The organism is Mycobacterium sp. ML4 (assembly GCF_054515735.1).
Genome location: NZ_JBTNSY010000018.1, coordinates 115,344 through 170,746, shown reverse-complemented (window position 1 = coordinate 170,746; position 55,403 = coordinate 115,344). Strand labels below are relative to the sequence as shown.

48 protein-coding genes and 2 pseudogenes (1 of these 50 only partly in view) are annotated in these 55,403 nt (G+C 67.2%); 35 read left to right on the top strand and 15 right to left on the bottom strand.

Features of this window, described 5'->3' with window-relative positions:
- Window positions 1-224: 224 nt before the first annotated feature.
- The 3 genes from ACX9NE_RS20680 to ACX9NE_RS20670 all read left to right on the top strand — a co-directional run bounded on the left by ACX9NE_RS20680 (window position 225) and on the right by ACX9NE_RS20670 (window position 7,668).
- Window positions 225-2,780 carry a PE family protein gene (locus tag ACX9NE_RS20680; protein WP_459362667.1) on the top strand — a complete coding sequence of 852 codons (2,556 nt, stop codon included), beginning with the start codon at window positions 225-227 and terminating at the stop codon, window positions 2,778-2,780.
- A 796-nt stretch (window positions 2,781-3,576) separates the two neighbouring features.
- Window positions 3,577-5,811 (top strand): PE family protein, encoded by a 2,235-nt coding sequence (locus tag ACX9NE_RS20675; protein ID WP_459362668.1) that lies wholly within the window; start codon window positions 3,577-3,579, stop codon window positions 5,809-5,811.
- Between the two features lie 495 nt (window positions 5,812-6,306).
- On the top strand, window positions 6,307-7,668 hold the full coding sequence (locus tag ACX9NE_RS20670) for an FAD-binding oxidoreductase (RefSeq protein WP_459362669.1): 1,362 nt from the start codon (window positions 6,307-6,309) through the stop codon (window positions 7,666-7,668).
- On the opposite strand, the gene ACX9NE_RS20665 is transcribed toward ACX9NE_RS20670, so the two are convergent.
- Together ACX9NE_RS20665 and ACX9NE_RS20660 are read right to left on the bottom strand one after the other, a co-directional pair.
- On the bottom strand, window positions 7,652-8,200 hold the full coding sequence (locus ACX9NE_RS20665; protein ID WP_459362671.1) for a TetR/AcrR family transcriptional regulator: 549 nt from the start codon (window positions 8,198-8,200) through the stop codon (window positions 7,652-7,654). The two genes, ACX9NE_RS20670 and ACX9NE_RS20665, sit on opposite strands and share 17 nt — an antisense overlap.
- Window positions 8,197-9,042, bottom strand: coding sequence for a thioesterase family protein (locus ACX9NE_RS20660; RefSeq protein ID WP_459362672.1), 846 nt, complete (start codon window positions 9,040-9,042; stop codon window positions 8,197-8,199). The genes ACX9NE_RS20665 and ACX9NE_RS20660 overlap by 4 nt, the downstream gene beginning before the upstream one ends.
- A gap of 178 nt (window positions 9,043-9,220) precedes the next feature.
- On the opposite strand from ACX9NE_RS20660, the gene ACX9NE_RS20655 reads away from it, so the two are divergent.
- From ACX9NE_RS20655 to ACX9NE_RS20645, 3 genes are read left to right on the top strand one after another with little or no spacing between them, the layout of a single operon-like run.
- Window positions 9,221-10,102, top strand: a complete 882-nt coding sequence (locus tag ACX9NE_RS20655; protein ID WP_459362674.1) for an acyl-CoA thioesterase — start codon at window positions 9,221-9,223, stop codon at window positions 10,100-10,102.
- A gap of 5 nt (window positions 10,103-10,107) precedes the next feature.
- Window positions 10,108-11,028 carry an LLM class F420-dependent oxidoreductase gene (locus ACX9NE_RS20650; protein WP_459362675.1) on the top strand — a complete coding sequence of 307 codons (921 nt, stop codon included), beginning with the start codon at window positions 10,108-10,110 and terminating at the stop codon, window positions 11,026-11,028.
- On the top strand, window positions 11,029-12,195 hold the full coding sequence (locus ACX9NE_RS20645) for an acyl-CoA dehydrogenase family protein (protein WP_459362676.1): 1,167 nt from the start codon (window positions 11,029-11,031) through the stop codon (window positions 12,193-12,195).
- On the opposite strand, the gene ACX9NE_RS20640 is transcribed toward ACX9NE_RS20645, so the two are convergent.
- Entirely contained in the window at window positions 12,171-12,842 is a 672-nt protein-coding gene (locus ACX9NE_RS20640; protein WP_459362677.1) for a DUF427 domain-containing protein, read from the bottom strand. The genes ACX9NE_RS20645 and ACX9NE_RS20640 overlap by 25 nt on opposite strands.
- 176 nt (window positions 12,843-13,018) lie before the next feature.
- On the opposite strand from ACX9NE_RS20640, the pseudogene ACX9NE_RS20635 reads away from it, so the two are divergent.
- From ACX9NE_RS20635 to ACX9NE_RS20625, 3 genes and pseudogenes are all read left to right on the top strand, one after another.
- Window positions 13,019-14,247 (top strand): annotated as a pseudogene (locus tag ACX9NE_RS20635) (HNH endonuclease).
- A gap of 69 nt (window positions 14,248-14,316) precedes the next feature.
- Entirely contained in the window at window positions 14,317-15,486 is a 1,170-nt protein-coding gene (locus ACX9NE_RS20630) for a CaiB/BaiF CoA transferase family protein (RefSeq protein ID WP_459362678.1), read from the top strand.
- Window positions 15,487-15,594: 108 nt separating this feature from the next.
- Window positions 15,595-16,137, top strand: coding sequence for a hypothetical protein (locus ACX9NE_RS20625; RefSeq protein ID WP_459362679.1), 543 nt, complete (start codon window positions 15,595-15,597; stop codon window positions 16,135-16,137).
- Between the two features lie 96 nt (window positions 16,138-16,233).
- On the opposite strand, the gene ACX9NE_RS20620 is transcribed toward ACX9NE_RS20625, so the two are convergent.
- The gene (locus ACX9NE_RS20620) at window positions 16,234-17,334 is read right to left on the bottom strand and encodes an alcohol dehydrogenase catalytic domain-containing protein (RefSeq protein ID WP_459362680.1); all 1,101 of its coding nucleotides are present in this window, start codon (window positions 17,332-17,334) and stop codon (window positions 16,234-16,236) included.
- A 14-nt stretch (window positions 17,335-17,348) separates the two neighbouring features.
- Here ACX9NE_RS20620 and ACX9NE_RS20615 point away from each other — a divergent pair, with 14 nt between their 5' ends.
- Both ACX9NE_RS20615 and ACX9NE_RS20610 read left to right on the top strand, forming a co-directional pair.
- On the top strand, window positions 17,349-17,810 hold the full coding sequence (locus tag ACX9NE_RS20615; protein ID WP_459362681.1) for an acyl-CoA thioesterase: 462 nt from the start codon (window positions 17,349-17,351) through the stop codon (window positions 17,808-17,810).
- A 29-nt stretch (window positions 17,811-17,839) separates the two neighbouring features.
- Window positions 17,840-18,277, top strand: coding sequence for an SRPBCC family protein (locus tag ACX9NE_RS20610; protein ID WP_459362774.1), 438 nt, complete (start codon window positions 17,840-17,842; stop codon window positions 18,275-18,277).
- Here the strand turns inward: ACX9NE_RS20610 and ACX9NE_RS20605 are convergent.
- A complete protein-coding gene (locus ACX9NE_RS20605; RefSeq protein WP_459362682.1) occupies window positions 18,270-18,962 on the bottom strand; it encodes a GntR family transcriptional regulator in 693 nt (230 codons plus the stop codon). The two genes, ACX9NE_RS20610 and ACX9NE_RS20605, sit on opposite strands and share 8 nt — an antisense overlap.
- Before the next feature lie 156 nt (window positions 18,963-19,118).
- On the opposite strand from ACX9NE_RS20605, the gene fadD5 reads away from it, so the two are divergent.
- The 14 genes from fadD5 to ACX9NE_RS20535 all read left to right on the top strand — a co-directional run bounded on the left by fadD5 (window position 19,119) and on the right by ACX9NE_RS20535 (window position 34,579).
- Window positions 19,119-20,771: a fatty-acid--CoA ligase FadD5 gene (fadD5, locus tag ACX9NE_RS20600; protein WP_459362683.1), complete on the top strand. Its 1,653-nt coding sequence runs from the start codon at window positions 19,119-19,121 to the stop codon at window positions 20,769-20,771.
- Between the two features lie 214 nt (window positions 20,772-20,985).
- A complete protein-coding gene (locus ACX9NE_RS20595) occupies window positions 20,986-21,789 on the top strand; it encodes an MlaE family ABC transporter permease (protein ID WP_459362684.1) in 804 nt (267 codons plus the stop codon).
- Window positions 21,790-21,791: 2 nt separating this feature from the next.
- Window positions 21,792-22,661 (top strand): MlaE family ABC transporter permease, encoded by an 870-nt coding sequence (locus ACX9NE_RS20590; protein WP_459362685.1) that lies wholly within the window; start codon window positions 21,792-21,794, stop codon window positions 22,659-22,661.
- A gap of 4 nt (window positions 22,662-22,665) precedes the next feature.
- Window positions 22,666-23,994 (top strand): MCE family protein, encoded by a 1,329-nt coding sequence (locus tag ACX9NE_RS20585; RefSeq protein ID WP_459362686.1) that lies wholly within the window; start codon window positions 22,666-22,668, stop codon window positions 23,992-23,994.
- Window positions 23,991-25,031: a virulence factor Mce family protein gene (locus ACX9NE_RS20580; RefSeq protein ID WP_459362687.1), complete on the top strand. Its 1,041-nt coding sequence runs from the start codon at window positions 23,991-23,993 to the stop codon at window positions 25,029-25,031. Before ACX9NE_RS20585 ends, ACX9NE_RS20580 begins: the two co-directional genes overlap by 4 nt.
- Window positions 25,028-26,590, top strand: coding sequence for a virulence factor Mce family protein (locus ACX9NE_RS20575; RefSeq protein ID WP_459362688.1), 1,563 nt, complete (start codon window positions 25,028-25,030; stop codon window positions 26,588-26,590). Before ACX9NE_RS20580 ends, ACX9NE_RS20575 begins: the two co-directional genes overlap by 4 nt.
- Window positions 26,587-28,194, top strand: a complete 1,608-nt coding sequence (locus ACX9NE_RS20570; protein ID WP_459362689.1) for a virulence factor Mce family protein — start codon at window positions 26,587-26,589, stop codon at window positions 28,192-28,194. The genes ACX9NE_RS20575 and ACX9NE_RS20570 overlap by 4 nt, the downstream gene beginning before the upstream one ends.
- Before the next feature lie 5 nt (window positions 28,195-28,199).
- A complete protein-coding gene (locus ACX9NE_RS20565) occupies window positions 28,200-29,357 on the top strand; it encodes a virulence factor Mce family protein (protein WP_459362775.1) in 1,158 nt (385 codons plus the stop codon).
- On the top strand, window positions 29,351-30,907 hold the full coding sequence (locus ACX9NE_RS20560) for a virulence factor Mce family protein (protein ID WP_459362690.1): 1,557 nt from the start codon (window positions 29,351-29,353) through the stop codon (window positions 30,905-30,907). Before ACX9NE_RS20565 ends, ACX9NE_RS20560 begins: the two co-directional genes overlap by 7 nt.
- Entirely contained in the window at window positions 30,877-31,659 is a 783-nt protein-coding gene (locus tag ACX9NE_RS20555; RefSeq protein ID WP_459370753.1) for an Mce protein, read from the top strand. The genes ACX9NE_RS20560 and ACX9NE_RS20555 overlap by 31 nt, the downstream gene beginning before the upstream one ends.
- A complete protein-coding gene (locus ACX9NE_RS20550) occupies window positions 31,656-32,633 on the top strand; it encodes an RDD family protein (protein WP_459362692.1) in 978 nt (325 codons plus the stop codon). The genes ACX9NE_RS20555 and ACX9NE_RS20550 overlap by 4 nt, the downstream gene beginning before the upstream one ends.
- Window positions 32,630-33,181: a mammalian cell entry protein gene (locus ACX9NE_RS20545; RefSeq protein WP_459362693.1), complete on the top strand. Its 552-nt coding sequence runs from the start codon at window positions 32,630-32,632 to the stop codon at window positions 33,179-33,181. Before ACX9NE_RS20550 ends, ACX9NE_RS20545 begins: the two co-directional genes overlap by 4 nt.
- Window positions 33,148-33,891, top strand: a complete 744-nt coding sequence (locus ACX9NE_RS20540) for a mammalian cell entry protein (protein WP_459362694.1) — start codon at window positions 33,148-33,150, stop codon at window positions 33,889-33,891. Before ACX9NE_RS20545 ends, ACX9NE_RS20540 begins: the two co-directional genes overlap by 34 nt.
- Before the next feature lie 10 nt (window positions 33,892-33,901).
- Entirely contained in the window at window positions 33,902-34,579 is a 678-nt protein-coding gene (locus tag ACX9NE_RS20535) for a YoaK family protein (protein WP_459362695.1), read from the top strand.
- On the opposite strand, the gene ACX9NE_RS20530 is transcribed toward ACX9NE_RS20535, so the two are convergent.
- The 5 genes from ACX9NE_RS20530 to ACX9NE_RS20510 form a co-directional block, all read right to left on the bottom strand.
- On the bottom strand, window positions 34,572-35,603 hold the full coding sequence (locus ACX9NE_RS20530; RefSeq protein ID WP_459362696.1) for a phosphodiester glycosidase family protein: 1,032 nt from the start codon (window positions 35,601-35,603) through the stop codon (window positions 34,572-34,574). The two genes, ACX9NE_RS20535 and ACX9NE_RS20530, sit on opposite strands and share 8 nt — an antisense overlap.
- A 161-nt stretch (window positions 35,604-35,764) precedes the next feature.
- Window positions 35,765-37,174: a YhgE/Pip domain-containing protein gene (locus tag ACX9NE_RS20525; RefSeq protein WP_459362697.1), complete on the bottom strand. Its 1,410-nt coding sequence runs from the start codon at window positions 37,172-37,174 to the stop codon at window positions 35,765-35,767.
- Between the two features lie 38 nt (window positions 37,175-37,212).
- Window positions 37,213-37,938, bottom strand: a complete 726-nt coding sequence (locus tag ACX9NE_RS20520; RefSeq protein ID WP_459362698.1) for a pirin family protein — start codon at window positions 37,936-37,938, stop codon at window positions 37,213-37,215.
- Between the two features lie 4 nt (window positions 37,939-37,942).
- A complete protein-coding gene (locus tag ACX9NE_RS20515) occupies window positions 37,943-39,346 on the bottom strand; it encodes an alpha/beta hydrolase domain-containing protein (protein ID WP_459362699.1) in 1,404 nt (467 codons plus the stop codon).
- On the bottom strand, window positions 39,343-40,452 hold the full coding sequence (locus tag ACX9NE_RS20510) for a sigma-70 family RNA polymerase sigma factor (protein ID WP_459362776.1): 1,110 nt from the start codon (window positions 40,450-40,452) through the stop codon (window positions 39,343-39,345). Before ACX9NE_RS20510 ends, ACX9NE_RS20515 begins: the two co-directional genes overlap by 4 nt.
- Here ACX9NE_RS20510 and ACX9NE_RS20505 point away from each other — a divergent pair.
- Genes ACX9NE_RS20505 through ACX9NE_RS20490 form a run of 4 tightly spaced genes read left to right on the top strand, consistent with a single transcriptional unit; the run spans window position 40,400 to window position 44,607 of the window.
- Window positions 40,400-41,239 (top strand): alpha/beta hydrolase, encoded by an 840-nt coding sequence (locus ACX9NE_RS20505; RefSeq protein ID WP_459362701.1) that lies wholly within the window; start codon window positions 40,400-40,402, stop codon window positions 41,237-41,239. The genes ACX9NE_RS20510 and ACX9NE_RS20505 overlap by 53 nt on opposite strands.
- Before the next feature lie 43 nt (window positions 41,240-41,282).
- The gene (locus ACX9NE_RS20500; RefSeq protein ID WP_459362702.1) at window positions 41,283-42,032 is read left to right on the top strand and encodes a DUF2786 domain-containing protein; all 750 of its coding nucleotides are present in this window, start codon (window positions 41,283-41,285) and stop codon (window positions 42,030-42,032) included.
- Window positions 42,029-42,523 (top strand): TIGR04338 family metallohydrolase, encoded by a 495-nt coding sequence (locus ACX9NE_RS20495; protein ID WP_459362703.1) that lies wholly within the window; start codon window positions 42,029-42,031, stop codon window positions 42,521-42,523. Before ACX9NE_RS20500 ends, ACX9NE_RS20495 begins: the two co-directional genes overlap by 4 nt.
- Window positions 42,520-44,607: a glycoside hydrolase family 3 protein gene (locus ACX9NE_RS20490; RefSeq protein ID WP_459362704.1), complete on the top strand. Its 2,088-nt coding sequence runs from the start codon at window positions 42,520-42,522 to the stop codon at window positions 44,605-44,607. The genes ACX9NE_RS20495 and ACX9NE_RS20490 overlap by 4 nt, the downstream gene beginning before the upstream one ends.
- Before the next feature lie 31 nt (window positions 44,608-44,638).
- On the opposite strand, the gene mymT is transcribed toward ACX9NE_RS20490, so the two are convergent.
- The 3 genes and pseudogenes from mymT to ACX9NE_RS20475 all read right to left on the bottom strand — a co-directional run.
- Window positions 44,639-44,782: a copper-binding metallothionein MymT gene (gene mymT, locus ACX9NE_RS20485; protein ID WP_459362705.1), complete on the bottom strand. Its 144-nt coding sequence runs from the start codon at window positions 44,780-44,782 to the stop codon at window positions 44,639-44,641.
- On the bottom strand, window positions 44,769-46,022 hold the full coding sequence (locus ACX9NE_RS20480) for an ATP-grasp domain-containing protein (protein ID WP_459362706.1): 1,254 nt from the start codon (window positions 46,020-46,022) through the stop codon (window positions 44,769-44,771). The genes mymT and ACX9NE_RS20480 overlap by 14 nt, the downstream gene beginning before the upstream one ends.
- A gap of 52 nt (window positions 46,023-46,074) precedes the next feature.
- A pseudogene (locus ACX9NE_RS20475) lies at window positions 46,075-46,239 on the bottom strand (SDR family oxidoreductase); the annotation flags it as partial.
- A gap of 157 nt (window positions 46,240-46,396) precedes the next feature.
- Here ACX9NE_RS20475 and ACX9NE_RS20470 point away from each other — a divergent pair.
- Window positions 46,397-46,852: a hypothetical protein gene (locus tag ACX9NE_RS20470; RefSeq protein WP_459362707.1), complete on the top strand. Its 456-nt coding sequence runs from the start codon at window positions 46,397-46,399 to the stop codon at window positions 46,850-46,852.
- Here ACX9NE_RS20470 and ACX9NE_RS20465 read toward each other — a convergent pair.
- Together ACX9NE_RS20465 and ilvD are read right to left on the bottom strand one after the other, a co-directional pair.
- Window positions 46,841-50,044 carry a PE family protein gene (locus tag ACX9NE_RS20465; protein WP_459362708.1) on the bottom strand — a complete coding sequence of 1,068 codons (3,204 nt, stop codon included), beginning with the start codon at window positions 50,042-50,044 and terminating at the stop codon, window positions 46,841-46,843. The two genes, ACX9NE_RS20470 and ACX9NE_RS20465, sit on opposite strands and share 12 nt — an antisense overlap.
- A gap of 100 nt (window positions 50,045-50,144) precedes the next feature.
- A complete protein-coding gene (ilvD, locus tag ACX9NE_RS20460) occupies window positions 50,145-51,839 on the bottom strand; it encodes a dihydroxy-acid dehydratase (RefSeq protein ID WP_459362709.1) in 1,695 nt (564 codons plus the stop codon).
- 95 nt (window positions 51,840-51,934) lie between these two features.
- Between ilvD and ricR the strand changes: the two genes are divergently transcribed.
- The 5 genes from ricR to ACX9NE_RS20435 all read left to right on the top strand — a co-directional run.
- Window positions 51,935-52,225: a copper-sensing transcriptional repressor RicR gene (gene ricR, locus ACX9NE_RS20455; RefSeq protein ID WP_459362710.1), complete on the top strand. Its 291-nt coding sequence runs from the start codon at window positions 51,935-51,937 to the stop codon at window positions 52,223-52,225.
- A gap of 103 nt (window positions 52,226-52,328) precedes the next feature.
- A complete protein-coding gene (locus tag ACX9NE_RS20450) occupies window positions 52,329-53,576 on the top strand; it encodes an MFS transporter (protein WP_459362711.1) in 1,248 nt (415 codons plus the stop codon).
- Between the two features lie 132 nt (window positions 53,577-53,708).
- Window positions 53,709-54,704, top strand: coding sequence for a L,D-transpeptidase (locus ACX9NE_RS20445; RefSeq protein ID WP_459362712.1), 996 nt, complete (start codon window positions 53,709-53,711; stop codon window positions 54,702-54,704).
- A 101-nt stretch (window positions 54,705-54,805) separates the two neighbouring features.
- Window positions 54,806-55,387 carry a TetR/AcrR family transcriptional regulator gene (locus tag ACX9NE_RS20440; RefSeq protein ID WP_459362713.1) on the top strand — a complete coding sequence of 194 codons (582 nt, stop codon included), beginning with the start codon at window positions 54,806-54,808 and terminating at the stop codon, window positions 55,385-55,387.
- On the top strand, window positions 55,380-55,403 hold the 5' portion of the coding sequence (locus tag ACX9NE_RS20435) for a molybdopterin-dependent oxidoreductase (RefSeq protein ID WP_459362714.1). It continues 2,205 nt past the right edge of the window; only the first 24 of its 2,229 coding nucleotides appear in the window; the start codon lies at window positions 55,380-55,382; its stop codon lies beyond the right edge, outside the window. Before ACX9NE_RS20440 ends, ACX9NE_RS20435 begins: the two co-directional genes overlap by 8 nt.

Below are 55,403 nucleotides of genomic sequence, written 5' to 3'. Positions count from 1 at the left end.
ACCACTCGTCGGCGGCAAGACCGACTCGACTGCGCCGCTCGGCATCACTTCGCACGCGAAGAGCCGCTTTTGCTTCCACCGCCGAAGTACGCCGAAACGTGTATGAGTCGATATCGCCATGCACGCTCGCCATCAAGACTGGACCGGTAAATTCAATGCACACCACCCGATGACGACTATTGGCTCATGCCGTGCGGCTGTTGAATGGAGAAACGAGGGATCTCATGCCTTTTTTCACCGGGATGCCGGAGGAGATGGTCACCGCCGCTGCCGACCTAGCTGGTGTCGGGTCGACGCTGAGGTCAGCCAATATGATTGCGTCGACCAACATCATTGGAATAGCTGCGGCCGCGCAAGACGAGGTGTCGGCTGCGGTGGCGGCGTTGTTCTCTGATTACGCGCAGGATTATCACCAAATCAGCGCCAAAGCTCGGGTGTTGCACTCGGAGTTCGTGCAGACATTGGCATCCACCGCGAGTGCCTATGCCAGCGCCGAAGCCACCAACGCCTCACCATTGCAGCAGTTGCTGAATGTGATCAATTCGCCCAGTGTGGCGCTTACTGGGCGCCCGCTGATTGGCAACGGCGCCAACGGCGCCCCGGGATCCGGTCAGGACGGCGCACCGGGGGGCTGGTTGTTCGGTGACGGCGGCGCGGGCGGCTCTGGTACAGGGTCCCAAAACGGTGGGGCAGGTGAGGCAGCCGGACTGATCGGCAACGGCGGTGCCGGCGGGGTCGGCGGCAGCTCCCAAACTTCCGTTGGGGGGGCAGGCGGCCGGGGCGGGGCCGGCGGACTGCTATGGGGGAGCGGTGGATGTGGCGGCGCCGGCGGGACGACGGCCGTCGGCGCCACCGGCGGAGCGGGCGGGGCTGGTGGGTCGGGTGGATTGCTGGGCGTCGGCGGGGCCGGCGGAGCGGGCGGCGCGTCAGATGCCGCCACCGGCGGTGCGGGTGGCGCCGGTGGAACCGGCGGACTGCTTGGCGCCGGAGGCGCCGGCGGGGTCGGTGGGTTGGGCGGTACTTTGGGCGGTGTCGGCGGGGCTGGCGGTGACGCCGGCTTGCTCGTCGGCTCCGGCGGCGCCGGCGGGGCGGGCGGTGTTACCAACGGTGGTCCGCTGGGTGCGGTGGGCGGCAATGGAGGCAACGCAGGCCTGCTGATCGGCGACGGCGGCTCGGGTGGGGCCGGCGGGTTCAGCGAGGTCGGAGTCGGCGGTAGCGGGGGAACAGGCGGCAACGCTGGTTTCGTGTTGGGCAGCGCCGGGTCCGGTGGACCTGGTGGGGGAAGCGTTAGCGGTGATGGCGGGTCCGGCGGGATGGGCGGCGCCGCCAGCTTGCTGGGTTTCGGCGGCAGTGGCGGGGCCGGTGGCGCAGCAGAAGTTGGCGGCGGCGGCGCCGGCGGGACCGGCGGCAGGGGTGGGATATTGCTGGGCGGTGGCGGGGCTGGTGGTTGCGGTGGCCAAGGCGATGGCGCCGGCGGTAATGGCGGGACCGGCGGCAACGCCGGACTGTTCGGCAATGGTGGCAATGGCGGCAACGGCGGGGTCGGTGCCACGCCAGGCGCCGATGGCAGTGGCGGAGCTGCCGGGCTGTTGTTGGGTGCTAACGGCAATAACGGCTCAGCTAGCGCGACGGCTTTGCCCGCCCTGCGGCAGGATCTGCTCGACCTTCTCAACGCGCCGAGCCTTGCCCTGACCGGGCGGCCGCTGATCGGCAACGGCCTCAACGGTGCTTCTGGGACCGGGCAAGGCGGCGCCGCGGGTGGGTGGCTACTCGGTGATGGGGGAGCCGGCGGCTCCGGCGGACCTGGCCTGTCCGGGGGGTCCGGTGGAGCTGCCGGGCTTTGGGGTACCGGCGGAGCCGGCGGGGCTGGCGGGAACTCAAGTGCTGCCAATGGCGGGGCCGGCGGCGCTGGCGGGGGCGGGGGTGGGTTGTTCGGGCCCGGCGGGGTCGGTGGAATTGGCGGATCCTCGTCGGTCGCAAACGGCGGCGCCGGCGGCGCCGGTGGCGCTGGCGGGTTGTTTAGCGCCGGTGGGGGCGGTGGAGAGGGTGGATTCGCCACCGCATTCCTCGGGGTCGGCGGGGCCGGCGGGAACGGTGGCGCCGGCGGGGCTTTAGCTGGGTTGTTCAGCGCCGCCGGTGGTGCCGGCGGGGGCGGCGGACTTGGCCTCAGTGGCCCCGGCGGGGCGGGCGGCGCCGGCGGCAACGCGGGGCCGCTGTTTGGTAGTGGCGGCATGGGCGGGGTCGGAGGCTTTGGCGGCAATCTTGCTGGGGGAACGGGTGGGGCCGGCGGTAACGCGGGCCCGCTGTTCGGTGGTGGCGGCATGGGCGGGTCCGGCGGATTCAGCCTTAATGGCGGCATCGGTGGTGACGGAGGCGCCGGTGGTGATGCCGGCTGGCTGCTGTCGAGCGGCGGCGCCGGTGGGAGCGGCGGAATAGGTTTTGGTGGGAACGGTGGTAACGGCGGCGCCGGTGGCAACGCCGGCCTGCTGGGCAACGGCGGGTCCGGTGGCGCCGGCGGCATAGCCGGAGATTCAGACAACGCCGGTGCTGGCGGGCAAGGCGGCCGAGCCGGCCAACTTATCGGTAATGGCGGAGCCGGCGGCGCGGGCGCAAACGGCACCATCATTGGTGGTAACGGCGGAGCCGGAGGTAACGCCGGCCTGCTTGGTAACGGCGGTAACGGCGGCAACGCCGGACTCGGCCCGACACCGGGTCAAGTAGGAGCCGGTGGAATCGGCGGGCTGTTGTTGGGCCAAAACGGGCTCAACGGGTTGATCTAACCAGTCGCCTGTGGTGGAGCTGGCCGTTGATCTTGTTGAACAACGGCCGCAGTGCGGCGGCGTGAGGGTCGCCGTGGACACCAGCACCTGTGGTGGTTCTTATGACACGAAGAAGGGTGTACGGCGTTGCGAATTTCGAGGATATCCGCTGCGAGTCTCGAGAACCAGGACATGTCTTGATCGCGACATGGCCTGTGGGGGAGTAGCCATTCCCAATACCGCCATATCAATTCTTGATGGTTCGGCCAATTGGCTGGTAGCGGTGCATTGCGCAGTGGGTGGATGACATGGAGCGCCCTCGGTCGCAACGATGATCTGCGGCCGTCCTCGGCGTTGGCCGTGCGGAGCCGATGGCCATATAACCACGATATGGGTGTATCGAAAATGCGTAGTACCCAACCCGGTGGTCATCGGCGAAGCTGGTTTCTATCTCCTGAAGTGCCGCCCGCTTTTAGCAGAGCGGCCACGACTGCGTGAGGAAGGCAAAGGATGAGGAACGCCAACGCGGTTAGCCCGTCATTGGATAAGGTGCTGCGACGCCCTGATTGATCGCGCCTCTCTGGTTTCGATGGCGACAATGTCGAAGGGGCATTGCACCGCAACCAACTCATACACGATGCGCCCCCAATGATTTCCTTTCCGCACTGAAGTACGCGGAATTGCGTATAAGTCAATGCGCCTTGAAATCGATGCGTCGAGCATGAACCTGCGCACTTGATACAGAGAAATTAGATGACGACTAGGGGCTCACGCCTACTGATATGCGTCTTTCGAGATAAAGAAACGAGGATTTTCAGTGTCGTTTTTGACCGTGTTGCCCGAAGAGATGTTCAGCGCCGTTACCGACCTGGCTAATGTCGAGTCGGCGGTGAGATCAGCGAACGCGTTTGCGTCGAGCAATACTATTGGAATAGCGCCGGCGGCGGCAGACGAGGTGTCGGCTGCGGTCGCGGCGTTGTTCTCTGATTTCGCGCGGGACTATCACCAAATTAGCGTTAAAGCTAAGGCGCTTCACTCGGAGTTCGTGCAGACGGTGTCATCCTCAGCCAGCGCCTATTCCGGCGCCGAAAGCGCCAATGTCTCGCCTCTGCGGAGCTTGGAACAAGAACTGCTGGGCTGGGTCAATGCACGCTCCAACGCGCTCCTGGGGCGTCCGTTGATCGGCAATGGGGCCAACGGCGGACCGGGACAGAACGGAGGCGACGGAGGGCTGCTGTTCGGCAATGGCGGCAGAGGTGGCAACGGCGCCCCGGGCCAGGCCGGCGGCAACGGAGGCAACGCCGGACTCATCGGAAACGGCGGCAATGGCGGCAACGGGAGTACCGGTTTCACCGGCGGCAATGGCGGCAGTGGCGGACTGTTGTTCGGCAACGGCGGAAACGGCGGCAGCGGTGGTGTGACCGCGGCCGGAGGCAGCGGCGGCAACGCGGTGCTGTTCGGCAACGGCGGTGCCGGCGGGGCGGCCGGTAATGGTGGCCACGGCGGGATGCTGTTCGGCAATGGCGGAAACGGCGGCAACGCGGCCGACAACTTCACCAACGGCGGGAAGGGCGGCAATGCCGGACTCGTCGGAAACGGGGGCGACGGCGGAAACGGGTTCGTCTTGCGTGAGGCGGGGTTGAATGGGCCTCTCGGCGACGAACTCGGTGCCACTCAGGGCGGCGACGGAGGCACCGGCGGACGCTTGTTCGGTAGCGGCGGCGACGGCGGAAGCGGGGCGAAGATCGTTGGCGCCGGTGGTAACGCAGGGCTTATCGGGAATGGCGGCGACGGCGGCGACGGCCGGGTCGGCTCTCGCGGTGCACGGGGCGGCAACGGCGGATCCCTGTTCGGTAGCGGCGGCAACGGCGGCGATTCCGATTTCTTCGCCGATGGAGGTCAAGGTGGCGACGCCGGCCTGATCGGCAACGGCGGAAATGGTGGGCGAGGTGGCCAGGGCTTCTTCCCGGGGAACGGAGGATTCTCATTTTCTACGGCGAATGACGCCACTCCGGGAACGAACGTAACGACGAATGGTGATGCCATCGCAACGGACGGCGGCAACGGCGCCAACGGACTACGGGGGCCGAATGGCAAGACGGCCGAGCCGTTCGCGACAGGAGACGGCGGCGATGGCGGCCGGGGCGGAATGTTGATCGGCAACGGCGGTCATGGCGGTGACGGCGGAACCGGCGGAATTGGTGGTGACGGCGGCCGGGGCATTCTGCGGCTCAGCCCCGATGGGGACACCATCAATAACAGTGAGGGCGCTCCGGGAGCTGATGGCGGGCAAGCCACCTCGCTGACGGGCGATCTTGCCCAAGGCGGCAAGGGTGGTGACGGTGGCAACGGTGGCGCCGGCGCGACTGGTGGTCTGGGAGGCGACGCAGGACGCGGTGGCAATGGTGGCCGAGGGGGCCTTCTGATAGGCAACGGAGGTGATGGCGGGACCGGCGGCGTCGGCGGTACGGGCGGAATCGGCCGCGATGGCGGTTTTGGCGGAGACGGTGGTAATGGGGGGAGGGCCTCCTCCGCTGCTTCTGCAATCGGCGGTCACGGTGGTGACGGTGGCGATGGTGCCGCCGGCGGCACGGGAGGTCGCGGCGGGGTCGGGGGTGTCGGCGGTAACGGTGGCGCCGCCGGGCTGATCGGCAACGGCGGCCGAGGCGGCGATGCGGGTAACGGCGGTGTAGGCGGTCTTGGCGGCGGCGGAGGCTTTGGCGGGAGCGGCGACTCCGGCGGGTCCGGCGTTGGTAGCCAAGCCAGCGGCTTCGGCGGTGACGGCGGTGACGGTGGCAGCGGCGGTAACGGCGGTGACGGCGGCAACGGTGGTCCAGGCGGTACCCGCGGCGGCGTCGGCGGAGCTGGTGGATCCCTATTTGGCCAAGCCGGCGCTGACGGCGGCAGCGGCAGCGGCGGCATCGGCGGCAACGGTGGTCCGGGTCGAAACGGCGGCTCTGGCGGACCCGGCGGATTCGGCACCAGTGAGTCTGGTAGCCGAGGCTCGAATGGCGCTCATGGTCTGTCCGGCAAGCCGGGGCAAAGCGGATGACTCTGGCTCAGCGGGCGGCGCCACTCGACGGTAAAGGTTCGCGTCCACATCCACGCGCCCAGTGCCCGATCGAAGGCGTCGGCATCGATGCGGGCGAACAGTTTGCGCGACCTCGACTCGCCGGGGGCCGCTGCCGCTGGTGAGTCCAAACCAGATCAGCTGGTCGACTGCGGTCTCCGCGGCACACTGGCCGATCGCCGCCAACGAGCGGCACCCGGCCACGGTAGCGGTGACGCGAGCGCGAGTACGCCGGCCAACGAGTAGCGCACCCCGCGCCGGTCGCGTGGGTCGGGCACTGCCTGCAGGGCTTCCAACCGTCGTTCGCGGCGCGTCGGCTTCGTACCGGCAGGTGGGGTGGGCGGCCGACTAGTGTCTGACATGCCAAAGCGTTGTGGGGACGGAGGACACTGATGGTCATTCGTATCGGTCGGTCGGCAGCCAGTTCATCATCGACGGCGCGCTGGTGACCGACGTGCCGCACAAGCAGTTCTGAGCATGCCGGCGAGCCTAACCGCCCGCCTGGCCGAGATAGCGGGCTCGAACCAGGTCGTCACCGACCCCGACGTGCTGGCCGGCCGCAGCGTCGACCACACGGGCCGGTACCGCGGCCAGGCCAGCGCGCTGGTGCGCCCCGGTTCGGCCGACGAGGTCGCCCAGGTGCTGCGGGTGTGCCGAGACGCCGGCGCGCACGTCACCGTTCAGGGTGGCCGCACCTCCCTGGTGGCCGGCACCGTTCCTGAGCATGACGACGTGCTGTTGTCCACTGAAAGACTCACTGCGATAAGCGATGTCGATGTGGCCGAGCGCCGGGTGACGGCCGGTGGCGGCGCCACCCTGGCGGCGGTACAGCGGGTGGCTACGGCGGCCGGGCTGGTGTTCGGCGTCGACCTGGCGGCCCGGGACACCGCGACCGTCGGTGGCATGGCATCGACGAACGCCGGCGGGCTGCGCACCGTGCGCTACGGGAATATGGGCGAGCAGGTCCTCGGTCTGGATGTGGCGTTGCCCGACGGTTCGGTGTTGCGCCGGCACAGCCGGGTGCGCAGCGACAACACCGGATACGACCTTCCGTCGTTCTTCGTCGGCGCCGAGGGCACTCTTGGCGTCATCACCGCGCTGGATCTGCGGCTGCACCCCGCGCCGTCGCACCGGGTGACCGCGGTGTGCGGATTCGCTGACCTCGATGCGCTGGTCGACGCGGGGCGGATGTTCGCCGAGGCGGACGGGATTGCGGCGCTGGAGTTGATCGATGGCCGGGGCGCGGAGTTGGCGGGTGATCAGTTGGGAGTCGGGGCGCCGGTCGCCGGCGACTGGTTAATGCTGGTGGAACTGGCCGCCGACCACGATCAGACCGAACGGCTGGCCAGGCTGCTGGACGGTCTGCGGTTGTGCGGCGAGCCGGCCGTCGGTGTGGATGTTGCTGCCCAGCAACGGTTGTGGCGAGTGCGCGAATCGCTGGCCGAGGTGTTGGCGAGTTACGGCCCGCCATTGAAGTTCGATGTCTCGCTGCCCTTATCGGCGATCAGCGGGTTTGCCCGCGACGCGGTCGCATTGGTCGGCCGGCGGGTACCCGGGGCGCTGCCGGTGTTGTTCGGGCATGTCGGCGAGGGCAACCTGCACCTCAACGTGTTGCGCTTGCCGACAGACCAGGAGCCCGCGCTGTATGCGGAGATGATGGACCTGATCGCCGGCTGCGGCGGCAATGTCAGCTCCGAGCACGGCGTCGGCACTCGCAAGCGGGCCTATCTGGCGATGTCCCGGAACGCTGCCGATATCGCTGTTATGCGCGCGGTCAAGGCGGCATTGGACCCGACTGGCTATCTCAATGCGGCGGTGTTGTTCAGTCCGGATTCTTGATCCCGACGGCGTGGCGTAGCTGAGCCAGGAACTGATCGGCGTCATCACTGCGAACGACGTAGTGCGAGATCGCAATTCGGATCACCGTCGCCGCCTTGACCGCCGCGTTGGGGCCGGGCAGCAGCCGTTGTAAGCCCTCCCGCATCTCCGGGATGACAGCGGACATCTGCGGTAGGACGTGCTCGGGCTCGATGTCGACCATCCGGACACCCGAATACGAGTACTGGTAGTCGACGATGAATCGCAGTGCGGCATCGAGCCTTTCGACTCCCCTGAGCCCCGCCGTCGCCTTCGCGAGCCCCTTCTCGAAATTCTCGCGTTCATGTTTGGAGAACGCCGACAGCAGCTCTTCTTTGGAGGCGAACCAGCGGTAGAGCGTGGGCCGAGACACGCCGGCCTGCGCGGAGACCTCGGACAGGCTGAGTTTGGTCTTGCCGTTACGGGCCAGCACCTCCGCGGTGGCGGCGAGGATCCGCTGGCGCGTCGAGGTGTCGTTTTCGACGCTTTCGCTCACCGGCGACGGCTGGCTCATGTTGTGGCCTCCCCTGCGGAGCTCTGCTTGGGAGGCCGAGGGCGCACCAGCACGGACTGTTGGATGGCGCCGACCGCACTCCGCTCGTCGAACAGCGACCCGACCGTCGCACCGATTCCGTCCGGCCCGTAGCTGGTTTCCGCGCGAATGCCGATCCACTCTCCCTGCGGAACCCGGAAAACGTGCACGGCCACGTCGGTGTTGACGAAGGTGAACTTGGTGATGTCCAGCTTGCTGCCGATGCCGTTGGCGCAGTCGGCCACCGCGAACAACCGTTCCATCGGCGTCATGGTTTCACCGGAAACCAGGTCGGAGAGCGGCTTGATCCAAGATTCACCGGGTCCCGGCTGCAACGGCTCGGTCAGCCACAGCCATTGCAAACTGTGGACATAGTTGCGGTCCCATTCCCGGGCCTTCAGGTTGCGCTCCCGCGCCTCGGACACCGGGCGCGGCGGCGGTGTGGGTGCGTGCACGACGGCGCGGGTATCGACTTGCTGTAACCGCCACCCGCTGGCCCGGGCAACGGGCCGGGGTTCATTATCGGGTCCCAGGGCCAGCATCTCGGCGACGACCAACTCGATCTGTCGGCCGCCGCGTTCGAGTTTGGAACGAACCCACAGATCCCCCTCCACGGGCACCGGGCCGAGCAGGTCGATCACCACCCGGCTCAGGCGGGTGTCATCGCGTCGCTGGCACCGCTCCAACGCGCGCGTCAGCAGCGCCGACACCGGAGCGCCGTGCTGCATCGAGGACGACCAGGTGCCCCGGGACAGGTCGGTGGCCCGGAACTTCTCGCCGTGCGCGTCGGCACTGTCGATCAGCTCGTAGTACGAGTCGGTCATCGTTCCTCTTCGGTCAGGGCGAGCGTTGGCGCCACCAGCGCGCCTTTACAAACCACTGCAAAAGTGTCATGCACCGCCGGCAATGCTGTCAACGCGGGCGGACCGTCGACCGAGCTTTACAAGGATTGCACAGAATGTCACGCTAGGCCGTGAGCTGCCGGAACAAGGGGTGAGCGCATTGACGACAGAGTCTGAACAGGTCCAGTGGTCGGTCGAGAGCCTGCTGGACCTCTTCGAAGTACGGCCCGACGGGCCGGACCGGTTCACCGCCGACACCGGGCTGACCGGTCAGGACGGTCGGCAGGTGGTGGAAGGCACTCAGGTGGTCGCTCAGGCGATTGTTGCTGCCGCGCAACGCTTTCCGGGCAAGTCCGTGCGTTCGGTACATGCGGTGTTCGCGCGCGCCGTCATGGTGGGGCCACCGATCGAATTGGTGGCCGACGTGCTGAACGAAGGCCGCTCCACCGCGACGGCGATCATTTCGGTTCTGCAGAACGGCAAGCGCTGTGTGAGCGTCACGGTGCTGACCGACGTCCCCACCGGCGACGTCATTCGTCACCACATGACCCGGCCCGATGTCGCCGCGCCGGCAGACGCCAACTACGTCGAGATGCCGATGGCGGGCCGGGAGCTGCGCGTGGTCGACGTGGTGGACGTGAACAGTCCGGACGAGGTCGGCCCGCCGGAGCTGTATGCCTGGCTGCATTACGACCCGATTCCCGAGCGCGACGATCTGGGCAAGGCATTGATCGCGTATTTCACTGGGCATCTGGGTATTTCGACGACGATGCGCGCGCATGCGGGTATCGGCACCAGTCAGGCGCACCTGACCGTGTCGACGGCGCCGATGTCGATCTTCGTGTCGTTCCACGAACCGGTGCGCTGGGATGACTGGCTGCTATACAGCCACGAGAGCACGCAGGTCGGTGCGGGGATGTCCTACGTGCGCGGCACCGTGCACACCGAGGACGGTGATCTGCTGTGTTCGTTTGCACAGGAGGCGCTGATCCGTCCGCTGCGTACCAGTGACACCTCGATCGCCGCCGCGGCGCGGTTCTGATTGCCGTGCGCTTCACCATCACTCACCCGATGCACAGCCATCCGTACAACCCGGAGCTGGTGAGCGGTGAGGGCATCGCGACGGTGGCGGCCGCGGCCGAGAAAGCGGGATTTCACGGTTTGGGCTTCACCGATCATCCCGCGCCGTCGCAGCGCTGGCTGGAAGCAGGCGGCCATGACGCGCTGGATCCCTTTGTCGCCCTGGGCTTTGCGGCAGCGCGTACCTCTGTCTTGCGGCTGATCCCGAACATTGTGGTGCTGCCCTATCGAAATCCGTTCGTGGTGGCCAAGTCCGGAGCGACGCTGGACCTGCTGTCCGGCGGCCGGTTCACGCTTGCGGTGGGCGTGGGATACCTGCGCCGGGAATTCGCCGCGCTGGGCGTGGACTACGACAAGCGTGCCGAATTGTTCGAGGAGGCCTTGCAGGCGATCCGGGCCATCTGGACTTCTGACGACATCTCCTTCGACGGACAGCATTTCACGGCGCACGGAATCACTGCACACCCGTTGCCGGTGAGCCGGCCGCACCCGCCGATCTGGATCGGCGGCAATACCGGCACGGCCCGTCAGCGGGTGGCGCAGTACGGGGACGGCTGGTGCCCGTTTCCGGCGCCCGCGGGATTGGCGCGTACGGCGGGCACCGCCGTACTCGATTCTGTGGAGCGGTTGGCCGCCGGGATTGAGGACCTGCGGCGGCGCTGCGATGCGGCGGGCAAGGACTGGTCCTCCGTCGATATCACCTTCAGCAATTTCGAGGGCGGTAATCCGTCCGACCACGACTTCAATGCTGACGAATACCTGGATGGGTTGGAAAAGCTTGCTGCACTGGGTGTTACGTGGATGTCGGTGCACCTGCCCGGGGACAGCCTGACACACGCGCTGGAAGCGATGGACCGGTTCGGTGCTCTGGTGATCGATGTGATCTGAGTGGACTTCTCCGTTGTGCCGTTATCGGATGACGACCGCGCCTTCTATGAGCGGACGCGCGCGTTCATCACCGGGCATGTGACCGACGAGGTGCGCCGGCGAAACCGCGAGTTCGGCGAGAACTTCGACGAGGGCGTGCATTTGGCGCTTGGGGAGGCCGGCTATCTGGCCGCGGACTGGAAGCCGGAATCCGAAGGCGGGTTCAGCGCCGTCCGTCGGCGGATCTTTAATCTCGAGGTCGCCCGGGCCCATACGCCGTGGTATCACTGGGGTACCACTTCCGTCGTCGCCCGTCTGGTGCAGGAATTCGCGGCGCCGGAGCTGGTTGACATGGTATTGCCGGGCGTGTTGTCCGGTCACATCCGGCTGTGCCTTGGTTACACCGAACCCGAGGGCGGCTCCGATGTGGCCACCTGCAAGACGCGGGCGGTGCAAGAGGCGGATGGATCGAGCTGGGTGATCAATGGCTCCAAGATGTTCACCTCGAACGCGCAGAACGCGAGATACGTCTTTCTGCTGACCAACACTGATCCCCGAGGCCGGAAACACCGCAATCTCACCATGTTTCTGGTCCCGCTGGATTCACCGGGCATCGAGATCCAGGGCATCCGCACTCTGGACGGTGACCGCACCAACATCGTCTATTACAGCAACGTGCGGGTGGACGACCTCTACCGGATAGGGGAGGTCAACGGTGGCTGGACGGTGATGCGGGCAGCGTTGGATTCCGAGCACGGCTTGACCGAGCGCGACGTCGAGGGCCTGGAGGACGTGGCCGCGATGGCCGGCCACGGGGTGTTGATGGCCGAAGCGGTCGACCGGGTGGCCGCTCTGGTGGACGTTGAGGACGAGTCCGTGCAATACCGGCTTGGGCAAAGTTTTGCGCGGACGGAGGCGGCGCTGTCCACCCCAGGCATGTTCGGCCGCGTCGCGATCGGGCAGACCATGCGCGACATTTCGGCAGACCTGATGGACATGCTTGGTCCGGCTGCTGTGCTGCCAACCGATACCGAGGGCTCCGCCGACGATGGCTGCGCCGAGCATCTCTTCCGGCTCGCGCTGCCGATGGGGATCTACGGCGGCAGCCTCGAGATTTTCCGCAATATGATCGCCCAGCACGAGTTGCGGCTGGGACGGCCGGCTTACGGGAGCTCCGCCTCAACCTGAGCCTTGGTGGCGTCGAAGCTCAAAAACTCTGCGATGAGCCGGCTTTCGGCATATGGGTCGTGGTAGCTCCAGGCGACGTCGCTGATGACGGTGTCGCCTACGACGGCCGCCCAGTACGTCGCGTATCCCTTGTAGTTGCAGTACGTCGACGTATCGGTCTGGCGGAGCAGATCGGCTCGCACGTATTTGGGCGCCACGTAAAGCCTTGGCTCCAGCGCGGTTTCGAAGACAATGACCGTGTCGTCGGTGTCGACCAGCGGCGTGTCGTTGAGCGATACCCGCAACCTTCTCCGGGTCGGGCGGCAGTCGACGCGGTGATACGGGTTGGGCGGGTAGTGGACGAGCTTGCGTCCTTCCTCGAACCAGGCGTCAACCGCGCTCCAGGGCACACGAACGAAACCCGGCGCCTCCGGCTCGGGTTCGCTTGGGAGCCCGGTGATCACGTCCTCTGGGAAGACATAGCGCAGCGGGTGGTTCGGCCGGTGCACCATGAGGGCTTGCTCGGTATCGATGACGGTGCGTCCGTTCAGCACCGCTTGGATCCGGCGCGGATGCGGCTCGATATAGACGACGTTCTCGGGGATCGGGGGAGCGAATCGGCCGGCGGGATGGCTGCTGAGTGGACCGCGGCCGGCTACCAGACTCATGGTGCGCCCCTTGGTCGGGTTTCGCGTTGACAGGTGCTTTCAAGGGTACTGGCGCAGTGGGTCGGGTGTCGGTGGCCGCATGGTTCCAGCTATCCACACCGCGTCCTGCCAACGAGCGCGAATCGGTAGGGCGTGGTACGGTCGAACATATGTTCGAGTTGGAGTGGTTCTCGTAGGTGGACGCGGTTCCCACCGAAGCGGAGCTGGCCGCGCGGATCGCCGAATTGGAGCGGGTCAACTCAAGCGGCGGCCGCCGGTCAGGCGCGCGCGGCGGCCGCACTGGATGCCGCCCGGCGTGCCGCCGAAGCAGCCGCCGGGATGCCAGCGGCCCGGCGTGGTCGCGGAGTGGCCAGCGAGTCGCCCTGGCCCGCCAGGATTCCCCGGCCCGCGGGAGCCGCACCTTGGGCTGGCCAAGGCCCTGGTCCGCGAGATGCCCTACACCCTGGCCGCCCTCGAGCACGGGGTGCTTTCGGAATGGCGGGCCACCCTGATCGTGCGCGAATCAGCCTGCCTCGACCTGGAGGATCGTCGCGCGCTGGACCGCGAACTGTGCTCCGACGCGGATCAGCTGGCCGGGTTGGGTGATCAGCGCATCATCGCCGCCGCCAAAGCGATCGCCTACCGCCGCGACCCGCACGCCGTCGTCGATCGCGCCGCCAAAGCCGTCGACGACCGCACGGTCACCATCCGCCCCGCACCGGACACCATGACCTGGGTCAGCGCCCTGCTGCCGGTGGCCCAGGGCGTCGGGGTCTACGCTGCGCTGCGTCGCGCTGCCGACACGCACTTCGACGGCCGCAGCCGCAGGCAGGTCATGGCCGACACGCTGGTCGAACGCATCACCGCTACCCCCGCCACCACACCGGCATCCCTGGCCCTGAACGTGGTGATCTCCGACCGCGCCCCGCTCGGCGGTGAAAACGACGCCGCCACGATCGCCGGCTACGGGCCGATCCCGGCCGCCGTGGCCCGCAGATGGCTCAGCCACGCACTGGTCGACAAGAAGTCCCTGGTCACCCTGCGCCGCCTGTACGCCAGTCCCGAAACCGGCGCGTTGGTCGCCATGGAATCCCGTTCACGGACCTTCCCCCGCGGGCTCGCCGACTTCATCACCCTTCGCGACCAGACCTGCCGCACCCCCTTGTGCGACGCCCCGATCCGCCACCGCGACCACATCACCCCCGCCCATCGCGGGGGACCCACCACCGCCACCAACGGCGAGGGACTCTGCGAACGCTGCAACTACACGAAAGAAGCACTCGGCTGGCAGGTCAGCGCCCACGACGACAACGGCACCCACACCACCGAACACATCACCCCCGCCGGAGCCCGCTACCGCTCCACCGATCTACACCTTCCTCAGCATCAGCGAAATCGAAGACGCCGTCGCGATCAAACTGATTGACCTGCATGCCGCCTAATGGCCTTTGTCCGCTCAGCTGCTGATGAAGCCTGGGTGATTAAGGTGCCAGTCATGGCGGGACCAGTGGAGGGCATCAAGGTCGTCGAACTCGGGGTTTGGGTGGCCGGTCCGGCGGCGGCCGCGATCCTGGCCGACTGGGGTGCCGACGTCATCAAGATCGAACCGCCCGGGGGTGATCCCGGGCGCATGTTCGGCCGGATGCTGGGCTGCGACCTCGGAGTGAACCCGCCCTTCGAAATGGACAACCGGTCCAAACGCAGCGTCGTGCTGGATCTCACCACCGCGAGCGGGCGGCGTACTGCGCTCGAATTGCTCGCCGAAGCAGATGTTTTCATCACCAACGTCCGGTCCGGTGCGCTGCAGAGGCTGGGACTGGACTACCAGACGCTAGCTGCCGATCACCCTCGTCTGGTCTACGGCCTGATCACCGGATACGGCGAAACCGGTCCGGATGCCGACCGCGCCGCCTACGACGTCGCGGCGTTCTGGTCACGGGGCGGCATCGCCCACCTGCTCACCCGCCCCGGCGACACACCGCCGTTCCAGCGCGGCGGCATGGGCGATCACTCGGCGGGAATGACTCTGGCCGGTGCTGTTTGCGCGGCACTGCTCGCGCGGGAGCGCACCGGCGCAGGCCAATTGGTGTCGACCTCGCTGTATCGCCAGGGCGCCTACACCGTGAGCTTCGACCTCAACACCTACCTGCTCACCGGCCAACCGATCGCGATCGGCCAGCGTGCCACCATGGCCAACCCGTGCATGAACAACTACGCCGCCGGCGACGGGCGGCGGTTCTGGATAGTGGGACTGGAAGTGGATCGGCACTGGCCGGCGCTCTGCCGGGTGGTGGGCCGCACCGACTGGCTGACCGACCCGCACTATGCCGCCGCCCGCAACCGCGCGGCCAACGCGGCTCAGCTGATCGCCGCGCTGGACCAGATCTTCGCGGCCAAGTCGCTCGACGAATGGGCGGACCTGTTCGCCGCCGAACCGGATTTCTTCTGGTCGCCGATCAACACACTCGAGGACGTTGTGGCCGATGAACAATTCCACGCCGCGGGCGGAATCGTCGACGTGCCGGACGGAGACGCGATCGTACCGATGGTCGCCTCACCCGCCGATTTTCACGGAACGCCGAGCTCACCGCGTTCGGTAGCACCGCAACTCGGCCAGCACACCGACGAGGTTCTGGCCGAGCTCGACGCACGCCGCCGGTCCTGACGACGGTAGGGAACTTTACAAAACAAAGCAAAAGTGTCACGCTGTTTGGCAGCCCACGGCAAGCGCGACAGGTCACGCCAGACGCAGTGTGGCCAGAGGAACGGATCGATGGTTACTCCAACGTTCGACATTCATCCGGGCGGGGACAAGACCCGACGGGCCCGACCCGACGGGCAGGTACTGCGTCACCGCCTCGACGTCATCGCCGTCGGCGCCGACGACGTGGTTCACAGCGCAGGCGGCTGGCTGTACGACCGGGTGATGGCCGGCTGGCAGGTCAACGTGCTGCTGCCGCAGGCCTGCGATGCCCGTCCCCTGCGAGTGCTTGGTGCGCAGGCACTGGGCGTGGACTCGGACCTGGACTTCACCGGACCGATGAGCCAGGGCCTGGCGGTCAGCGTCGAGGTGTTCACCGCCGACGACCGCGTTCGTGCGCTGGTGCGCAAGGCTATAGCCAGCCGGTTGACCGAAGTCGCGCTATGGGGTGAAGGCTGGCCTCTCGGAGTGGACCGCGGGCTGACCAGAACCCACTACGCACTCAGCGCCGCGGCCTGCGCGTTCAAAGCCCAGGCGCTGCTTGCGGCTGGAATGCCTTATGAGGCAATCGGTTCCACCGAAACGCTGCTAACCGACTCGGCGTGGCTGGGCTAACTGGCTCGCCGTGCTATGGATTCGATTCGCTGCTGCCCGAATGGTCGACGTCCCCGCGGCTGTTCGTGCGGCAGGGTGCCGCGCTGGCGGCAGCCGTCAGAACCTGATTAGCTGACGCACGGCACTGCCGTCGGCCAAATGGTCCATCGCCTCGTTGATGTCGTCCAACCGGATTGTCGACGACACCAGCGATTCCACCGGCAGCCGCCCGGTTTGCCACAGCGCAACGAACCGCGGTATGTCCCGGCTGGGCACCGCGGACCCCAGGTAACTACCGATCAGCGATCGGCCCTCGGCCACAAAACCTAACGGGGACAGACTAATTCGAGCGTCAGGTGGCGGCAGTCCGACGGTGACGGTGCGCCCGCCCGGGGCGGTCAGACCGATGGCGGTCTCCAACGCGCGAGGATGGCCGACGGCTTCTACCACCACATCCGCCTTGACGCCCGCGGCCTGGTCCGGCGTGTACGTCTCGTGCGCACCCAAAGCCTGCGCCGCAACCAGCTTCTCGGGTAACTGGTCGACTCCGATGACCCGGACGCCCTGATAGGTCAACGCGGTGATCACCGCGGCCATGCCCACGCCACCGAGTCCGACGACCGCGACGGACTGGCCCGGTCGCGGGTCGCCCACATTGAGTACGGCACCGCCCCCCGTCAACACCGCACAGCCGAGCAGGGCGGCCACCTCGGGAGGCACGTCGTCGGGCACCGCGACCGCACTGGCCCGGTTGACCACCGCGTGGGTCGCGAAACCGGACACGCCGAGGTGATGGTAGACCGGGCCGGCGCCCCGGCTGAGGCGGATACCGCCACCGAGCAACGTGCCCGCGTTGTTGGCTGCGCTACCCGGCTCGCACGGCGTCAGGCCCTGCGTCGCGCATGCGGCGCAGTGACCGCACCGCGGGAGGAACACCAGCACCACTCGCCGGCCGACGGTCAGATCGGCGACCCCCTCACCGACGGCCTCGACGATCCCCGCGGCCTCGTGTCCCAGCAGCATCGGCACGGGCCTTACCCGGTTGCCGTCGACCACCGACAGGTCGGAGTGGCATACGCCGGCCGCCTCGATACGCACCAGCACTTCGCCGGGACCCGGGCCCTGCAGATCCAGGTCGACGATGTCGATCGGACACGACTGCGCATAGGGACGGGGCGCACCGATCCGCTCCAGCACCGCGCCGCGGATGTGAATCATGTTGGAATACAACCATGAGCTCAATACCACCGGCCCCCGATGGGCTCACCAGCGCAGACTTCCCGGTGCTATGGCCGGTGCTCACCCGCTGGGCCGACAACGACATGTTCGGGCACCTCAATAACGCCGTCTACTACCAGCTGTTCGACACTGCGATCAACGCCTGGCTCGCTACCAGCGCCGCCGTCGACCCGCTCACCATTCCCGAGCTGGGCATTGTTGCGGAATCGGGTTGTCGCTACTTCGCCGAGCTGGCCTTCCCGGACAGTCTCGCCGTGGGTCTGGCGGTGACGCGGCTGGGCCGCAGCAGCGTCACTTACCGACTGGGAATTTTCAAGCTGGGCCAAAACGACGACGCCCAGCCGATCGCCGCACTGGGGCACTGGGTGCATGTTTACGTCGACCGCGGCAGCCGCCGACCGGTCCCGATTCCCGACGCCATCCGCTCGCTGTTGTCGACCGCCTTAATTGATTGAGCCTGCCGGCGCGCACGTATGCTTCGCCAATGGCAGTTATGAGCAAGACAGTCGAGGTCGATGCCGAGGCCGCTTCCATCATGGGCATCGTTTCCGACATCGAGCGGTACCCGGAATGGAATGAAGGCATCAAAGGTGCCTGGATCCTCGCTCGCTACGACGACGGCCGCCCCAGCCAGGTGCGCCTCGACACCAATGTGAACGGTTTCGAAGGCGTCTATATCCACGCCGTGTACTACCCGGGTGAAAATCAGATTCAGACCGTGATGCAGCAGGGCGACCTGTTCGTCAAACAAGAGCAGCTGTTCAGTGTGGTCGCCACCGGAGCCAACAGTCTGCTGACCGTCGACATCGACGTCGAACCGAGCATGCCGGTACCCGCGCCAATGGTGAAGATGCTGCTGGGCAACGTGCTCGACCAACTCGCCGCCAACGTCAAACAGCGCGCCGAACAGCTGCCTAGCTGAAAATTCCTGTCCGGCTGAGTGTTTCGACGAGCCGGTGTGCCGCGTCGGTGAACTGCCAGACCGTGTGCTCGACCACGGCGGCGGCGTCGCGGCTGCGCAGTGCGGCGATCAACATGCGGTGGTTGTCGACCGTGGACTCACCCCACGCTGGGTCGGCAGCGTACAGCTGGGCCGGCATGTAGCGGGCGGCGTTAAGCAGGAACCAGGCCAGTTTGATCCTTCCGCTCGCCTGGTTGAACACCCGGTGGAAGGAGAACTCCAGCGAGGCGATCGCCTCGGCGTCACTGGCCCCGACGGCGGCGGTCAACAAATCGTTGATGCGCTCGAGCTCGGCGAGCTCACGTTCGGTGATGCGTTCGGTGGCGGTGACGGCCAGTTCCCGGGCGATGGTGGCCTGCAGCCAGAAGATGTCGTCGATGTCCTGCCGAGTCAACGGCAACACCACATGGCCGCGATGCGGCTCCAGCTGCACCATCCCCTCTCCGCGCAGCTTCAGCAGGGCCTCGCGCACCGGCGTGATGCTGACCCCGAGCTGGGCGGCGGTCTCGTCGAGACGGATGAACGTTCCCGGAGGCAGCCGCCCCGACATGATCGCGGTGCGCAGGTGGCCCGCCACCTCGTCGGACAACTGCGCCCGGCGCAGCGGCCGGCGCCGTCGAGGTGTAGCCGATAACGGTGCATTCACGGGGCCTGCCAGGCCTTTCAGCGCATTGCGGTATTGGCTCAAGTCATGGTTAAGGGCTTGTTAGCGACCTCACCGGCCGTTAATGTGACCCAGACAACACATGTTTTATCAAATATCAGTCTGACGCAAGCGGTGCGCAAGTGAAGGGAATGCATATTGACCGCCCAACTGGCCGGCCACCCCGTGCAGGCCAACACCGAAGTGATCGAGCAGCCGTATCTCGCACGCCGGCAGAACTGGGTGAACCAGCTCGAGCGGCACGCCCTGATGCAGCCGCACGCTCCGGCACTGAGGTTTCTGGGCCGCACGCTGACCTGGGCTGACCTCAATCGCCGCGTCACGGCGCTGGCCGGCGCGATGAGCCGCCGCGGCGTCGGCTTCGGCGACAGGGTGATGGTGCTGATGCTCAACCGCACCGAATTCGTCGAGTCGGTGTTGGCCGCCAATATGTTGGGAGCGATCGCCGTTCCGCTCAACTTCCGGCTCACCCCGTCCGGAATCGCGTTCCTGGTGAAGGACAGTGGCGCTCGGGTGGTCGTCACCGAGGCGGTCCTCGCGCCGGTGGCAACCGGTGTCCGCACGATCGCACCGGTGCTGGACACGGTCGTGGTGGCGGGAACCACCGGTGAGGACGGCGTGCTTTTCTATGAGGACCTCATCAACGAGGCCGGCGATGAGCCCGCGCCGGTCGACATCCCCAACGACGCTCCGGCGCTGATCATGTACACCTCGGGAACCACCGGGCGGCCGAAGGGGGCGGTCCTCACCCACGCCAACCTCACCGGTCAGACGATGACCACGCTGTACACCGGCGGGGTCGACCTCAACAACGACGTCGGCTTCATCGGTGTCCCGTTGTTCCACATCGCCGGAATCGGCAACCTGCTTTCCGGGACTTTACTCGGCCTTCCGACCGTGATCTATCCGCTCGGTGCGTTCGATCCGGGTCAGCTGCTCGACGTGCTGGAAGCCGAGAAGGTCACCGGCATCTTCCTGGTTCCGGCTCAGTGGCAGGCGGTGTGTGCCGAGCAGCAGGCAAGGCCGCGTGACCTGCGACTGCGGGTGATGTCATGGGGTGCCGCTCCGGCGCCAGATGTGTTGTTGCGGCAGATGTCCGAGATCTTCCCGGGCACCCAGATACTGGCCGCGTTCGGCCAGACCGAGATGTCGCCGGTGACGTGCATGCTGCTCGGCGATGACGCGATCCGCAAGCGCGGATCGGTCGGCCGGGTGGTCCCGACGGTGGCCGCCCGGGTCGTCGACGACGAGATGAACGACGTGCCGGTCGGCGAGGTAGGCGAAATCGTCTATCGCGCACCGACTTTGATGAGCGGCTACTGGAACAATCCGGAGGCTACCGCCGAGGCGTTCGCCGGCGGCTGGTTCCATTCGGGCGACCTGGTCCGGATGGACCCCGACGGATACGTCTGGGTGGTCGACCGCAAGAAGGACATGATCATCTCCGGCGGGGAGAACATCTACTGCGCCGAGGTCGAGAACGTCCTGGCCGGTCATGAGCGCATCGTCGAGGTCGCGGTGATCGGCCGCACCGACGAGAAGTGGGGCGAGGTGCCGATCGCCGTCGCCGCTGTAACGGAGGGGCACCTTCGCATCGAAGAGCTAGATGAGTACCTGACCGAGCGGCTCGCGCGGTACAAGCACCCCAAGGCGCTCGAGATCGTGGACGCCCTGCCGCGTAACCCCGCCGGGAAGGTGCTCAAGACCGAATTGCGTTTGCGCTACGGGGCCCGCGGTGACTCCGGAAATCGTTCTGCGACAACCAAATCTGCCACAAATGAGGAAACCTAACGGGGGTCGAAATGTTTGCTGGGTGCTGACGAAATGTCAATTGTGGACTTGCTATACACAGCTGGGCGACCATCGGGTACATTCCTGTGGTCTCCGTTACTACCTGCGGGTAGGGAGCCGTTGGTCACAGACGTAGGTCGGGGCAAGGAGGAGGCGTGCGACATCATTCGCCGCGGCGCCGCGACACGGGCGGCCCCGCTGTGAGGGGGCAATCGTGACGACATCCACTCGACCGCACCTGGTCGGATACCTGCGCGATCAGCTCGAGACGCCGTTGACGTTGATCGGCGGCTTCTTCCGGATGTGTGTGCTGACGGGGCGGGCGTTGTTCCGTCGGCCGTTTCAGTGGCAAGAGCTGATTCTGCAGTGTTGGTTCATCATGCGGGTGGCGTTGCTGCCGACGATCATGGTGTCGATCCCGCTGACGGTGTTGTTGATCTTCACGTTGAACGTGTTGTTGGCGCAGTTCGGTGCGGCGGATTTGTCGGGGGCGGGGGCGGCGATCGGCGCGGTGACGCAGCTGGGTCCGTTGACCACGGTGTTGGTGGTGGCCGGCGCGGGCTCGACGGCGATCTGCGCGGACCTCGGCGCCCGGACGATCCGGGAAGAGATTGACGCGATGGAGGTGCTGGGGATCGATCCGATCCACCGGCTGGTGGTGCCACGGGTGATCGCGGCGACGGTGGTGGCCACGCTGCTCAACGCGTTGGTGATCACCGTGGGTCTGGTCGGGGGATATCTGTTCGGGGTGTATCTGCAGAACGTGTCCGGGGGTGCGTATCTGGCCACGTTGACCACGATCACCGGCCTGCCGGAGGTGGTGATCGCGATGATCAAGGCGGCGACGTTCGGATTGATCGCCGGCTTGGTGGGTTGCTATCGAGGGTTGACGGTGCGCGGGGGGTCCAAGGGGTTGGGGACCGCGGTTAACGAGACAGTGGTTTTGTGCGTGGTCGCGCTGTATGCGGTCAACGTCATCTTGACCACGATCGGTGTGCGATTCGGGACGGGGCACTAACGATGTCGACTGCAGCGGTAGTTCGGTCCCGGTTCCCCCGGGCGACGGCCAATGTCAACAAGTACGCCGGGTCGGTGACCCGGGGGTTGGATGAGACGGGGCAGCTGGCCTGGTTCTTCCTGACGAGTCTGGGCCAGATCCCGCATGCGCTGCACTATTACCGCAAGGAGACGCTGCGCCTGGTGGCCCAGATCGGGATGGGTACCGGGGCGATGGCGGTGGTCGGCGGGACGGCCGCGATCGTCGGCTTCGTCACCCTGTCCGGTAGCTCGCTGGTGGCCATTCAGGGTTTCGCGTCGCTGGGCAATATCGGGGTGGAGGCGTTCACCGGTTTCTTCTCGGCGCTGATCAACGTGCGCATCGCCGGGCCGGTGGTCACCGGGATCGCGTTGGCGGCCACCGTGGGGGCGGGGGCGACAGCGGAGCTGGGCGCAATGCGCATCAGTGAGGAGATCGACGCCCTGGAAGTGATGGGCATCAAGTCGGTGTCATATCTGACCTCGACCCGCATCGTGGCCGGGCTGGTCGTGATCGTCCCGCTGTATGCACTGGCGATGATCATGTCCTTCCTGTCCCCGCAGATCGTCACCACGCTGCTCTACGGGCAGTCCACCGGAACCTACGAGCACTACTTCCGCACGTTCCTGCGCCCCGACGACGTGTTCTGGTCATTCCTGGAGGCGATCATCATCGCCGCGATCGTGATGGTGACCCACTGCTACTACGGCTACAACGCCGGTGGCGGACCCGTCGGTGTCGGTGAGGCCGTCGGCCGCTCCATGCGCTTCTCGCTGGTCTCAGTCCAGGTTGTCGTCCTGTCCGCCGCGTTGGCGCTCTACGGCGTCAACCCCAACTTCGCATTGACGGTGTAGCGCCATGACGAGTCCGGGCAAGGTCAACAAGGTCAAGCACCCGCCGTACAAGCTGATCGGCATCTCCTCCTTCGTTGTCCTATTGCTGGTGTTGTCGGTCGTCTACCTGCAGTTCCGTGGTGATTTCACGAAGAAGACCGAGCTGACGATGTACAGCGACCGGGCCGGGCTGGTGATGGATCCCGGCTCGAAGGTCACCTACAACGGTGTCCAGATCGGCCGCGTGGGCGAAATTCAGGAGATCACTCGCGACGGTCGGCCTGCCGCAAAATTCACCCTGGAGATTTATCCGCAGTATCTCGGAGCCGACGGGGTGGTCCCGGAGAACGTCGACGCCCAGATCAAGGCGACGACGGTCTTCGGCGGCAAATACGTGTCGCTGACCACCCCCAGGGATGACAAGGGCAACATCACCGCCCGCGGTCACCTCGCGCCGAAGAGTGTGATCAACGCCAGCGGCGTCACCACCGAAATCAACACGCTGTTCCAGACCCTGACCTCGATCTCGGAAAAGGTCGACCCGGTCAAGCTGAACCTAACGCTGAGCGCGGCCGCGCAAGCCCTGACCGGGCTGGGCGACCGGTTCGGGCAGTCGATCGTCAACGGCAATGCCATCCTCGACGACATCAACCCGCAGATGCCTCAGGCCCGTCGTGACATCCAAGCTCTGGCAGCACTGGGCGACGTCTACGCCGACGCCGCGCCCGATCTCGTTGACTTCCTGAACAATTCGGTTCCGACGGCGCGCTCGATCAACGCCCAGCAGAAGGATCTGGACCAGGCGCTCTTGGCGGCCGCCGGATTCGGCAACACCGGTGCGGACATCTTCGAGCGCGGCGGCCCGTACCTGGCCCGCGGTGCCGCCGACCTGGTGCCCACCGCCCAACTGCTCGACACCTACAGCCCGGAGCTGTACTGCACCTTGCACAACTACCACGATGTCGAGCCCACGGTGATGACGTTCCTGGGTGGCAACGGCTACTCGCTGAACACCCACTCCGAGATCCTGTCCGCCCTGGGCCTGCTGCTGAATCCGGTGTCGCTGGTACCCCTGCTGCTCTCGCAGGTCGGCGGTCTGGCTGCCGGCCTGGTGGGCGGGGCACCCAACCCTTACACCTATCCGGAAAACCTGCCGCGCGTGAACGCCCGCGGCGGCCCGGGTGGAGCGCCCGGCTGCTGGCAGCAGATCACCCGGCATCTCTGGCCCGCACCGGAATTGGTGATGGACACCGGCAACAGTCTTGCGCCCTATAACCACTTGGAGGTCGGTTCGCCCTACGTGCTCGAGTACGTCTGGGGCCGTCAGGTAGGGGATAACACGATCAACCCATGAAAATCACCGGTACTCTCGTCAAGCTCAGCGCCTTCGCTCTGGTGCTGTTGATGTTCAGCATCATGATCATCATCGTGTTCGGTCAGATCCGCTTCGACCGCACCAACTCGTACTCCGCCGAGTTCAGCAACGTCAGTGGGCTGCGGGCCGGCCAGTTCGTGCGGGCCTCCGGGGTGGAGATCGGCAAAGTCAAGAGCCTCGAACTGGTTGACAGCGGCAAGCGGGTGCGGGTCGAGTTCGACGTGGACCGGTCGATTCCGCTGTACCAGTCGACGACCGCGCAGATCCGCTATCTCGACCTGATCGGCAACCGCTACCTCGAGCTCAAACGCGGCGAGGGCGACGGCCAGGACAAGGTCATGTCCCCCGGTGGATTCATCCCGCTGTCGCGCACCACTCCGGCGCTGGACCTGGACGCGTTGATCGGTGGCTTCAAGCCGATCTTCCGCGCGTTGAACCCGGACAAGGTGAACACCATCGCCGCGTCGCTGATCACGGTGTTCCAGGGCCAGGGCGGCACGATCAACGACATTCTGACTCAGACCGCGCAGCTGACCTCGCAGTTGGGGGAACGCGACCGGGCGATCGGCGAGGTGGTCACGAACCTGAACAAAGTGCTGGACACCACGGTCCGGCACCGCAAAGACTTTGACCAGACGGTGAACAACCTCGAGGTGCTGATCACCGGTCTGAAAGACCACGGCGACTCGCTGGCCGGAGGCACGGCGAACATCAGTAACGCCGCGGGCACGGTGGCTGATCTGCTGAGCGAGGACCGTGCGCTGCTGCACAAGGCCATCAATTACCTGGATGCAGTGCAGCAGCCGCTGATCGATCAGCGCGAGCAGCTCAACGACTTCCTGCACAAGGTGCCGACCGCGCTGAACTCGATCGGGCGCGGCATCGGCTCCTACGGCGACTTCGTCAACTTCTACTCGTGCGACATCAGCCTGCGGATCAACGGTCTGCAGGCGGGCGGACCCGTTCGCACCGTCCGGCTCTTCCACCAGCCGACCGGGAGGTGCGCGCCGCAATGAGAACGTTGGAACCGCCCAATCGACTCAAGATCGGTTTGATGGGCATCCTGGTGACGCTGCTGGTCATCGGCGTGGGTCAGAGCTTCACCAGTGTGCCGATGTTGATGGCCAAGCCCAGCTACTACGGTCAGTTCACCGACACCGGTGGCATCAACAAGGGTGACAAGGTCCGCATCGCCGGCATGGACGTCGGCAAGGTCGAGGGCATCAGCATCGACGGCGACCACATCGTGATGAAGTTCTCCATCGGCACCGAAAGCATCGGCACCGAAAGCCGGCTGAACATCCGCACCGACACCCTGCTGGGCAAGAAGGTCCTCGAGATCGAAGCGCGCGGCAACACGCCGCTGCGCCCGAACGGCACGTTGCCGCTGGGGCAGAGCACCACGCCCTACCAGATCTACGACGCGTTCCTCGACGTGACCAAGGCGGCCACCGGCTGGGACATCGACACGGTCAAGAAGTCGCTGCACGTGCTGTCGGAGACGATCGACCAGACCTACCCCCAACTGACTCCCGCCCTCGAAGGCGTGTCCAAGTTCTCCGACACCATCGGCAAGCGGGACGAGGAGATCAAGCACCTCCTGGCCCAGGCCAACCAGGTGGCCAGTGTGCTCGGTGACCGCAGCGCGCAGGTGGACCGGTTGCTGGTGAACGCCAAGACGCTGCTGGCCGCCTTCAACGAACGCGGCCGCGCCATCGACGCACTGTTGGGCAACATCGCCGCGTTCTCGACCCAGGTGCAGGGTTTCATCAACGACAACCCCAACCTCAACCATGTCCTGGAGCAATTGCGCACGGTCAGCGACGTACTGATGGAGCGCAAAGAGGACCTGGCGAACGGGCTGCTGATGGTCGGCGGGTTCCTGCCGTCGCTCAATGAGTCCATTGCGTCCGGGCCGTTCTTCAAGGTCGTCATTCACAACCTGGTTCCGGGGCAGATTCTGCAGCCGTTCATCGATGCCGCCTTCAAGAAGCGTGGTCTGAGCCCCGAGGACTTCTGGCGCAGCGCCGGACTGCCGGCCTACCGGTTCCCCGACCCCAACGGCACCCGCTTCCCCAATGGCGCACCGCCGCCGGGACCGCTGGTGCTCGAAGGCACCCCGGAGCACCCGGGGCCGGCCGTGCCACCGGGCTCGCCGTGCTCGTACACCCCGGCAGCCGACGGCATACCCAGCCCGGCGAACCCGTTGCCGTGTGCCGGCGCCGTCATCGGCCCGTTCGGAGGCCCGGCGTTCCCGGCTCCCCTGGATGTGCAGGCGTCGCCGCCCAACCCGAACGGCGCGCAAGACGTTCCCGGTATCCCGATCGCCGGAAGGCCGGGCGAACCGGCACCCAGCGCTCCCGGTACCCCGGTTCCGCTGCCGCCGAACGCCCCGCCGGGTGCTCGCACCGAGCCGCTGGGACCGGCCGGACCGGTTGCACCGCCGTCGACATTCGCACCGGGGCTCCCCCCGGGTCCGCCGGCCCCGCCCGGGCCGGGGAACCAATTACCGGCACCGTTCATCAACCCGGGTGGCTCGGGCGGTAGCGGCGCAGCGGGAGGTAGCCAGAATTGAGCACCATCTTTGACATCCGCAACATCCGGCTACCGAGGATGTCCCGTGCCACGGTCATCATCGGGACGCTGATCGTGGTGCTCGCGCTGGCCGCCACCTTCGTGGGTTGGCAGCTGTACAAGAAGCTGACCAATAACACTGTGGTGGCGTACTTCTCGGCCGCCAACGCGCTCTACGCGGGCGACAAGGTCCAGATCATGGGCTACAAGGTGGGCCTGATCGACAAGATCGAGCCGGCCGGCGACAAGATGAAGGTGACCTTCCACTACGACAACCAGTACAAGGTCCCGGCCAACGCCTCCGCGGTGATCCTCAACCCGACCCTGGTGGCATCCCGCGCCCTCCAATTGGAGCCGCCCTACAAGGGTGGCCCCGTGCTGGCCAACAATGCAGTCATCCCGATGGAGCGCACTCAGGTCCCGGTGGAGTGGGACGAGTTGCGCAACAGCATCACGAACATCATCTCGAAGCTCGGTCCGACCGAAGCTCAGCCGACCGGCCCGTTCGGTGAGGTCATCAATTCGTTCGCCTACGGCCTCGAGGGAAAGGGTAAGCAGCTCAACACCACGCTGGACAGCCTGTCGAGGGCGCTGACCGCCCTCAACGAAGGCCGCGGCGACTTCTTCGCGGTGGTCAAGAGCCTGGCGCTGTTCGTCAACGCCTTGCACCAGGACGACAAGCAGTTCGTGGCGCTCAACCAGAACCTGGCCGATGTCACCGGGCGGTTGGCCAGCTCGGATCAGGCGCTGGCCAGCGCGATCCGGCAGTTCGATTCTCTGCTCACCACCATCCGCCCTTTCCTGGACAAGAACCGTGAGGTGCTGACCCACGACATCAACAACCTCGCTACGGTGACCAACACGCTGTTGCAGCCGGAGCCGTTGAACGGTTTGGAAACCGCGCTACACGTGCTGCCGACGGCCGCGGCGAACGTCAACCAGATCTATCACCCCGCACACGGATCGGTGGTCGCCGTTCCGGAGATCACCAGCTTCGCCAACCCGATGCAGTTCATCTGCAGCTCGGTGCAGGCCGGCAGCCGGCTCGGCTACCAGGAGTCCGCGGAATTGTGCGCCCAGTACCTCGCACCGGTGCTGGACGCGATCAAGTTCAACTATTTCCCGTTCGGGCTGAACACGTTCAACACCGCCGAGATTCTGCCCAAGCACGTCGCGTACTCCGAACCGCGGTTGCAGCCGCCACCCGGGTATAAGGACACGACGGTGCCCGGCATCTGGGTGCCGGACACCCCGACGTCGCACAAGAACACCCAGCAGGGCTGGATCGTGGCCCCGGGCATGCAGGGCCAGCAGGTCGGTCCGATCACCGCGGGTCTGATGACCCCGGAGTCGCTGGCCGAACTGATGGGCGGGCCGGACATCCCGCCGGTCCAGTCGACCTTGCAGACACCGCCGGGACCGCCGAACGCCTACGACGAAAACCCGGTGCTGCCGCCTATCGGGCTGCAGGCCCAGGTACCGATACCGCCTCCGCCACCGGGGCCGGGGGTGATCCCCGGGCCGGTCGCTCCGACTCCCGCGGCGCCGGGACCGGCCGCAGCGGTCGGCGCACCGTTGCCAGCTGAGGTAGGAGGGGGTCAGTGACCAGGGTGTGGGGAACACTACGGCGGGGGACTTGGCAGGCGCTGGTGCTCCTGCTGGTTGCGCTGATGCTGAGTTCCTGTGGCTGGAAAGGCATTTCGCAGGTAGCGATTCCGGGGGCGCCGGGCAGCGGAAGCGACGCTTTCACGGTCTACGCGCAGGTGCCGGACACGCTGGCCATCAACGGCAACAGCAAGGTGATGGTCGCCGACGTCGAGGTGGGTTCGATCCGCAAGATCGAGCTGAAGAACTGGATAGCCACCCTGACGCTGGGCCTGAACAAGGACACCAAGCTCCCCAAGAACGCTCTCCTGAAAATCGGTCAGACCAGCTTGCTGGGTTCGCAGCACGTGGAATTGATCGCTCCGGAGAAGCCGTCTAAGGAGCTGCTGCGCAATGGCGACACCATCCCGCTGAAGAACTCGTCGGCTTACCCGAATATCGAGCAGACACTGGCGGTCGTCTCGCTGATCCTGCGCGGCGGCGGCATCCCGAATCTGGAAGTGCTGCAGAACGAGATCTACGCCATCTTCCACGGCCGGGGCGACCAGATCCGCGGCTTCCTCAATCGGCTGGACACGTTTACCCGGCAGCTCAACGAGCAGCGTGATGACATCACCCACGCCATCGACTCGACCAACCGGTTGCTGAGCTACGTCGGCAACCGCAACGACGTGCTCGAGCGTGTGCTGACCGACTTCCCGCCGCTGATCAAGCATTTCGCGGACACCCGCAACCTGCTGATCAACGCGGTCGATTCGGTGGGTCGGCTGAGCAAGGCCACCGACCAGTATCTGTCGGAGGCCCGCGGTCCGTTGAACACCGACCTGCAGTCGCTGCAGTGCCCGCTGCGCGAACTCGGCCGCGGCTCGCCTTACCTGATCGGTGCGCTGAAGTTGATCCTGACGCAGCCGTTCGACATCGACGCTGTCCCAAAGATCTTCCGCGGCGACTATCAGAACGTGTCAGCCACGATCGACGTGACGTATAGCTCGATGGACAACGCGGTGCTGACGGGTACCGGATTCTCCGGCGCCTTGCGGGCACTCGAGCAGTCGTTCGGGCGCGACCCGGAGACGATGATCCCCGACGTTCGCTACACGTCGAACCCGAACGACGCGCCCGGTGGGCCGCTGGTGGAAAGGGCGGAGCGGGGACAATGCTGACACCCTTCATCAAGCGCCAATTGTGGCTGTTTTTGACCCTGACGGTGGTGGCGCTGTCGGTACTGGGGATCTACTACCTGCAGATTCCGACTCTGGTCGGAATCGGGCGTTACGAGCTCACCGCCAATCTGCCGGCTTCGGGCGGCCTGTACCCCACGGCCAACGTGACCTATCGCGGCATCACGATCGGCAAGGTCACCGACGTGGAACCAACGCCGTGGGGAGCGAAGGCGAACCTAAGCATCGATAGTCGCTACAAGATTCCGGTCGACGCCACCGCGAACGTGCACTCGGTGTCCGCGGTGGGTGAGCAGTATCTCGACCTGGTGTCGAACGGCAACCCGGGCAAGTTCTTCGCGTCGGGTCAAACCATCACCAAGGGTACGGTCCCCAGTGAGATCGGGCCGGCGCTGGACACCGCGAACCGGGGTCTGGCGGCATTGCCCAGTGAGAAGATCCCTAAACTGCTCGACGAGACAGCGCTGGCGGTCGGTGGGCTGGGGCCGGCGTTACAACGGTTGGTCGACGCCACGCAGGCGATCGTCGGGGATTTCCACACCCAGATCAATGATGTCAACGACATCATCCAGCACTCCGGGCCGATCCTGCAGAGCCAGGTGGATTCGGGTGGGGCGATCGAGCGGTGGGCGCGCAACCTGAATGTCCTGGCCGCGCAGAGCGCCCAAGAGGATCAGCATCTGAGAAGCGTGTTGACCCAGGCCGCTCCGACGGCCGATCAGGTCAACGAGGTGTTCACCGACGTTCGTGATTCGTTGCCGCAGACCCTGGCGAATCTGGAGGTCGTGTTCGATCTGCTCAAGCGCTACCACAAGGGTCTCGAGCAGGTCCTGGTGTTCCTGCCGCAGGGCGCCTCGATCGCCCAGACCGTGGCCGCGCCGTTCCAGAACCAGGCGGCATTGGACCTGGCCTTGGCGATCAACCAGCCGCCGCCGTGCCTGACGGGCTTCATCCCGGCCGAGCAGTGGCGTTCGTTTGCCGACACCAGCCTGCAGCCGTTGCCGGTAGGCACGTACTGCAAGATTCCGATGGACACGCCCGCCAACAGCGTGCGTGGCTCGCGCAACATTCCCTGTGTGGACGTGCCGGGTAAGCGGGCCGCCACACCTCGAGAGTGCCGCAGCACCAAGCCTTACGAGCCGGCCGGTACCAACCCCTGGTACGGCGACCCGAACCAGCTGCTGACCTGCCCGGCGCCTGCGGCGCGCTGTGACCAGCCGGTCAAACCCGGTTTGGTGATCCCGGCACCGTCGGTGAACAACGGGATGAACCCGGCACCCGCGGACCGGCTGCCTCCGGGTGGCACACCGCCGCCGATGAGCGACCCGCTGACACGTCCCGGCACCGGCACGGTGCAGTGCAACGGACAACAGCCCAACCCCTGCGTCTACACTCCGGGCGGGCCCCCTTCTGCGGTCTACAGTCCGCAGAGTGGAGAGCTGGTAGGGCCCGACGGGGTCAAATACTCCGTCGCAAACTCAACCAAAACAGGAGACGACGGATGGAAGGAGATGCTGGCGCCGGCCGGCTGAACCCCATCAACGAGGACAATTCGCCGGGACCCGAGGTGGCGGCTGAGGATTCGACAGAATCCGAGGGCGGCGCCGACCCGACCGGACCCGAGGTGGCGGCTGAGGATTCGACAGAATCCGAGGGCGGCGCCGACCCGACCGGACCCGAGGTGACGGCTGAGGATTCGACAGAATCCGAGGACGGCGCTGACGGTGCCGCGGAGGAGCCCGAGTCCGGCGCGGTCGCCGAGGAGCCGGGTGTCGAGCGGGGCAAGTCCCGGGTAGGTCGCGCGTGGCTGGTCGGGATCGCGTCGGTACTGGTCATCGTTTCGGGCGCCATCGCCGGTGGCGGCTATTACGCGCTGCGGTCCCACCAGGACATCCAGGCGTTGCAGCGCAACGACGCGGCCGCATTGAGTGTGGCCAAGGACTGCGTGGCCGCGACCCAGGCTCCGGACATCAGCAGCATGGCGGCCAGTGAACAGAAGATTGTCGATTGCGGCACCGATCAGTACCGCACGCAGGCGCTGCTCTACAGCAGCATGCTGGTGCAGGCGTACCAGGCCGCGAACGTGCACCTCAAGGTGTCGGATATGCGCGCCGCCGTCGAGCGCGACAATCCCGATGGTTCGGTCGACGTGTTGATCGCCCTGCGGATCAGCGTCTCCAACGATCAGCAGCAGAACCAGGAAACGGGTTATCGCCTGCGGGTCCGGATGGCGCCGACCGACGGCACGTACAAAATCTCCAAACTCGACCAGGTGACGAAGTGACGGTGGTGGTCGACAAGAACCCGACCACGGACACCGCCCAGGACCTACCCGAGAAGGCTTTGGCGCCATGGCATTTGCGCGTGGGAGCGTTCTCGATCGACGTCCTGGCCGGCCTCGCCGTGGCACTGACGACGGCCCTGGTCTCCGTCACCCTGCCGCCGTACCGCGTGTGGTGGTGGGTGTGCATGGTCGCATGCGGTCTCGCCGTTCTGGCGGTCCTGGTCAACCGGCTGCTGCTGCCGACGGTCACCGGCTGGAGTCTGGGCCGCGCACAGTTCGGCATCGCCGTGGTGCGCCGCGACGGGCGCGAGATCAGCCCGTGGTGGTTGCTGTTGCGCGACGTGGCACATCTGCTGGACACCGCGGCACTGATGGTGGGCTGGTTCTGGCCGCTCTGGGATTCCCAGCGCCGGACATTCGCCGACATGCTGGTGCGCACCGAGGTGCTGCGGGTTGTACCCCACGAGCGGGCCGGCGCGGTGCGCAAGGTAACGGCGATAGCGCTGGCTACCGCGGCTGCGCTGTGCCTGGGTGGTGCGGGCGTGGGCTACGGCGTGGTGTACGCCCAGGCCCGGGCCACCGACCGGGCCCGCGCCGAAATATCAAGGCAAGGGCCCAAGATCGTCGCCCAGATGCTGACGTACGACCCGAAAACCCTGCACGACGATTTCGCCCGCGCCCTGAATCTGACCACCGACAGCTACCGACGTAATCTGGCGGCTCAGCAGGAGGCGGTGGAAAAGGGCCACCCTGTTATCAACGAGTACTGGGGTTCGACGAATTCGGTCCTGGCGGCCACACCGCACACCGCGACGATGCTGCTCTTCTTGCAGGGACGGCGCGGCGACGGGCCCGACGTCCGCTATATCACCGCGAGCGTTCGGGTGAAGTTCGTCCAGAGCGGCGACGGCCGTTGGCTCGTCGACGACCTCACCGTGCTGGCCAAGCCGAAACCTCCGGGGGAGGGCAGGTGAGCCCCCGCCGCAAGTTCGAACCGGGCGAGGAATCACTGCTCGTCCCGCAGTCCATACCGCCGACGCGATGGATGTTGCCGGTCGTCTCCACCGTGGCCTCGGTGGTGATGGCGGCAGCCATCGCGCTGTCCGCGTTCATGCTTATCGAAGATCATTCGCGCGACCGCACCGCGGAACGGGAAACTCAGGCGGTGAACTACGTGAAGTGGTTCATGACGGGATTCACCTCCATCGATCCATTCCACGCCAACGAGTACATCAACCGGGTGCTGGCACAGGCGACGGGTGACTTCGCCAAGCAGTACACGGACAAGGCCAACGAGATCCTGTTCCAGGTCGCCCGGGCGGAGCGGTCGACGGGCACGGTAATGGAGGCCGGCGTGGAACGGTGGAACGATGACGGCAGTGTCACCGTGCTGGTGGCTACCGACGTCACCTCCAAGTCGCCGGATGGCAAACAGGTCTTCGAGAACACCAACCGTTGGTCGGCGACCGCTACGCAGGAAGGGAATCAGTGGAAGATCAGCAACCTGCAGCAGGTGATCTGACCGACGAGGTGCCGGTCGACTCCCGATCGGGTGAGACCGCCTCCGAGGCTGAGACGGCCGAACAGCCGGAAGCCGAATCGGAGCAAGCCGAGGCGGCGGCCGACGACGCGGCGGAAACTGATGCGGCCGAACCAGATTCAGGCGCCGAGCCGGCAGAACCCGCTAAACCCGCCAAGCAGAAGAAGCAGAGAAAGCCCGGCCGGCTGGCGGCGGTGGCGATCGCTGCGGTGTCCGCGCTGTTCGTCGGGTCCGCCGCCTTCGCAGCCGCGATGCTGCAGCCCTATGTCACCGAGCAAGCCACGATCGACGTCAAGTTGAAGGTGGCGCGGGCGGCGGCGAATGCGATCACCACGCTGTGGAGCTACACGCCGGAGAACATGGACACCCTCGCCGACCGCGCCGGCCGGTACCTCACCGGCGACTTCGGTGCCCAGTACCGCAAGTTCGTCGAAGAGAAGGTGGTCGGACCGAACAAGCAGTTGAAGATCACCAACTCGACCGAGGTCACCGGCGTGGCCGTCGAGTCGCTCGACGGGCCGAACGCGACGGTGATCGTCTACACGAACACCACGGCCATCACTCCGCTGAAGAAGAACATCCCGTCGCTGCAGTACTTGTCGTATCGGATGTCGATGAAACGTGAGGGCGACCGGTGGCTGGTGACCAGAATGACCACCATCACCTCGCTGGATGTGACGCCCCAGCTGTAGCTCACCGGCTATGGCCGTCGCTTCCCCGGTATCCCAGCGGTCGACCGTCACGGCACTGCTGCTGTTGACCTTTGCGACCGGCTTGGCCGATGCGATCGCCGTCCTGGTGCTCGGGCATGTCTTCGTTGCCAACATGACGGGCAACGTCATCTTCCTCGGCTTCTGGTTCGCGCCGCGATCCAACGTCGACCTGACCGCCGTCGTCATCGCGTTTCCGACCTTCGTCGCCGGCACGATCCTCGGCGGCAGATTGATGCGGCACTTCAAAGACCAGACCCGCCGGTGGATCACCACCGCGTTGAGCATCGAGGTGGTGTTGCTGAGCATCTTGTCGACGATGGCAGGGACGGGCGTGTGCCGATACAACGACAACACCAAGCTGTTGCTGATCGGCGGACTGGCGGTCGTGTTCGGCCTGCAGCACTCCACCGCGCGGCAGTTCGGGATTCAAGAGCTCACCACGACGGTGCTGACGTCGACGATTGTGGGGCTCGGCGTCGACAGTCGGCTGGCCGGCGGTACCGCACGCCGCGAAAAGCTGCGCTACGGCGTGGTTCTGACGATGTGCGCCGGCGCGACCATCGGTGCGACGGTCACGCGGGTGGCGGTGGCCCCGGTACTTGGACTGGCAGCCGCCGTGGTCGGCACCAGCATGCTGATCTTCAGATTCGGGCCCTCCGTCAATTGAACGCCAGCCAACTCGGCAGTGCCCGCTCGTGTGAGTCGCACAGCACCTGCCGGGTGTCACACGATCCCCTCGGTGCTCCGGCGCCGGCCCACATGCCCCCGGTGTCGCGGCGCAGCACGATCGCCGAGGAGCCGCCACCGTCGAGCAGGATGGCCGTGTCGCTGCCTAGGCCGCGGAACAGGTCCTGGATGTTGTCCGGGGTGTAGTTGCCGCCCTCGAAGACGTACATCTCGTCCTTTTGCTTCGAGTAGGCCAGGGCCGTGCGTGCCGCACTGGGACCCCCGTCGTGCAACTGTCCGGTATTGCCGGGCGACAACAGGCCGATGCCGGCTACCGCGACGAACTTCGCGTTCTTGTCGAGCAGGTCCTGGACCACCGGCGTCGCCAGGTCGTAGTCCTCTCTGCCCTTGGGCCGCAACACGTATGGCGCGCCGCCGACGGGCAGGATCATCGTGGTGAGCGATGTCCAGGATTCGTTGCCGCCGGACAGGCCCTGTTTACCCGGGTAGGCCACGGTGCCGGTGACCGCCTGGTTGGCGCGACCCTGGCCGTGCGTGTTGTCGACGAACGCGCCCAGCGGCGAACTGCACCCGGTCTCCCGCCAGGAACCACCCTTCTGCCCGCGCACGTCGAAGAAATTGGCGTTGATCGCGATGGTCGGCTGGCCCATGCGCTGCCACGCCTGCAGCGGCGGGTAGATCTCGGAGGCTTGCCAGAGTCCTTCGCCGGTACGTGCGCCGGCGTTGTTCTCGCAGCGGGCCTGATCACCCTGGTGGGTGTCCACCAGCAGGTGCGGCTGCAGGCGGCTCGCCGCCTGCTTGATGATCATCAGGTGGCCGCCGTTGTTCAACTCATACCAATGACCCGATCCGTCCAGGAGCGGCATGGGGTGGCCGCCGCCGAAGTTGTAGACCAGGTAGGAGCCTTTGGTGGTGGCAATGGCCTGCTCCAGCAACTCACGCGCATCGGCAGCGTGCGCGACGGGCTGGCCCGCAGTGCTGGTCAGCGTGACGCACAACGCCATCGCAGCACAGCCTGACGCTAGTCGTCGCAAGACGGCAGCTGGCGTCGGCACAGGAAGCCCTTTCGGCCGTTATCCGGGAAGCAACTCTTCCCCAGGATCAGTCACATCCGTCACGCTGTCAACTTAAGTAACAGCACCATCACGGCCCGGCGGCGTTCGAATTACGTTTGCCTGCTTGGACTTTCAGAGGTCTCAGCGGGCTCGGCCTGCGTTTCGGTTTCTGATTCCAGGGTCGCCTCACGCGCCTTCTCGCGCTGATGATGCGCCTGGTGCTCGGCGGCGATGGCATGCTGGATCGCGCCGGGAATCCGGTGAAATCCCTTGCGGTCATACAGGCGGGTGATGATCCCGCCCAGCAACAGCCCGATCACCAGGCCGACAGATGTCATGATCAACGCCTGACGCAATCCGGCATCCCCGTGGCCGCTGAGGTAGAGCAGGGAGCGCACTCCGAGGAACACCTGGTGCATCGGCTCGAACCCGGCCAGCCAGCGGAAGAACGGCGGCACCGCCTCCAGCGGCACCGTCGCGCCCGCCGACGGCAAGCCCAGGATGACGAAGACCAGCATGCTGAACAACAGGCCCATCGAGCCCAGCACCGCGATCAGCGAGCTGGAGGTGATGCCCACCGCACTGATCGCGAACACCCCATAGCCCCACAGTTGCCAGCCCAGGGTGATCGGCATGCCCAGGCCGTGGGCGATCGCCATGTACACGCCCGACGTCGCAAGCGCCAGGATGATCATCAGCCCCCACTTGACCAACAGGGTACGGAAGCGGGAGATGTTGACCTGTTCGGCGAAGCGGTAGACAGGGCCGAATTCGGCTGGTACGTAACCGAGCATCGAGTCGACCAACGTGCTCACGACGATGCTGCCGGTGAATCCGGCGAGCAATAGCAACAGCGAATAGTAGAAGGCCGACAACCCGTTTCCGGTGCCGTTGGGCAGCGGGTTGTAGACGTTCGCTTTGACCTCGATCGGACTTGTCAGGCTCAGCACCGAGGCGCCGGCCAGTGGCGCACCTCCGGTCTGAGCGGCGACGTCGGCCGAAAGTCGTTCGCCCACCTTGCTGTTGGCCACCGAAGCGGCCTGGGTCAGGGTTTGGCCCGCGATACTGGAGCCCAACGTGCCCGCGCGGGGATTGGTCGAGACGGTGATCGTCGGCCGTTCGGCGCGGTTGGCCGTCAGCGCACTTTCCCCGAGATCGCGCAACTTCGACGAGAAACCCGGCGGGATCACCATCTCGCCGTACACCTGCGCCCGATCCAGTAGCTGCTTGGCTTCTGGCTGGGAAACCACGCGCACGTCGAACTTCTCCTTGTCCAGTGCGGCCACCACCCCGTCGGCGATCTGCTTGCCGTAGGGCCCGGCGTCCTGGTTGACCACCGCGATCGGGAAGTGGCGCAGGTTGGTTGTCGGGTTCAGGATGCCGCCCAGGTACAGCGCGGACAGCGCTGACATGAGAGCCAGGGTGATCAGGATCGGCGCCAGCCAGAACCGCACCTTACGAAGTTGCCTGGTGTTCCGGTTCGGTTTGGGTGCAGCGTGGCGGGGCTGCTTCTGAGACATGGGAGCTCCTGTCTGTCGAGCCGACTCTAATGTGTCGGTCAGCCGCCCAGCTTCGCGTGCATCTCCCAGACCAGCACTTCGGAAGGCTGCCGCGCGGTGATGTGCCGGCCCTGCGCGTCGGTCAGCCGGGCCGCGTCTCCATCGGCAAGCTCGCCGCTTTCCTCGATGGTGAGACGGCCACGCGCCGCGAATACGTGCAGGTAAGGCGCGGGAGGCAGGGGAATGCAGTCGCCGGCGTTCAGGCGCGCAACATGCAGCGCTGCGGCGCGGTTGTGCAGGGTGATCGCGGCATCGCGCCCGGGAATGCCCGACGCGACGGTGACCAGGGTGCCGCTACTCAGCTGCCCCCCGAAGTCGTGCTGTTGATAGCCCGGCGTGATGCCGGTCTGGTCGGGAGCTATCCACATCTGTACGAAATGCACTGGCCGCGTTGTTGAATCGTTCTTCTCCGAATGCAGGATGCCGCTGCCGGCCGACATGCGTTGGCCCAGGCCGGGGTAGATGACACCATGATTTCCAGTGGAATCCTGATGTGTCAATTCACCGTCCAGGACCCAGGTGACAATCTCCATGTCCCGGTGCGGGTGCTCGTCGAAACCCGTTGCGGGCGCGATGATGTCGTCATTGTTGACCAGTAGCAATCCGAAATGGGTGTTGTCCGGGTGGTAATGGTCGCCGAAGGAGAATGAATGACGGGACTGTAGCCACGATGTGGAAGTGACGGCACGGTCGGCTGCTCGCCGGATGTCCACGTTGGCGGGCATGGGTTCAATCCCCCGGGTAGGTGGCCCGGGCGAGTTCAAGGATCTCCCCGCGGTCGGCAGCCAGGATGAACCCGGACTCGACGGCGGCATCGAGCGCGTGAGTAAACCCTCGCAGGTATTCGTCTGCGCCGCCGGGGTAGAGACGCCGCAACGTGGCGTTGTCGAAGGGCTCGCCGCAACCGAATCTCGACGACATGGGGCTTTGCTGGGTGGCGATGCCAGAGGTCCGGGCCATCGGGACGTCCACCCATGGCGTGCGCACCCCGCCCACGGCAATGCCGTGGGCATCCAGCACCGGCGCCGGGTGCTCGGCGTCTCGGGCTTGCAGCGGCGGCGCACTGGGCGGCGCCGCACCGGTGCGGACCCAGGCGGTCAGCGCCGCGAGCGCCGCCTGCACGACGTAGTGGTGTTGCGGCCCGAAGTTGATGTAGTGATCAAGCTGCTGACCCATCAGCTTATCGGTGGGTGCGTAGGCCGCGACCAGGTGTTTGATCGACGCGGAACCGGAGTCGATGGGAGCCACCTGGATGGTGTAGTTGTCGGCGTGCGCGGCACCGGCGATCTCCCATACCCGAAGCAATCGGTTGTCGGGTTGGCGGGCGGCGTAATAGCCGTGCTGTCGCGCGCCGTAAAGGTCGGTTTCGGTGATGATCGCCATGAGTGGGACGCGCAGGTCCAGACGGAACTTGACCGCCTGCGCACCGCCGGATCGCAGCTCGTCGAAGATGGAGCTGTCGCCCAGCGGCGCGGCGGGCCCGAACCGGGAATGCACCAGAAACCCGTCGTAGGTTCGCACTAGCGGATCGACGGCATTGATGTAGCTGGTCAAAAACATCGCGGACTGAGATTCGCCCAGGGCGACCACGTATTCCGGGTTCAGCTCACCCAGGATGTCACCGGATTCCCGGGCGAGCCGGCCGACTTGCGAGAAGATGTCGTAGGCGAACGCGTCGCCCGGGTGGTTGAGCGGCGCGTAGCGGGTGGGATCCTGGCTTTTCAGCGACATGTCGATGCCCAGCAGGCTTGCGCCCCCGTCCACGCCCACCTTCTGAGCCGACACCATGACGTAGGCGTAGCCCGCACGAATCACCTCCCGGTGCGCCATCATCCACACCGCCGGGGCGTCGATCCCGCCACTGACGTTGAGCCATTCGACCAGTACGGTGCCGTTGAACCGGGCTGGGTCGGCCGGGGTGAGCACCACTACCCGGGTGGTGTAATCGGCTGCGCCCGTGGCGGTTACGCTCCATCGGCCGTCCGGGTCCAACGGGAGCTCCGGGGTGTAGGAGGAGGCGGTGCCCGAGATGAAGAACTCCCGCGCGAGGTAGCCCACGCTGCCGATGTCGAACGCGCCCAGCAGAATCGACGGTCGCCCGGAAACCGGCGTGACGGCGGGCGGCTGCGTCACAGCGCCTCAGGCAAGCCGAATCTGGTGAAGAGCGAGCCGTCGAGGAACGCCACCACGTGCGACACCCCATCCGGTCTGATGTCGAGCACGTGAAGTTGGAAGGGCACATGGCGATCGCCGGCGCGCATGTACATGGCCGCACCGGGCTGGCCGTTGGCGACGATCGGGATCATTCGCATGTCACCAGGTAGTTCGGCGGGGCACTGCTGGTGGATGAGCGTGATGATGTCCGGTGCGCCCTGGTACCAGCCGATGTAGGGCGGCATCTCCCAGATCGCCTCTGCGGTGAACAGATCGACCAATCTGTCGATGTCGTAGGTCTCGAATGCCGCGATGTAGCGATTCAGCAGATCTCGCGCTTCCGCCGAATCCGGCGCGGCCAGCCGGTCGTCGGCGCTGGGCGCGACGGCGTCCAGCTGGGCTCGGGCGCGCTGCAGCAGGCTGTTGACCGCGACGGTGGTGGTGCCGATGGCTTCGGCGACCTCGGCCGCCTTCCACTGCAGCACGTCGCGCAACAACAACACCGCCCGTTGCCGCGGCGAGAGGTGCTGCAGCGCGGCGACGAACGCCAACCGCACCGACTCACGCGACTCGGCGATCACCGACGGGTCAGCTGGATCCTGGGCGTCGGGCAGTGGCTCCAGCCAGGGGACTTCGGCGCGCTCGACCAGTTCGGCCGTCGGGTCCGAGCGGTCGTTGCCCAGCCCGGTCGGCAACGGCCGTCGGGCCCGGCCCTCCAGGGCGGTGAGGCAGGTGTTGGTGGCGATCCGGTGCAGCCAGGTGCGGACCGAGGACTTGCCCTCGAATCTGTCGTAGGACTTCCAGGCCCGCAGCAGCGTCTCTTGCACCAGGTCCTCGGCGTCGTGCAACGAACCGGTCATCCGGTAGCAATGGGCGAGCAGTTCACGCCGGTAGGGTTCGGCATGGGCGGAGAAATCTCCGCCGCGGTGGAAAGCGGAATTTTCGGTGAGCACACTCACCAGTCCGAGACTACGCAGAGTGTGCGACAACACGCCGCCCGGGAGCGGCTGTACAGGCCGTAAGCTGCCGGTGATGATTACCACGCGCACTGAACGGAATTTCGATGGTGTCGGTGGCGTACCGATCGTCTACGACGTGTGGACCCCGGACGTCCCGCCGCGCGCGGTGGTCATTCTGGCCCACGGTTTCGGTGAGCACGCGCGTCGCTACGACCATGTGACGCAGCGGCTGGGTGAGGCGGGCCTGATCACGTACGCGCTCGATCACCGCGGGCACGGCCGTTCGGGCGGCAAACGGGTGATGGTGCGCGACGTCTCGGAATTCACCGGCGACTTCGACACCCTGGTAGGCATCGCGACCCGGGAGAACCCGGGCCTGACCCGCATCGTGCTCGGGCACAGCATGGGCGGTGCGATCGTGTTCGCCTACGGGGTGGAGCGTCCGGACAACTACGACCTGATGGTGTTGTCCGCGCCGGCGGTAGCCGCGCAGGACATGGTGCCGCGGGTGGTGGCGCTGGCCGCCAAGGTGCTGGGCGTGCTGACGCCCGGCCTGCCGGTGGAGTCGCTCGACTTCAACGCCATCTCGCGTGACCCCGAGGTGGTCAACGCCTACAACACCGATCCGCTGGTCTACCACGGGAAGGTGCCGGCGGGAATGGGCCGGGCGCTGCTGCAGGTGGGCGAGACGATGCCGCAGCGGGCACCGGCGTTGACCACTCCGTTGCTGGTGGTGCACGGCACCGGCGACACGCTGGTACCCATCGAGGGCAGCCGCCGCCTGGTGGAGTGCGTGGGCTCCAACGACGTGGAACTCAAGGAGTACCCCGGGCTGTATCACGAGGTCTTCAACGAGCCCGAGCAGGCCCGGGTGCTCGGCGACGTGGTGGCCTGGCTCAACCTGCGCCTGTGAATCGCCGACCGGGAATGTCGTGCCGCTGCGCTAGTTTGGCGGCATGACCGACGACAAGATGCTGTCCCGTATTGCGGCACTGCTGCGTCAGGCGGAGGGTACCGACAACCCGCACGAGGCCGAGGCATTCATGACCGCCGCTCAGCGCTTGGCCACGGCCTCGTCCATCGACCTTGCGGTGGCGCGCTCCCATGCCGCCAACCGCTCGGCAGCCCAGGCCCCCACGCAACGCACCATAACAATCGGCGCGGCGGGCACCCGCGGGCTTCGGACTTATGTGCAACTCTTCGTACTGATTGCGGCGGCGAACGACGTGCGCTGCGATATCGCCTCGAATTCGACGTTCCTGTACGCCTACGGGTTCGCCGAAGACATCGACGCGACGCACGCCCTGTACGCCAGCCTGGTCGTGCAGATGGTCCGCGCCTCCGATGCCTACCTGGCCACGGGCCAACACCGGCCGACGCCCACCATCACCGCCCGGCTCAATTTTCAGCTGGCGTTCGGGGCCCGCGTCGGTCAGCGACTGGCGGAGGCCCGCGAACAGGCCCGCCAGGAAGTGACCAAGGACAGTCGGCGCGCCCCCGGTACTGCGATTGCGTTGCGGGACAAGGAACTCGAGCTGCGCGACCACTACCGGGAGGCTTCCAGGGCGCGCGGCACCTGGCAGGCCCACCGGGCCTCCGCCGGGTATTCATCGGCGGCGCGGCGTGCGGGAGACCGGGCGGGCCGGCGGGCACGCCTGGGCGGCAGTCCCGAGTTGCCCGGGGCGCGGTCCGCGCTGGGCCGTTGACCCGCGACTCCCAGCGCGCCAAGGTCTACGCGGCTGAGGAATTCGTGCGAGTCATGTTCGACCGTGCCGCCGAACACGGGTCACCCAGCATGGACTTCTTCGGCACCCGGTTGACACTGCCGCCGGAGGGACGGTTCGCGTCGGTGGCGTCCGTGCAGCGATACGTCGACGATGTGATGGCACTGCCGGCGGTGCGCCGGAAGTGGCCGGACGTGCCGGGGCCGGTGGTGCGGGCGCGGCGGGGAGCCACCTCCGCGCACTATGAGAACCGGGACGGGGCAGGCACTATCGCGGTTCCCGACCGCGACACCGCGGATTGGGCGATGCGTGAGCTCGTCATACTGCATGAGGTGGCGCATCATCTGTGCCGGGTGCCGCCGCCACACGGCCCGGACTTCGTCGCAACGATGTGCACGCTGACCGAGCTGGTGATGGGTCCCGAGCTCGGCCATGTGCTGCGCGTCGTGTACGCGAAAGAGGGAGTGCGATGAGCGACCGCGACCCTGACGAACGGGCTCGGCAGGTCGAGGCTGCGCTGACCGACGACGAGCGGTTTGCGCTGCTGGTCGGCGTGATGGGCGCCGGCGACATGTGGCCGCTGCACGACGAACGGATCCCGCCGGACGTCCCGATGAGCGCGGGGTACGTGCCCGGGATCGCGCGCCTCGGGATTCCGCCGCTGCGGATGAGTGACGCCGGACTGGGCGTGACCAATCCCGGGTTCCGGCCGGGTGATACCGCCACGGCGCTGCCGGCCGGACTGGCGCTGGCCGCCAGTTTCAATCCCGACCTGGCCCGGGCGGCGGGCTCGGTGATCGGCCAGGAGGCACGCAGCCGCGGTTTCAACGTTCAGTTGGCGGGCGCGATGAACCTGGCCCGCGATCCGCGCAACGGCCGCAATTTCGAATACTTCTCCGAAGACCCACTCCTGAGCGCCGCCATGGCCGCCGAGCAGATCATCGGGATCCAGCAACACGGCGTCATCTGCACCATCAAGCACTTCTCGCTGAATTGCAACGAAACCAACCGGCACTGGCTGGATGCCGTCATCGATCCCGACGCACACCGCGAATCCGACCTGCTTGCCTTCGAGATCGCCGTCGAGCGGGCTCGGCCCGGCGCGGTGATGGCGGCCTACAACAAGGTCAACGGCGAATATGCCGCGGCGAACTCCGCCCTGCTCAACGACGTGCTCAAAGGCGCGTGGGGATATCCCGGGTGGGTGATGTCGGACTGGGGCGCCACGCCGAGCTGGGAGTGCGCGCTGGGTGGTCTCGACCAGGAGTGCGGCGCCCAGATCGACGCCCTGCTGTGGCAGGCCGAGACGTTCGGCGCCCCACTGCGCGCCGCCTACGCCGACGGGCGGTTTCCGAAGGACCGGTTGTCGGACATGGTCCGGCGAATCCTGCGGTCGATGTTCGCGGTCGGGATCGACCAGTGGGGACCCCTACCGGAACCGGACATGACCGCGCACAACGATATTGCCCTGGATATTGCGCGACAGGGAATCGTGTTGCTGCAGAACCGCGGGGCGCTGCCGTTATCGGCCGGGCGCATCGCCGTGATCGGCGGCTACGCCCACCGCGGGGTGCCGGCGGGGTTCGGCTCGAGCACCGTCGTCCCGCCGGGCGGCTACGCCGACGTGATCCCGATCGGCGGTACGGGTCTCGAGGCGGGCATGCGCAATCTGTACCTGCTGCCCTCGAGCCCCCTCGACGAGCTGAGAAAGCTGCTGCCGCAGGCACAGATCGAATTCGACCCCGGAGTCAGTCCGGCCGAGGCGGTGCCGGTGGCGCGCCGGGCGGATGTCGCCATCGTCTACGCGACCCGGGCCGAAGGTGAAGGGTTCGACGGCGCCGATCTGTCCCTGCCGTGGGGGCAGGACGAACTGATCGCCGCCGTCGCCGCCGCCAACCCGAACACGGTCGTGGTGTTGCAGACCGGAAATCCGGTGGTGATGCCGTGGCGCGACTCGGTGAACGCGATCCTCGCCGCCTGGTACCCGGGGCAACAGGGCGGCCGAGCAATCGCGGAAATTGTTACCGGACAAGTGAATCCGTCGGGACGACTGCCCATCACCTTTCCGGTGGACCTCGGTCAGACGCCGCGCCCGCAGCTGGGCTCGCCGACCACCATCCACTATTCGGAGGGCGCCGAAGTGGGTTACCGCTGGTTCGCCGCAGCCGGCCAGGCACCGCTGTTCGCGTTCGGCCACGGCCTGTCTTACACCAGCTTTGACTATCGCGACCTGCAGGCGACCGGCGGCGACACCGTGCGGGTTGACTTCACTGTCGTCAATACCGGCGAGCGCGGCGGTAGCGATGTCCCGCAGCTGTATCTGGCCGCGGCGCCAGGGGAGCCGCGATTGCGGCTGCTGGGATTTGCCAGAGTCGACCTCGAACCGGGTCAGTGCCGCCGCGTGAGCATCCACGTCGACCCTCGCCTGCTGGCCCGCTACGACCGTGGGACGTGGCGGATCAGTCCGGGCCCGTACACGGTGGCCGTGGGAGCTTCGGCGGTAAACCTGACCCTGGTGGCCCAGGTCGAGTTGGCCGGCCGTGCGTTCGGACGCTGAGCACCCGTGCGCACGACCGGCCGGGAGGGGGCTACTGGACGGGAACCATTGCCTCGCCGCAGGTGCAGCGGTACGATTCGCTGCCGGGGCAGTGGCACGGGACCTCGATGCGCACCCGACAGCCACAGCCCTCGTGGCCGCAGGTCAGTTCGGTTCCAGCTTCATAAGTTGCCATTTGGCATCCCTTCATCTGTAAGGGGTCGAGTCCACTTACAGCATATACCCCCAGGGGTACGGATAAGGCTCCGATCCGATTTCGCCTCACCGCGGTGCGTAGCGCGGCGCGACGAAACGGCGGTAGCAAAGCTCGCTGTCCCTGCGCACCTGCGCGCCGTCCTGGTGGGCAAAAGCACGAAGTGGCAACCCATGATCGCCGACCCGAATAGTTCCTCGACGCTGGGCAGGGCCGACACGGTCTCCACCTCGTCGTCCCTCAGCCCGTAGATCGCAAGTAGACGCACCTGCCGCCGCGGTTCGGGCGCGAGCATCGGCTCACCGAACGCGAGATCGACAAAGGTGTCGATCACGCCCACCCCCTGGGCGGCGCCGATCATCCGGTCCACCATCCCGCCCGCTCCGGCCAGCCGGGGATTGAGGTCGATCAGCACCGGTCCACGCGGGGATGCGGTGAACTCGGGATGGAAGAACCCGTTCTGGTGACCCAAGGCCTTCAGCAGTTCTCGGGTATGCGCCAGCAACGACGCGTGCTCGGCGGCGCTGACATCGAGCTGTTCGGCCCAGCAGTAGCGCACGCCGTCGCTCAGCACGAACTTGTGCCAGCGCTGCAGGCTCACGAAGTAGTACTCGCCCCCGAGGGCGAAGCCGTCGATGCTGTAGGTCTGCTGCATTCCCGCTGCATCCCGATCGATGAGCAGCTCTTGCGCCGTATACGCGGCGTGCGGGTCGGGGTCGCTTCCTCGGGCGTCCCGCAACCAGGAGTGCACACCGTCCCGCGACACGATCGCGTGCTTTCCCGCGTAGCGCACCGGTTTGATGATCAGCGATTCGCCGAGCCCGTCCAGCAGCCGCTCGTCCAAGGGCTTGTGCAGCTGAAACGACACCTCCCGCGGCACGGGGTAACCGTGGTCGCGCAACAGGCGATCGGTCTCGTCCTTGCGTTCGCGGGCCGATGAGGTCGCCGGGTCGTTGGCGAACTGCGGACACACCAGGGCGGCCAACCGGTCGGCCGCCGGCAGGTCGTACTCGAACCCGTAGAACACAAAGGCAGGTCGGGCGGCGCTGAGGGCCCGCGCGGCCGGTGCTAGGTCACCGGCGCGGTACCGGATAACGCCGGCCCGGGTCTCGGCGGTACGACGCAGAATTCCTCGCGGATCGACATCGTCTGCTGGACAACTCAATTCGTCATCGACAACGTCAAGCAGCGTCACTTCGCGGCGCGCGAACACCTTACGCACGTAATCAGCCGACGAGAGGAGTGAGGTAAACGCGATGGTCCGGTTGGCTGACTCAGAACACACCGCTGAGACCTCCGTCGACTGTCAAGGCGGAACCGGTGATGTAGCGACTCAGATCGCTGCACAGAAACAGGATGACGTCGGCGACATCGGTGGGTTCGGCCCAGCGCCCCAATGGGATTCGCTCATCGATCCGACGGTAGTAGTCGGGATGGCTGCGCCTGCCGGACCCACCGGCACTCCGTGATCCCGAGGTCGCTGTTGACCAGTCGGGTGGTGCTCGGTTGCGCTCTCGCTGCGTTCATCATCGGGTTCGCGCAGTACTCATACCTGAACTGGCCCGGAAGCTTTACCCGCAACTGAATTCCGGCCTGGTGGCGGTTCCGTTGACCGTCATGTGGTTGACGGCGGGTTCCCTCAGCGCCCTGGCGGCCCTTCGAGTCGGTACCCGTACGGTGGTTTCGGCGCCTCTGGTGGCCGCCGCGGCCGCCGGGCTGATGCTGCTCGGATCGACTGCGTTTCCGAGGCTGTTCGTGGCCGCGGCGCTGATCGGCGTCGCGGCGGCGCTGGGTGTGTTGCCCGCGCTGCTGCTCGCGCAGCTCAGCGTGGACCGCGCCCACCTCGGCGCCACCACGTCATTATTAGTGCTGTTGCGCAACTTCGTTGGTGCCCTGGGGGTTTCGGCAACGTTGGCAGTCAGCGCGGAGTTCGGCTTCTCCTCGAGCATCTGGGTGCTGATCGTCGTCACCGCGGCCGGCGCACTCCCGGCGATGATGATCCCCAACCGGGCGGCGGAGGCTCATTTGCGGCGGCTCGCGCTAGAGGTTTAGCCCGTCGGCACCGGGGCCGCCGGGTCCGCCGCCGACGCCGTTGGGTGCGGTTCCCTGCCCGCCAGGGCCGCCGGTACCGCCTTGGCCACCGGCGGCGCCCTTCCCGTCACCACCGTCGCCGCCTTGCCCGCCGGTGCCGCCGTTACCCCCGTTGCCGTTGGCGCCGGACCCCGAAGCCGTGCCACCGGTGCCGCCGACGCCTCCGGTTCCACCGTTCCCACCGTCGCCACCGGCCTGGCCGGCGGTGACGCCACTGGCACCGGTACCTCCGGTACCTCCGGTGCCGCCCTGACCCCCGGGTCCGGCGTCAGCGGAGTAGTAGCCACTTCCGCCGGTACCGCCCTTGCCGCCGAACCCGCCGAGACCGCCTGCGCCGACGGCTCCGGCGCTACCGGCTCCGGAGCCGGCCTGGCCGCCGTCACCCCCCTGGCCGCCCATACCGCCTTGACCGCCCGCCTCGCCTGCGTAATTGCTACCGGTGTACCCACCGTCTCCACCCTGACCGCCCAGGCCGCCCGGTCCGCCGAGTCCGCCGTTGCCGTTGGCCGCGCCGGCTTCGGTGGAGAACCCGACCCCGCCGGCGCCACCGGTACCACCGGCCCCCCCGGCGAAGCCCTGCTGGTCTTCACCGCCGGTTCCGCCGAAGCCGCCGGTCCCGCCGTACCCGCCGCCGCCGCCGGCGCCACCGTTGCCGCCAGGACCGGGCGCCCCGCCGGTGCCGCCGGTGCCGCCGGTGCCGCCGGCGTAACCGTCACTGCTGTCACCGTCGTCGCCGTAGCCACCGGCACCGCCGTAGCCGCCGGTGCCGCCGTCGCCGCCGACACCGCCCGCGCCCGGATCGCCGCCTACACCGCCGGCACCACCCATGCCGCCCTGGTACCCGGCCGCCTGCACGCCATAGCCGCCTTGGCCGCCAGGTCCGCCCATGCCGCCCTGGCCGCCGTTGCCGCCGACGCCGTTGGTCGCACCCGTCCCGGGGGCGCCGCCGGTACCGCCAGTTCCCCCGACGCCGCCGGTGGGGCCCGCTTGACCCTCGCCGTAGCCGCCGTACCCGCCGCCACCACCTTCGCCGCCGGTGCCGCCGTTGCCCGCGGTACCCCCGACCGAGTCGCCGCCGGTGCCGCCCATGCCGCCGCCGCCGCCCGCGTAGCCGTCCTGGTTGGGACGCCCGGCGCCGCCATATCCGCCTCCGCCTCCGGTGCCGCCGTCACCGCCGTACCCGGAATAGTTGCGATCGGTGCCGTTGCCGGCCAGGCCACCTTGGCCCGCCTGGCCGCCGTGCCCGCCGGCGCTGCCGGTGCCGCCCGGACTGAAGAAGCCGTTGCCGCCGTATCCGCCGTACCCACCGTCCCCACCGTCGCCGCCGACCCCGCCACTGTTGCCGGACCCGACGATGGCGCCGGCACCTTCTCCGCCGGATCCACCGGCGCCCCCGGCGCCCCCGGTCCCCGCGACTCCCATGGCGGCATCGCCGCGTTCGCCTGGCCAGCCGCCGATGCCACCCGTCCCGCCCATGCCCCCGGCCCCGCCTCCGCCGCCGCCGCTGCCGGTGTCGGGTGTGCCGCTGCCGCCGTTGCCGCCCGCGCCGCCTGCGCCGCCTGCGCCGCCATTACCGTTCGTGCCGCCGGGGGCACCGGGGCCCCCGATGCCGCCTCCGCCGCCTCCGCCGCCCATGCCGCCCGAGCGCCCGGTGCCGGCGGCACCGTCAGCACCGGTGCCGCCTTTCCCGCCGTCTCCGCCGTTCCCGGCGGTGCCTGCGGTTCCACCGGCGCCGCCGGTCCCCGCGGACCCGCTGAAACCGCCGAGGCCGCCCCTACCGCCGCTGCCGCCGTTGCCGGCGCCTGCACCGGTGTCGGGGGTGCCGCTGCCGCCGTCTCCGCCGGTGCCCCCCATCCCGCCGTCGCCGCCGTCGCCGTTGGTGCCGCCGGCGCCGCTGTTGCCGCCGTTGCCGCCCAGGCCGCCGGACCCCGCGGAGGTACCGCTGCCGCCGGTACCGGGTGCGGCACTGAGCCCATTGCCGCCGTTGCCGCCGGTTCCGCCGGTTCCGCCGTTGCCGTAAACACCGGCAACTCCGCCCGAGCCGCCGGAGCCGACAGCGCCACCGACACCGGCGTCGCCGCCGTCGCCGCCGCGGCCGCCCAAGCCGGCGCCCTTGCCGAAACCGGTGCCGTCGCTGGGCGCGCCGGCACCTCCGGTACCGCCGTGCCCGCCGTCGCCGCCATGTCCGCCGTTGCCGTTGACGCCGAGGAATCCCGCGTTGCCGCCTGCTCCGGCGGCCCCGCCGGAGCCTCCGTGCCCGCCCGCCGGGGCGGGATTGTTGAAGCCGGCCGGCAGACCGTCGCCGCCGGTGCCCCCAGCGCCGCCGCTGCCGCCGTCACCGCCCAGGCCGCCGTGGCCGAATACGCCTGCGCTGCCACCGATACCGCCCTGGCCGCCGGACCCACCGGCTCCGCCTGGCTGACCGGCCAGACCCTTAGCGCCGATGCCGCCGGCCCCGCCGGCGCCACCTGCCCCGCCTGTTCCATACCAGCCGGCACTGCCACCGGTCCCGCCGTTCCCGCCCGCGCCACCGGCTGCACCTGAGGTGCCGGCGAGGCCCGCTCCGCCCATACCGCCCGCGCCGCCGTTGCCGAACAGCGTGCCGGCAATGCCACCGGCGCCTCCGCTGCCACCTGGTCCACCGACGCCACCCGCCCCGCCGTTGCCGATGAGCCCGGCAGCTCCGCCGGCGCCGCCGGACGCGCCGGCATTGGTGCTGGCTCCGCCGTTTCCGCCGTTGCCGTACAAGATGCCGCCGGCCCCACCTGCGGTGCCGACGCCGTTGACGGTCACGCCGTCGGCGCCATTACCGATCAGAGGCCTGTTGAACAGGACCTGGGTGGGTGCATTGATGAGCCCGAGCAGTCCCGAGTTCGCCGATTCGGCGGACAAGTAAGCGTTGGAGCTGGTCAGCAGGGCATTGACGAACTGATCATGGAAGGCCGCCGCCTCGGCGGCCAGCGCCTGGTAGCTCTGTCCGTGCTGCGAGAACACCGCCGCGATCGCGTTCGACACCTCATCGGCCGCGGCGCTGGCCACAGCGGTGGTGCCGCGCACCGCCGCCGCGCTACCTGTGCTGAGTTGCACCCCGATGTTGTTGGCGTCGCCGGCCAGCGTGGCCAGTCGTTGCGGCGAAACCACGGCATAAGTCATAGGAGACCTCGCTGCGCTCAGGGGAGTCGGACGCCGGCGGTGGGGTGGCCCGATATTAAGGCAATGTAATGGACGGCTGCCGTTGAAGTCTCGCCTTTCGCTAGCCGCAGACCGCGCCGTATGCTGCCGAGCCGACCAACTTGACGTACTTGGCCAGGACACCGGTCTTGTAGCGCGGCGGCGGCGGAGTGAAACCCTCTCGCCGGGAGGCGAACTCGTCCGGGTCGACCAGCATGTCGAGGGTGCGGTTGGCCACGTCGAGACGGATCGTGTCGCCGTCGCGCAGGAAGGCGATGGGTCCGGCGTCGACGGCTTCAGGCGCGATGTGGCCGATACACAAGCCGGTGGTCCCGCCGGAGAACCTGCCGTCGGTGAGCAGCAGCACGTCCTTGCCGAGCCCGGCGCCCTTGATGGCGGCCGTGATGGCGAGCATCTCGCGCATGCCCGGACCGCCCTTGGGGCCCTCGTAGCGGATCACCACCGCGTCGCCGTGAGTGATGGTGCCGTCCTCGAGGGCGTCCAGGGCTGCTCGTTCGCCATCGAAAACCCTTGCAGTGCCCTCGACTACATCGGAATCGAAGCCGGCCGACTTCACCACCGCGCCGTCCGGGGCCAGCGATCCGCGCAGGATCGTGATGCCGCCGGTGGGGTGGATCGGATTGTTCAGCGCCCGCAGCACCTTGCCGTCGGGGTCCGGCGGGGCGATGTCGGCGAGGTTCTCGGCCATGGTCTTGCCGGTCACCGTCAGGCAGTCGCCGTTCAAGAGGCCGGCATCCAAAAGCGCTTTCATCACCACCGGCACGCCGCCGATGTGGTCCACGTGCGACATCACGTGCCGGCCGAACGGCTTGACGTCCGCGAGGTGGGGCACCCGTCGCCCGATCCTGGTGAAGTCGTCGAGGGACAGCTCGACCTCGGCCTCGCGGGCGATCGCCAGCAGGTGCAGCACCGCGTTGGTCGAGCCGCCGAACGCCATCACCACCGCGATCGCGTTTTCGAACGCCTCCCGGGTCAGGATGTCGCGGGCGGTGATGCCCTGGCGCAGCAGCTCGATGACCGCCTGCCCGCTGCGCCGGGCGAACCCGTCGCGGCGCCGGTCGGTCGCCGGGGGCGCGGCGCTGCCCGGCAACGACATGCCCAGGGCCTCGGCGGCGCTGGCCATGGTGTTGGCGGTGTACATGCCACCGCAGGCCCCCTCGCCGGGACAGAACGCGCGCTCGATGGCGTCGACGTCGTCGCGGCTCATCAAGCCGCGCGAACAGGCGCCCACCGCTTCGAACGCGTCGATGATGGTGACCTCGCGCTCACTGCCGTCCGACAACTTGGCCAGCCCCGGCAACACCGAACCGGCGTACAGGAACACCGAGGCCAGGTTCAGGCGTGCGGCGGCCATCAGCATGCCGGGCAGCGACTTGTCGCAGCCGGCGAGCAGCACCGAGCCGTCCAGTCGCTCGGCCTGCATCACCGTTTCGACGCTGTCCGCGATCACCTCACGCGACACCAGCGAGAAGTGCATCCCCTCGTGTCCCATCGAAATACCGTCGGACACCGAGATGGTGCCGAACTCGAGGGGGTAGCCGCCCGCCTGGAAAACGCCGTCCTTGACCGCCTTGGCCAGCCGGTCCAGCGACAGGTTGCACGGCGTGATCTCGTTCCAGGACGACGCGACCCCGATCTGAGCCTTCGCGAAGTCTTCATCGCCCATGCCTAACGCGCGGAGCATCCCGCGTGCCGCGGCCTTCTCCAGGCCGTCGGTGACGTCGCGGCTGCGGGGTTTGATGTCGGGTTCAGGCATGCAGCAAGTATGCGGTGCGGCGTCATCTCGCCAAAATCGTTTATCATCGTTACGGGATACCCCGTTAGGGTATAAGACGGCGTTCGGGAGAGCAGATGACGGCACCGCACGGATACGCGCAGCACAAAGACAACTACGCCAAGCGGCTGCGTCGCATCGAAGGTCAGGTGCGCGGGATCGCGCGCATGATCGAAGAGGACAAGTACTGCATCGACGTGCTCACCCAGATCAGCGCCGTCAACAGCGCGATGCGTTCCGTGGCGCTGAACCTCCTCGATGAGCACCTGAATCACTGCGTCACCAACGCGGTGGCAGAGGGCGGGCCCGAGGCCGACGAGAAGCTGGCGGAAGCGTCGGCAGCCATCGCGCGCCTCGTCCGTTCCTGACGGGCGTGTTGACACGCAATGTTTGGGTAAAGCGCCGCTAGGTTGCGTACGGTTATCAGGGCGCAGTGTGTCCGGCGCGCGGACGATGTGCCACCTCAACAACATGACTGCCGAATCGGGAACCATCGCCGCAACCGCACGAACGTGGACGCCACGGGTCGCGGTTCAACTGGCAGTGCTCGCAGCGGCGGCCTTCATCTATGTCACCGCCGAACTGCTGCCGGTGGGAGCGCTGTCGGCGATCGCGCGCAATCTGAACGTCAGCGTGGTGCTGGTGGGCACGCTGCTGTCCTGGTACGCGTTCGTGGCGGCGTTGACCACCGTGCCGCTGGTGCGCTGGACCGCACACTGGCCGCGCCGGCGGACGTTGATGCTCAGCCTGGTGTGCCTGACGCTGTCACAGCTCATTTCGGCGCTGGCGCCCACCTTCGCGGTGCTTGCCGCCGGCCGGGTGCTCTGCGCGGTGACGCACGGGCTGCTGTGGTCGGTGATCGCGCCGATCGCCACCCGCCTGGTGCCGTCCAGCCACGCCGGGCGCGCGACCATGTCGATCTATGTCGGGACCAGCCTGGCACTGGTCATCGGTAGTCCACTCACCGCGGCGCTGAGCCTGATGTGGGGCTGGCGATTGGCCGCCGTGTGCGTCACCGTCGCCGCCGCGGTGGTGACCGTGGCGGCGCGGTTGGTACTGCCCGCGATGACGCTGACCACCGACCAGTTGCAGTACGTGGGCCGGCGCTCGACGCACCACCGCAACCGGGCGCTGATCGTCGTGAGCCTGATCACCATGATCGGGGTCACCGGACACTTCGTCTCCTACACCTACATCGTGGTGATCGTCCGCCAGGTCGTTGGCGTGCGAGGCCCCAACGTTGCCTGGCTGCTGGCCGCGTACGGAATCGCCGGAGTGCTGTCGGTGGCGCTGGTGGCGCGCCCTCTGGACCGGCGCCCCAAGGGCGCGATCATCGTCTGCATGGCGGGCCTGACGGCCGCGCTGGCGCTGCTGAGCGCGCTGGCCTTCGGTTGGCACCGATCCGCGACGACGGCGCTGGTGGTCGGGACGGGCGCGATCGTGCTGTGGGGCGCCATGGCCACCGCGGTGTCGCCGATGCTGCAGTCGGCGGCGATGCGCGCCGGGGCCGACGACCCGGACGGCGCCTCGGGGCTGTACGTGACGGCGTTCCAGGTGGGCATCATGGCGGGCTCGCTGGCGGGCGGGCTGTTGTACGAACGCAGTGTGGCGATGATGCTCACCGCGTCGGCGGGACTGATGGGCGCCGCGTTGTTGGCGATGGCGGCCATCCGGCCGATAGTCGATGTGCCGGATACGGCAATTTCACAGAGGGACTAACGCCGCAGGTCAGCGGCTTGAAGTGGGCCCGGTAACGGTCGCGGCGGGTTCGCCGAATGGCTAGTGGGGGGTTCTGCTGTGCCACACTGGGGCCAGTTCAGGTCTTCACGTAGGTGACCGGAGGGAAAGACTATGTCGCGCTGGAAGAGAGGCCGCACGAGGGCTGGTCTCGTCGCCGCTCTCAACGCATTCGGAGTGGCCGCGGTGCTCGCGATGGGCGCCGGCCCGGCACTGGCGGACCCGGACGAGGTGCCCGGCGACCCGGGTCCGGTGGTGGCCCCCGCCGACCCACCCGCGCCCGAGCCGACCGCTCTGCCACCGCTGCCCGACCCGTTCGGCCTTCCCCCGGGTGACCCGGCCACGGTGCCGGTGGCGTCCGGGCCGGTAGCCGGACAGGACCCGACGCCCTTCACCGGGGACCCGCCGTTCCGGCCGCCGACCTTCAACCCGGTCAACGGGGCCATGGTGGGTGTGGCGAAGCCGATCATCATCAACTTCCAGGTGCCGATCGCCGACCAGGCGATGGCCGAACGCGCGGTCCACATCTCGTCAATCCCGCCGGTGCCGGGCAAGTTCTACTGGATGACGCCCTCGCAGCTGCGCTGGCGGCCGCTGTCGTTCTGGCCGGCCAACACGGCGGTCAACATCGACGCGGCCGGCACCAAGTCGAGTTTCCGCACCGGTGATTCGCTGATCGCCACGGCCGATGACGCCACGCACCAGATGACGATCACCCGCAACGGGGTGGTGCAGCAGACCTTCCCGATGTCGATGGGCATGGCCTCCGGGGGGCACCAGACGCCGAACGGCACCTACTACGTGCTGGAAAAGATGCCGACGGTGGTGATGGACTCCTCGACCTACGGGGTGCCGGTCAACTCGCCCAACGGCTACAAGGTGACCGTGTCGGATGCCGTCCGGATCGACAACAGCGGCAACTTCGTGCACAGCGCGCCGTGGTCGGTGGGCGACCAGGGCAAACGCGACGTCAGCCACGGGTGCATCAACCTGAGTCCGGCGAACGCGAAGTGGTTCTTCGACAACTTCGGCAGCGGTGACCCGATCGTGGTCAAGAACTCCGTCGGCACCTACAACAAGCCCGACGGCGCCTCCGACTGGCAGATGTAGCTCTTTCCGCGCCGAGCAGACACAAAATCGCCCTTTCCGGACTCGGAAAGGGCGATTTTGCGTCTGGTCGCGCCGGGGGAGTTATGTATAGCATCATACATATGCGGGGTCCCCGGGAGCGGATGGTGGTGTCCGCGGCGTTGCTGATCCGCGAGCGCGGCGCTCGTGCCACCGCGATCGCCGATGTGCTGGCCCATAGCGGAGCGCCGCGCGGCTCGGCGTACCACCACTTCCCGGGCGGGCGCACCCAGCTGCTGTGCGAGGCGGTCGACTACGCCGGTGAGCACATCGCCTCGTTCATCAGGGAGGCGGACGGCGGTCTCGCGTTGTTGGACAGGCTGATCGAGAAATACCGGGAGCAGTTGCTGAGTACGGATTACCGCGCGGGCTGCCCGATCGCGGCCGTATCGGTGGAAGCGGGCTTCGACAAGGACGATCGGGACCGGATGGCGCCCGTGGTGCAGCGAGCGGCGGCAGTGTTCGACAGGTGGTCGGAACTGATCGCTCAACGCTTCATCGCCGACGGCATCGCCGCCGAGCGAGCGGGCGAGCTTGCGGAGTTGGCGACGGCCGCGCTCGAGGGTGCGTTGCTGCTGGCGCGGGTGCGACGTGACCTGGCGCCGTTGGATCTCGTTCACCGACAGTTGCGCGAGTTACTCGAAAGGAATCTGCCCCATGAGTGATTGGCGGCCCACCGCG

Excerpts from the sequence above, each read along its gene's own strand:
- ACX9NE_RS20680 (WP_459362667.1), top strand. The coding sequence starts at position 225 with ATGCCTTTTTTCACCGGGATGCCGGAGGAGATGGTCACCGCCGCTGCC.
- ACX9NE_RS20670 (WP_459362669.1), top strand. The coding sequence starts at position 6,307 with ATGCCGGCGAGCCTAACCGCCCGCCTGGCCGAGATAGCGGGCTCGAAC.
- ACX9NE_RS20665 (WP_459362671.1), bottom strand. The coding sequence starts at position 8,200 with ATGAGCCAGCCGTCGCCGGTGAGCGAAAGCGTCGAAAACGACACCTCG.
- ACX9NE_RS20660 (WP_459362672.1), bottom strand. The coding sequence starts at position 9,042 with ATGACCGACTCGTACTACGAGCTGATCGACAGTGCCGACGCGCACGGC.
- ACX9NE_RS20640 (WP_459362677.1), bottom strand. The coding sequence starts at position 12,842 with ATGAGTCTGGTAGCCGGCCGCGGTCCACTCAGCAGCCATCCCGCCGGC.
- ACX9NE_RS20630 (WP_459362678.1), top strand. The coding sequence starts at position 14,317 with ATGGCGGGACCAGTGGAGGGCATCAAGGTCGTCGAACTCGGGGTTTGG.
- ACX9NE_RS20625 (WP_459362679.1), top strand. The coding sequence starts at position 15,595 with ATGGTTACTCCAACGTTCGACATTCATCCGGGCGGGGACAAGACCCGA.
- ACX9NE_RS20620 (WP_459362680.1), bottom strand. The coding sequence starts at position 17,334 with ATGATTCACATCCGCGGCGCGGTGCTGGAGCGGATCGGTGCGCCCCGT.
- ACX9NE_RS20615 (WP_459362681.1), top strand. The coding sequence starts at position 17,349 with ATGAGCTCAATACCACCGGCCCCCGATGGGCTCACCAGCGCAGACTTC.
- ACX9NE_RS20610 (WP_459362774.1), top strand. The coding sequence starts at position 17,840 with ATGGCAGTTATGAGCAAGACAGTCGAGGTCGATGCCGAGGCCGCTTCC.
- ACX9NE_RS20590 (WP_459362685.1), top strand. The coding sequence starts at position 21,792 with ATGTCGACTGCAGCGGTAGTTCGGTCCCGGTTCCCCCGGGCGACGGCC.
- ACX9NE_RS20585 (WP_459362686.1), top strand. The coding sequence starts at position 22,666 with ATGACGAGTCCGGGCAAGGTCAACAAGGTCAAGCACCCGCCGTACAAG.
- ACX9NE_RS20580 (WP_459362687.1), top strand. The coding sequence starts at position 23,991 with ATGAAAATCACCGGTACTCTCGTCAAGCTCAGCGCCTTCGCTCTGGTG.
- ACX9NE_RS20575 (WP_459362688.1), top strand. The coding sequence starts at position 25,028 with ATGAGAACGTTGGAACCGCCCAATCGACTCAAGATCGGTTTGATGGGC.
- ACX9NE_RS20560 (WP_459362690.1), top strand. The coding sequence starts at position 29,351 with ATGCTGACACCCTTCATCAAGCGCCAATTGTGGCTGTTTTTGACCCTG.
- ACX9NE_RS20555 (WP_459370753.1), top strand. The coding sequence starts at position 30,877 with ATGGAAGGAGATGCTGGCGCCGGCCGGCTGAACCCCATCAACGAGGAC.
- ACX9NE_RS20535 (WP_459362695.1), top strand. The coding sequence starts at position 33,902 with ATGGCCGTCGCTTCCCCGGTATCCCAGCGGTCGACCGTCACGGCACTG.
- ACX9NE_RS20530 (WP_459362696.1), bottom strand. The coding sequence starts at position 35,603 with ATGGCGTTGTGCGTCACGCTGACCAGCACTGCGGGCCAGCCCGTCGCG.
- ACX9NE_RS20525 (WP_459362697.1), bottom strand. The coding sequence starts at position 37,174 with ATGTCTCAGAAGCAGCCCCGCCACGCTGCACCCAAACCGAACCGGAAC.
- ACX9NE_RS20520 (WP_459362698.1), bottom strand. The coding sequence starts at position 37,938 with ATGCCCGCCAACGTGGACATCCGGCGAGCAGCCGACCGTGCCGTCACT.
- ACX9NE_RS20505 (WP_459362701.1), top strand. The coding sequence starts at position 40,400 with ATGATTACCACGCGCACTGAACGGAATTTCGATGGTGTCGGTGGCGTA.
- ACX9NE_RS20500 (WP_459362702.1), top strand. The coding sequence starts at position 41,283 with ATGACCGACGACAAGATGCTGTCCCGTATTGCGGCACTGCTGCGTCAG.
- ACX9NE_RS20490 (WP_459362704.1), top strand. The coding sequence starts at position 42,520 with ATGAGCGACCGCGACCCTGACGAACGGGCTCGGCAGGTCGAGGCTGCG.
- mymT (WP_459362705.1), bottom strand. The coding sequence starts at position 44,782 with ATGGCAACTTATGAAGCTGGAACCGAACTGACCTGCGGCCACGAGGGC.
- ACX9NE_RS20465 (WP_459362708.1), bottom strand. The coding sequence starts at position 50,044 with ATGACTTATGCCGTGGTTTCGCCGCAACGACTGGCCACGCTGGCCGGC.
- ilvD (WP_459362709.1), bottom strand. The coding sequence starts at position 51,839 with ATGCCTGAACCCGACATCAAACCCCGCAGCCGCGACGTCACCGACGGC.
- ricR (WP_459362710.1), top strand. The coding sequence starts at position 51,935 with ATGACGGCACCGCACGGATACGCGCAGCACAAAGACAACTACGCCAAG.
- ACX9NE_RS20450 (WP_459362711.1), top strand. The coding sequence starts at position 52,329 with ATGACTGCCGAATCGGGAACCATCGCCGCAACCGCACGAACGTGGACG.
- ACX9NE_RS20445 (WP_459362712.1), top strand. The coding sequence starts at position 53,709 with ATGTCGCGCTGGAAGAGAGGCCGCACGAGGGCTGGTCTCGTCGCCGCT.
- ACX9NE_RS20440 (WP_459362713.1), top strand. The coding sequence starts at position 54,806 with ATGCGGGGTCCCCGGGAGCGGATGGTGGTGTCCGCGGCGTTGCTGATC.